The sequence below is a fragment of the Flavisolibacter ginsengiterrae DSM 18136 genome (assembly GCF_059568575.1).
In genome coordinates this window covers 114,974-172,644 of sequence record NZ_JCANTR010000004.1, presented here as the reverse complement: position 1 = coordinate 172,644, position 57,671 = coordinate 114,974, and the positions used below count along the sequence as shown (strand labels likewise).

Here is a 57,671-nt window from a genome sequence, read left to right as displayed (position 1 = left end):
CGTTGGTGAATTTGCGGCACGTGCCGCCCTGGCGCTGGGTGCTTCCGTTAAAGTTTTTGACAATAGTGTTTACAGGTTAAAAAGGTTGCAGAATAATATTGGCCAACGGTTATGGACATCTGTGATAGAGCCGCGAATGCTGGCCAAGCAGTTAAAGACCTGTGAGGTAGCCGTAGGGGCCTTATCTTCAGAAACAGGTCGTACCCCCATCGTTGTTACCGAGGAAATGGTTAGCAGCATGCGTACTGGCAGCGTGGTAATAGATGTCAGCATTGACAGGGGAGGATGTTTTGAAACCTCGGAGATCACCAGTCACGAAAATCCTATTTATTTGAGATATGGGGTAATCCATTATTGCGTACCAAATATCCCATCTGGATTTGCAAGGACAGCCTCCCAGGCTATCAGCAATGTATTGATGCCTCTTTTACTCCAGGCCGGTGAGGATGGTGGATTTGAACATATGGTCTGGCACCAGATACATCTAAGAAGCGGCATATATATGTTTAAAGGTGCCCTCACGAATTTCTACTTAAGCGAACGCTTCAATTTAAAATATACTGACCTCAACTTACTCATCGCCAGCCAGCGTTGAATTTTTCATACCTATTATTGAAATAATCCTCTACAATAAGGGGTTGGTCTGCTTTTGGCAATAATTCTCATTATTATTTTGATAAAATATTTAAACAAATGTTTGATTTAATTAAACGTTTGTTTAGTTTTGCGCCTCCAAAAGTTTTCAATGGAATATAACGAGAAACAAATAGCTATAATGGAAGCGGCCGAGAAACTCTTTGCTGACAATGGTTTTTCGGGTACTTCTGTCCGGGATATAGCGGAAGCTGCAGGTGTGAATCTTGCTATGATCTCCTATTATTTTGGCTCAAAGGAAAAGCTGATGGAGGCAATGTTCAGCTACCGTGGCCATTTTATGAGATTAAAAATGGAGAGCATATTGCAAAATAGTAATATGACCCCATTGCAGAAAGTGGAAAAGCTGATAGATGAATACATTGACCGGATATTCAATAAACAATGTTTTCATAAGGTAATGCTGAGAGAGCAAATGGTAGATAGTTCGGGTCCAATTGCAGAACAAATAACCCAATTGAAGGTTACCAACCAGGCGCTTTTCAAGCAATTGATAAACGAAGGACAGAAAAAAGGTGATTTCAAAAAAGGATTGGATGTTCCTTTCCTGATGATGACCCTGGTGGGTACCACGAGTCAGCTATTAACGGCGCAGAAATATTACCGCGAGTTGAATAATCTCCAGGAATTGTCCAATGAAGAATTTGAAAAACACATTAAGAAAAAGCTCAGTGTTTATTTAAAAAATCTATTTAAAGCAATATTAACGTATGAAGCATAGAAGAATTTTGTTGACGGCAGGATGGTGTTTATTCTTTTCTCTGTTTACTACCGGGGTAATTGCACAGGAACAAAAACCCCTTGGGCTCCGGGAAGCTATTGACCTAAGCCTGAAGAACAGTAAACAGCTCAAATCCAGCCATGCAAAGATTGAAGAGGCCACGGGAGCCTTGAAAGAAGCAGTTGAGAAAAGATTACCAGATGCCAATGTGAGTGGATCTTACCTGCGACTAAACAGCCCGAATGTTGATCTTAAGACCAAAAAGGATAATACAGGAGGTGGAACCACTACCACTGAAAGTCCAAAGCCCAGCCAGGCAATGTATGGCATGGCAAATGTTTCTTTACCCATATTTTCAGGTTTCAGGATCAAATATGGTATTGAATCAGCCCGTTTCCTGGAACAGGCTGCCAAACTGGATGCAGAAAGTGACCAGGAAGAAATTATATTAAACACTATAGATGCGTATAACAATCTCTATAAAGCACATGCTGCCGTTGAACTGGTAGATTCAAATCTTCAATCAGCCAGGGAAAGAGCCGCTCAGTTCACAAACCTGGAGAAAAATGGTCTACTGCCAAGGAATGAATTGCTGAAAGCCGAATTGCAGGTTTCCAATACAGAGCTTTCTTTATTGGATGCGCAGAATAATTGGCAACTGGCTAATATTAATATGGACCTGATGTTGGGTCTTCCGGAAAATACAGAATTGCAACTTGATCCCGCAGCTTTCCAGGCTCCTAAAGAATTAAAAGGATTGGCAGAATATGTTCAGCTGGGTTTGCAGAACCGGAAAGATCTTTCTGCTATTTCATATCGGAAAAAAGCAGCTGCTACAGCAATTAAAGCTACTGAAGGTGAAAAATATCCAGGTCTTGCTTTGAGCGGTGGTTATGTGGCTTTGAATGTACCGGGAGTATTGACTGTTACCAATGCGGTAAATATAGGATTGGGAGTGCAGTATAGCATTTCATCCCTTTGGAAGAACAAGGCTAAAGTGCAGCAGGCACAAGCCAGGGAAAAGCAGGTAGCTGCAGGAGAGGAGTTATTGGCTGATGGTATTCGTCTGCAGGTAAACAGTGCATACCAGAATTATTTACTGGCACAAAAGAAGATCGATGTTTATCAAAAAGCCATAGACCAGGCAACAGAAAATTACCGCATTATCAATAATAAATACCAGAATAGCCTGGCTACTACCACAGAACTGTTAAATGCAGATGTGGCTCAATTACAGGCTAAACTGAATTACGCTTTCGCTAAGTCGGATGCCGTGGTTGCCTACAATAAGTTATTGCAATCAGCAGGTCTGCTAACCAATACTGAAACCAAATAAAGAAACAGAAACTGACAATAAAAGAATTTATGGAAACAAAAGTTATAGAAACGAATCAAACGACTCAGAAGGTAAAAGAACCCAAAAAGTCTAACAAGGTTTTTTTGATCATTTTGGTCCTGCTGGTATTATTGGGAGGATGGTTTGGAATTACTAAATATCTTCACGCACAACATCATGAAGAAACGGATGATGCCCATGTGGAAGCCAACATTAGCCCGGTAATTCCCCGTATCTCAGGTTATGTAAAGGAAGTTCGTGTTTCGGATAACCAGCATGTTAAGAAAGGTGATACACTCATGATTCTGGACGACAGGGATTTAAAAATTAAGGTTGACCAGGCCGAAGCAGCACTACAAACGGCACAAAGCAACCTCGGTGCTGCCAGGGCATCTACCAATGCCGCTTCCGCCAATATTGCCACCTCAAGGGCATCAGTTTCTACTATTGATGCACAAATAGAAACGGCTAAGGTCAATGTCTGGAGAGCTTCACAGGATTTCGACCGGTATGCAAACCTGATCAAGGATCATTCGGTCACACAGCAACAATATGAGCAGGCACTTGCGGCCAAACAAACGGCTGAACGCCAGCTCCAGGTATTGCAGCAACAGAAGAACCAGGCCGCACAACAAACCAATGCCGTTGCCACTCAAAGTAATGCAACCTCCTCGCAGATTGGTGTAGCCAGCTCTATCATTAAACAGCGCCAGGTGGATGTGGAGGATGCAAAGCTGAATCTTTCTTATGCTGTGATCACTGCTGCTGCTGATGGCCTCGTGTCCAAGATCAATATCCAGCCCGGGCAGTTCGTAACGGCAGGGCAATCATTATTCAGTATTGTATTGAATAATGATGTATGGGTGGTAGCCAACTTTAAAGAAACCCAGTTTGATAAAATGAAGATCGGCCAGAAGGTGACTGTCCATATTGATGCTTTTCCAGGTCATGATTTTGATGCAAGGCTTACTTCATTTTCACCAGCCACCGGATCCAGCTTTGCATTATTACCTCCGGATAATGCATCAGGCAATTTTGTAAAAGTGGTGCAAAGACTGCCCGTGAAAATTGAGTTCATTAATTCTAACGATCCGGACCTGAAACAATTAAGGGCGGGTATGAATGCAGTGGTAGATGTGCACCTTGATTGATAAAGTGCAGTTCAGGTAGCGGATCAATATATTTTTTAATGGCATCCTATTAAGTTTTTATAGGGATACCAATTTGACCCATTAAGGGTTCGGAATTAATATTATGCAACAGCAAGCTTCTTTGGTTGAATATGGCGCTAAAAGGGTGATCATTACAATTACAGCAATTGTATGTGCCTTGTTGGAAATAGTGGACACAACTATTGTCAATGTAGCGCTCAATGATATGAAAGGCAATCTTGGTACAACCATGACCGAGGTAGGGTGGGTGATCACTGCATATGCAATAGGTAATGTGATCGTGGTTCCTATGACAAGCTGGCTTTCCCAGCAGTTTGGACGGAGGAATTATTTCGCTGCATCCATCATGCTATTTACCTTTTGTTCATTCCTTTGTGGTAATGCAACCGGCATATGGGAACTGGTTGCCTTCCGTTTTCTCCAGGGTATAGGTGGAGGCGCATTATTGGTAACATCTCAAACCATTATTACGGAAAGCTATCCTCCGGAAAAAAGAGGAATGGCGCAGGCTATCTATGGTATGGGTGTAATTATTGGTCCAACACTAGGCCCCCCATTAGGCGGTTATATCGTTGATAATTTTTCCTGGCCCTATATATTTTATATCAACATTCCTATTGGTATCATTGCCACTTTGCTCACCCTGCAGTTTGTGCGCAGTCCTAAGTATGCAGAGAAAAGTAAGGCTAAGGATGTTGACTGGTGGGGCATAGCGTTACTGGCTACGGCAGTTGGTTCCCTGCAATATGTTTTAGAGAAAGGACATGACGATGACTGGTTCAGTAGTGGCACTATTATTTTCCTGACAGTTACAGCAGTTTTCGGGTTGTTCTTCTTCATATGGCGGGAGCTGAGCTTTAGAAAACCAATTGTAGAATTAAGGGTATTGAAAAATGGTAATCTTAGGGTAGGGACCATATTATCTTTCATTATGGGTTTCGGCTTGTATGGGTCCACCTTCATCATACCCTTGTATACTCAGGCCACTCTGGGGTGGACGGCACAGCAGGCAGGTATGCTAATGATACCTTCTGCATTGACCACTGCTTTTATGATGCCCATCATCGGGCAAATGCTTCAAAAAGGTGTGAAACAACAATACCTTGTAGCACTGGGTATGCTTATATTCTTTATCTATAGCTTCTGGGGGTATAAAATTCTTACGCCTGATACGGATTCACATGCCTTCTTCTGGATGTTGATCGTGCGTGGTTTGGGTATGGGGATGTTATTCATTCCAGTTACCACGCTTGCCTTATCTACGCTCAAGGGTCAGCAAATAGGCCAGGGGGCCGCATTTACGGGCATGATGCGACAACTGGGTGGTTCTTTTGGCGTGGCTGCTATTACCACTTACCTGGCACGCAAAAACGAGGTGCACCGTAATGATCTCGTAAGTCATTTAAATATCAATGATCTTGATGTACAACAAAGGGTAGCTGGTATGAAGCACGTTTTTATGTCCAAAGGCATGACGCCTGATGTTGCCCTGCAATCTGCCTACAAGGCCCTGGAATATAATATCATGAAGCAGGCTTCCGTGCTTTCTTATATGGATGTTTTTTTAGGCCTTGGCCTGATGTTCCTTATTTGCATTCCATTTGTCTTAATGGTGAAAAGCAATAAGGGTAAAAAGATAGATGTGTCGGAAGCGATGCACTAATTCAGTACTTAGGTGATACCTTGTTTGAGGGGAGTTTATAATCTGTGATGGCTATAACCTGCTGGCAAAAACCATATTCAACCGGATCATTGGAACATACTACTACCAGCCTGTCGCGGCAGTAGTTTTCTATCAGTGAGAGATACAGTTCAATGCCTTTTGTATCAAGGTTACTGCAAGGTTCATCGAGCAGAATAATGGGAGTGTCAAAAAAAATAGCCTGTGCCAGTTTTACTCTTTGTTTCATCCCGGAGGAGTAATACCTTATCTGTTTATGACCAGCTCCTTTCAGGCCTACCTGTTCAATAATGGCATTGATGGTACTGCCATCAATAAAAGCTTTGAACTTATTATGAAACTGGAGAAATTCTACAAGCGTCATTTCTTCTATTACATCCATGTAGGGTGCACAAAAAGATGTGCCGATGTAGGTTTCTTCAGGAGGTAATAAACCATTGTCATTAATGTGTTCAATAGTTCCCTCACTTAATTGCAGCATTCCACCAAGGCATTGCAGCAGCGTTGATTTACCCGAACCATTATGTCCTGTTATTGCATATCCCGAGCCTGAGATAAATTCAAGGTTGGCATAACGAAAGATCCATTCCCTGTTAAAGCGTTTGCCTGCATTGGAAAGCTTAATCTTCATCTACGCCATTTTTGGAGTAGCGCTTTATGATGCCGATTTTGGATTCCTTAATAAATTGAAGGATATCTGCCCTGGTATCATTATCCGGAACTTTTTTCTCTATCAGTTCCAGGGCAGTGGTTGTGCTATGATTGCCTACGAACAGCAAATGATAGATCTGTGAAATGGTATCGATCTTTTCCTGTGCAAACCCTCGTCTTTGTAATCCTACAATATTCAACCCCATATAACTCATAGGTTCTCTTGCCGCTTTAACATATGGCGGAACGTCTTTCCGGATAACGGTATGCCCAGCCACATAGGTATGAGCGCCTATCCGGGTAAACTGGTGAGCGCCGGCTAGTCCGCCAATGATCGCATATTCGCCTATTTCCACATGTCCTGCCAGTTGCACGGCATTGGCGAGGATGACATGGTCGCCTACCACACAGTCGTGAGCCACATGGGCATAGGCCATCAGCAGGCAATTACTACCAACGGTGGTCTTCCATTTATCCTTTGTACCACGGTTTACTGTCACGCATTCCCTGATGGTAGTATTATCCCCAATTTCAGCAGTTGTTTCTTCTCCCTTAAATTTTAGGTCCTGTGGAATGCCTCCAATGACAGCTCCCGGAAAAATGCGGCAGTTCCTGCCAATGATGCTATGCTGCATGATCACAGCATGAGACATAATATGTGTACCGTCACCAATTGTCACATGGTCATGAATGACCGCAAACGGATCTATAGTTACGTTGTTGCCCAGTTTTGCATTCGGATGGATCGAGGCCAGGGGAGAAATCATACTCTTACTTTAGGTTTCTTTACAATTTGAGCAACCATTTCTGCTTCTGCTGCGATTTTATCGCCAACAAAAATAGTCCCTTTCATTTCACAAATACCACGACGTACTGGGTTCAACAACTCCATTTTGAGAAGTAATGTATCTCCGGGAACAACTTTTTGCTTGAACTTGCAGCTGTCTATTTTTAAAAAGTAGGTATCATAATCATTATCCGGGTCATCCGGAATGGTTAGAATGCCACCCGTTTGGGCCAGCGCTTCTACTTGTAATACGCCAGGCATTACACAGTTTCCCGGGAAGTGACCCTGGAAGTAAGGTTCATTATACGTCACATTCTTAACCGCTACCACGTATTTTTCGTTTAGCTCAATTACCTTATCTATCAACAGGAATGGATACCTGTGTGGCAGCTTTTTTTCTATAGCGTGTATATCATACAATGGGGGTTTCGATGGGTCGTATTGAGGAAACTGCTGGCGGTGCTTGTATTTTTTTATATGCTCCTTGATCTTCCTGGCAAATTCGATATTGCTGGAATGTCCCGGACGATTGGCGATGATATGCGCCTTGAATGGAAAACCTACCAGTGCCAGGTCGCCTATCACATCAAGCAGTTTATGCCTGGCCGGTTCATTGGGAAAACGCAGGTCAAGGTTGTTCAACAAACCACCTTCACTCACTTTCACATTTTCTTTTTTAAATACTTTGGCAATCCTTTTCACATCTTCCTCACTAACCGGTTTGTCCACAACTACAATTGCGTTATTGATATCACCACCTTTGATAAGGTTATTATCCAGGAGGTATTCCAGTTCGTGGAAAAAACAAAATGTGCGGCAAGGAGCTATTTGTTCATCAAATTCTGAGAGGTTTTTTAAGGAGGCATGCTGGGTGCCAAGAACCGGGGAATTAAAATCGATCAATGTATTGATACGGAATTCATTATAAGGCAAGGCCACCATCTCCACCTTTTTCTTGTCATCAGAGAAGCTGATATTATGCTGTAGGGTATAATAAACCTTGGGAGCATCCTGCTGCTGAACACCTGCCTGCCTGATCACCTGCACAAAGGGCTGGGAGCTGCCATCTAAGATCGGCACCTCGTTCCCGTTGATCTCTATCAATACATTGTCCACCATATTGCCAGCCAGTGCAGCCATCAGGTGTTCAATAGTGCCCACCCGGGCTCCATTAGCTTCAATAATGGTACTTCTCGTGGTGTCCACTACGTTATCAACATCTGCTTTTACCGTTGGACTATTAGGTAGGTCAATCCTTTTGAATACAATACCTGTATTGGGTTCGGCGGGTTTCAGGGTCATATCAACCGTTTGACCGGTATGGATACCTACACCGCTGATCTTTGCCTCAGAGGCCAGAGTGTGCTGGAAATCAGAATAAATATTGGACGACTGCATTCGGCGAAAGTATGAAACTATCACTCTATAAACCAAAACTGGGGTGTCAGAATGGGGTGTTAATCAGTTGTAAATATGACCAAAGTCTGAAACAGTGAGTGGCTGTTTACGATGATTATAGGGTAATTTTGCCATCTTCATGCAGTACCAGATTTCATCCGGAAGTTTATTGCCAGAACACCTGGGTTTGAAAACCGACCTTGTGTTTGAGGCTGGGCGACAAATTCCTGGTTCCGTTCATTATTCCATCAGGCGCTATTCCCGTCCTAATAACTGGATGGCAGATGATATTGGCATATTGAATTACCATTACGAACCTTCCAGTCCGGAAAGAAATCACCTGGAGTTGAAATTTTGTATGACCGGTAATATGTATTGCCGGAAAAACGGAAATGAATGCAGCCAGTGCAAAGCCCAGGTTAGCTTTTATTGTGAAGAAAAAATGGAAAGTGTTGACCTCGTAAGTTTTGTATTTTCTTCTACCTTACTGGAACAATTCATCAGGTCACGCATAGAAACCAATACTTTAAGTGAGGATATTCTTTCCTTTAAGCACCAGTCATCATTCACCAAATCGTTGTCTATTTGTGGGCGGACAAGAATGGTACTGGAAGGATTGTTGAATCATAACTATTCAGATAGCCTGGAGAATATATATGTCAATGCTCAGACCCAGATGCTCTTATTATATAGTCTGGATTGCATGGATGAGAAAGTAATTGACGTGATCAACTGTAAATTCCTGGCCAACGAAGCCGACAGGGAAAAGATCCTTAAGGCCCGGGAAGTGTTGATACAGTCAATTGGCGAACCCGTAACTATTAAGGAGTTAAGCCGTAAGGTTGCTATGAATGAATGCTACCTGAAGAAAGGCTTCAAGGAAATGTTCGGCACCACCATCTTTGACTTCTACCAGAGCCAAAGGATGGAACATGCCAAATACCTTTTGTATGAAAAGGGATTAACGGTTACCGACGTATCTGTGTTATTGGGTTATTCATCTATTTCACATTTTTCAACAGCTTTTAAAAAGCATACAGGTTTAAAGCCCTGCGAATTACTCCTGCGCTGATTACCTTCACATTTTAATACATCATTTGCATACACCTATTTTAACTGTTATTGGCGGAACTGTTTTATTAGCCATGGTTCATGCGTTGATTCCCAACCATTGGCTACCTCTTGTGGCAGTGGCAAAAGCTGAAAACTGGAAGCGCAAAGACATTACTTCCATAACCTTTCTGGCTGCCCTGGCCCATGTTTTGGGTACCGTGGCCCTGGGCTTGGTGCTTGGAACCATTGGTAAGGAATTGCAGGAAGAATATGGCAGCATTATTTACGTGGTGTCCTCAGTGGTACTGATCGTATTTGGATTGATCTATTACACCGTGAATCTTCCACACCACCATCATAGCTCCCAGAAAGATGTAGCCCAGTTTAAACGAAGTAAAAGAAAATGGATACTGATATTCATATTCATGATGTTCCTTTCGCCATGTCTTGAGGTTGAAAGCCTGTTTCTTTCTGCAGGTGCTTATGGAATGAGACTGGTGATCCTCTTGTCAGTAATTTATGCCATTGTAAGTATCTCGGGTATTTTATTGCTTGTAAACCTTGGATACAAGGGCATAAACCTGTTGAGTGCCCAGTTCATTGAACACAATGAAAAAAGGATCAGTGGTACTGTCCTGATCCTGGTAGGTATCCTTTCGTTCTTTTTGCATTAGGGTTACATACTAATGCCCCAAACCTGTTGTAAAAACAATCAAAGTTCCTTTAAGCTTTCTTCCAGAGCCTTAATTGTATTATCCAGGTCCTCATAGTTCAAAGCATTGGAGAGGAACCAGGATTCAAACGCAGAAGGCGGAAGGTAAATGCCCCTGTCCAGCATTTTATGAAATAAGGTATTGAACAGGCTGTTGGTCGCAGTTGATGCGGTGGCAAAATCAATAACCGGCTTTTCACTGAAATGAACAGAGATCATACTTCCTAAATGATTGATCACATAGGGAATGCCTGAAGCTTTCAATACATTGTGCAAACCATTCTCTAAATAATTCCCTTTTTCCTCCAGTTCTTTATAGATTGATGGGTTATTTTTTAAATGGGTCAATAAAGTAAATCCTGCTATCATGGCCAGAGGATTGCCACTTAATGTACCTGCCTGGTAAACATTTCCCAGTGGCGCAATATGATTCATGATATCCAGCTTTCCACCGAACGCACCTACAGGCATTCCTGCACCAATCACTTTACCATACGTTACCAGGTCAGCATCAATACCCAATCTTTCCTGCGCACCTCCCTGGGCTAACCTGAAACCAGTCATTACTTCATCGAAAATAAAAACAATACCTTCCTGGGTACATAGTTCCCGCAGACCTTCGAGAAATCCTGGCTGCGGCAATATGCAACCCATATTCCCGGCAACAGGTTCTACTATGATGGAGGCTATCTCACCTTTATGTTGTTCAACTTGTTGTTTAACTGCATCGAGGTCATTATATGGAGCAGTAAGAGTGTCATTGGCAACACCGGCAGTTACACCCGGAACGGTTTGAATATTGAAAGTGGCAACACCGCTTCCCGCCTTTACTAAAAAGCTATCTGCATGACCATGGTAACAACCTTCAAACTTCAGGATCTTGTTTCTTCCCGTATATCCTCTTGCCAGTCGAATTGCACTCATGCAGGCTTCAGTACCGCTGCTGACCATGCGAATCAGGTCAACATTGGGTACCATAGCTTTGATCAGCTCAGCCATCTCTATTTCCAACTCTGTAGGCGCACCAAAGGAAGTGGAGTCTTCAGCTATTTGCTGGATTGCTTCCACTACTGGTTCAAAAGCATGTCCCAGTATCATGGGTCCCCAGCTGTTAATAAAATCTATATAACGGTTACCATCTGCATCATATAAATAAGCGCCTTTTGCCTTCTTCAAAAATATAGGCGTTCCACCCACACTTTTAAATGCTCTCACTGGTGAATTGACACCACCAGGTATACTTGCCTGTGCTCTTTTAAATAATTCTTTACTTCTGTTGATATTCATATACGGATCTTAAAAATGAGTCAATACTATATTGCAAAATTAACCCAATAACCTTGCTGCATCTTTTGCAAAATAAGTGGCAATAAGGTCCGCACCGGCTCTTTTAATGGAAGTAAGTGTTTCAATGATTGCTTTTTCTTCGTTCAGCCATCCCATTTTTGCAGCGGCCTTGATCATAGCATACTCCCCACTGATATTATAAACACTTACTGGTACATCAACAGCATTCTTTACTTCCCTGACAATGTCCAGGTAAGGCAATCCTGGTTTTACCATCACGATGTCCGCTCCTTCATCTACATCCATCTGTGCTTCCCTCACTGCTTCAACGCGGTTGGCAAAATCCATCTGGTATGTTTTCTTATCACCAAAGCCAGGTGCACTATCCAGCGCATCCCTGAATGGTCCATAAAAACAAGAAGCGTATTTAGCGCTGTAGGCCATGATACCCGTTTTAGTGTACCCTGCTTTTTCCAGTCCTTCACGAATAGCAAAGATCCTTCCATCCATCATGTCACTCGGTGCTACCATATCCACTCCTGCCTCAGCATGACTGATACTAATCTTCACGAGAGCTTCGACAGTTGGATCATTCACAATTTCTCCATTCTCCACTATGCCATCATGACCATAGGAAGAATAGGGGTCCAGAGCTACATCGGTCATGATGTACATTTCAGGCACAGCATTTTTGATCTCCCTGATACTCCGTTGCATTAGTCCGTCTTTGTTCCAGGCTTCCTTGCCTGTATTATCTTTCAGTTCATCCTTGCACTTGATAAATAATAATACACTTTTAATTCCCAGGCTCCAGAGCTCTTTCACCTCTTTAATGGTAAGGTCAATGCTCCTCCTGTAATAGTTGGGCATGGAAGCGATCTCTGTTTCTACGTTGTTGCCTTCATCAATAAACAATGGTGCTATAAAATCATTTGGTGTCAATATAGTTTCTGCAACCATGGAACGGATAGCAGATGTTTGTCTTAATATTCTATTTCTTCTTTGTAAGTACATAACTGGGATTTAATGCTTAAAAAATAAACCCGGTCCCTTTTCATGCCCATTCTACCGGCTTCAAACAGGCTTGTAATAATTTATCTTCTTCGCTGCCAGGTGTTGGTTGATAATTATATTCAAATCGAACCGTAGGTGGCAAGCTCATTAAAATGCTTTCTATGCGCCCATTGGTCTTTAACCCGAATATGGTACCACGGTCATGTACCAGGTTAAATTCAACATAGCGGCCTCTCCGTATTTCCTGCCAGTATTTATGGCCAGGAGTAAATGGCAGGTCTTTTCTTTTTTCTACTATGGGTATGTAAGAAGGTATGAAAGCATTGCCACAGGCCTTTCCAAAATTTATCCAGAAATCCACATTATGCTTCTTGGTGGGACGCTGGTGGTCGTAAAATATGCCTCCAATTCCTCTTCGTTCATTGCCCCTGTGTGTGTTTACAAAATAGTTATCACATACCTCCTTAAATTCAGAATAGAAGCCCGGATCAAAATTGTCGCATACTTTTTTATACACCTGGTGAAAATGCCTGGCATCTTCTTCAAACAAATAATAAGGTGTGAGATCCGTGCCACCACCAAACCAACGGTCTATCACCTCGTCGTTTGCATTATACAATTCAAACATCCGGTAGTTGCAATGAACAGTTGGTACAAAAGGATTCCAGGGATGAATGACCAGCGACAAGCCACAGGCAAACCATTTCTCTCCATTGATCTTTAGTTGTGACCTCATAGCATCTGTTACCTCACCATATACTATGGAAGTGTTCACGCCACCTTTCTCAAACACCTTTCCGTTAGCGATTACCCGGGTTCTGCCACCGCCACCTTCAGCTCTTTCCCATTTGTCTTCCATAAAGGGGGCAACACCATCTGCCTCTTCCAGTGCCTTGCATATAGTATTTTGCAATTCAGCTATGTAGGCAATCCAATGTTCTTTAATATTCATTTCTAATGTAAAAACAAAAAGAGCCTTAAGCTCTTTTATTTTAGTTAGTTATTTTATACTCTTTCACTGCATCAACAAAAGCCTTTGCATGATCCACAGGAACATTGGGTGTGATGCCATGACCCAGGTTGGCTATATAGTTTTGTGAACCAAATGCATCGATCATTTCTTTTACCCATTGTTTGATCTGCGGTATCGGAGCTAACAACTTTGCAGGGTCAAAATTGCCCTGGAGTGTGATATTATTATTTGTTAGCTCTCTTGCCATTTGTGGGGTTATGGTCCAGTCAATTCCAATGCCCGAGGCACTACTTTTACTGAGGTCCTTTAAAGCATACCATGTTCCCTTTGGAAACAATATCACTGGTGCATCACCTTGTATAGCGTCCGCGATCTGTAATAAATAGGGTTGGGCAAATTGTTTGAAGTCCGCTGGTGATAAGGAGCCTGCCCAACTATCAAATACCTGTACTGTATCTGCACCGGCAACAACCTGTGCTTTCAAATAATCTATTGTTATGGTGGTGATCTTTTGCAATAAAGCATGTGCCAGTTCTGGTTCTGTATAGGCAAATTGCTTGGCCTTATCCCATGTTTTGCTTCCCTTGCCTTCTATCATGTAGCACAGCAAGGTCCATGGTGCACCTGCAAATCCGATCAGTGGTACCCTACCATTCAATTCTTTTTTAGTCAGCGACAAAGCATCCAGTACATATTTTAAATGATCGGATGCATTGTCTGTATTCAGTGCATCAATATCCTTTTTTGTTTTTATGGTTTTTGGTAAAGAAGGACCTTTACCTTCTTCCATCAACACTTCAAGACCCATTGCTTGGGGTATGACTAATATATCGGAGAAGATGATAGCTGCATCTACACCCACCTGGTCAACGGGCTGCAGGGTAATGGCCGTTGCCAGTTCAGGTGTTTGCACCCGGGTAAAGAAATCATATTTGTTTCTTAGTTTAATATAATCCGGCAGGTACCTGCCTGCCTGGCGCATCATCCATACGGGAGGGCGTTCCAGTTTTTCCTTTCTCAATGCTCTTAATAAAAGATCGTTCTGTAATTGACTCATTCCAGTTTTAATTATCCGGCTGTGTGATTAAATGTTTGTATGCTTTTAAAGCTTTTAGCATGCCTTCCTGCGAAGGGGTATCACTGATGATGATAGTATTGCCGGAATACTTTAAAATACTATCAGCAGTTGTTTGACCAATGGCGAAACAAACAATGTTCTTCTTTAGTTGGTTCAGTGAGAAAAAACTATCTGCAGCGCTGGGGCTGAAAAATAAAATGGCATCCATTTCTTCTGTTACAATGCATGGAGTGGGCACAGTCTCATACACTACTATCTCATGCGCCACCACACCGTTCTGTTTTAAAAGGCCGGGCAATTCATCCCTTCTTTTATTGCCGCAAAAGAAAAATACTTCATTGATGCCCTTTGCCACGATCACCTGTGCAAGTGCTTTGGCTGAAGAGCCAACACCAACAACGTTTGCCATGGGGAAAGCTTCCAGCACTGCCTCCTTTGTGCGCCCGGAAAGACAAAATACCTGAAGCCTGCCCCTATCTCCCCGGAGGTATTTCCCCAGGTAGTGTTCAAGTCCTGTAACTGCATTGGCACTGGTAAAAACAATGGCTTGCGATGTGTACCTGTGAAACCAGGATAGTAACTGTTCCTGTTTTTCTTCCGTCAATATGGGTTGAACGGCTATGGCTTCCTGTTCTGTTATTTCAATACCATTCTCTTTCGCTTCCACCACGATCGCAGGTAATAACTTTTTAGTGCTTAAGACCCTAATCGTTTCCATTGGTGGTTAAGCCTGTTTTTCGAATGCTGTTAATTATCGCAAGACCCCCATTATCCAGTATAGCTGAAGCCGAGGATTGTCCGGCATCTTTCCATTTTTCTTTAGGGATCATTTTCTCGACAACTGCTTTTTGCCTTCCATCAGGGCTGACAACATTCCCCTTAAACAATATCCCTGATTCATTCCATTCAGCAAGGGCCGAAATGGGAGTGGAGCAACCGCCCATCAGCGCAGTAAGAAAGTCCCGTTCAATAAGTGTACACATAGCCGTGGCTTCATCATTTAATGGCAGGCAACTTTCCAAAACCAATTGGTCTCCTTCACGGCAGGCTATCATTATGGCACCCTGTGCAGGAGCAGGCAACATCCAATCCAGGTCGATCGAATTTCCAGGACGTAAATGAATCCGTTCTAAGCCTGCGGCGGCAAAAATGGCTCCCTTCCAGTTATGCTCTTTTACCTTTCTCAGGCGGGTATTGACATTACCCCTTAAGTTCTCTATGGTATGAGTGGGGTACCTGTGCAGCCATTGTGCAATGCGGCGAACAGAACCTGTAGCAATGGTAAAAGGTAGGGTAGTACTATTCTTTATTTCGGACCATTGTCCATTTACATACCCTAGTTCAGAAGGTGTTGATTGCTCTTTATATACAAAAATGTCTCTGTAATTAGCTCTTTTTAATACGGCTGCCTGTTGCAGTCCCTGTGCCATTTGTGTTGGCACATCTTTCATTGAATGAACGGCAATATCTATGCGTTTGTTAAGCAGCGCAGCATCCAGGGTTTTGGTGAATACACCCTGCACACCCAAAGCGTATAAGGGAGTAATGGTATCCATATCCCCTTCGCTTTTCATGTACACCAACTCTGAAGCAACACCTTGTTCCTTCAACAGGTTTTGAACCAGTGTAGCCTGCCACACAGCCAGCTCACTGTCTCTTGTGCCAATTCTTAAAACTGTAGACATTAATTTTTTGCGCTTATAAAATCACTCAGGGCTGCAATGTATTGGCAACCACGTTGATTTTGAATTTTTATCTTTCCCGCAGTTTCATTCAATACCCGTTGAATGTGTATATCAATGGTTTTGGGGCAGGTAGTAGTGGGCCTGGTATAGTGTGGATGGCTATACAACTCCTTCAGCTTTACCTTCAAAGCTTTCAGCATAGGTACGTGCTTGCGCATTTCACACCACTCTTCAAATTCGAGTATAAGTTCAGAGATTATAGCTTTTGCTTTGGGCACTTCCGCAAGACGCATTTTTAATGTTTCATCTTTCATTTTCGAAAGTTCATCCACATTTACTAATTCCACATTCTCCAGGTGCTGCGCCGCATCTTCCACATTATAGGGAATAGAAAGATCTATGATTAGTTTGTCCCCTGCATTTTCCACATGCTCTTTCAATATCACAGGTTCGGGTGAGTTTGTTGCCACCAATATGATATCTGCTTTTTGTACTTCCACTGCCAGATCATCCAATGAGGCAGCGTGTAATCCCAACTCCCCGGCCAATTCTTCAGCCTTCTCCGGCGACCGGTTAATTAGAGTGATATTGGTGGTACCCAGGTAATCAACCAGGTTCTTGCAGGTGTTACGACCAATCTTTCCAACTCCCAGTAATAAAATGTTTTTGGAAGATGGATTTACCACCTTGTTACGTATGTATTGAACCGCAGCAAAGGAAACAGATACTGTTCCGCCGCTTAATTCAGTATTGTTTTTTATTAATTTGGAAGACTGGAGCACACTATTTACCAGTCTTTCTGTAAAAGCGCCCACAAATTTTTGCTCTTTGGCAAACTTTACGGCTGTTTTTAACTGACCTACGATCTCGTAGTCGCCAAGAATTTGAGAATCCAGCCCGGCACCAACGCTGAATACATGTTCTATGGCTTCTATACCATTTTTAATATAAGCAGAGTTTTTAAACGTTTCCATATCTCCAACTGTCTCGGAACAGAGGAGATCCACCAGTTGATAGCTGCAATAGGCAAACCCATAGATCTCGGTGCGGTTGCAGGTAGACAGGATAAAAACTTCGTTCAGTCCCTGTTCAGTGGCTTTCTGTAAAATGGATTGGTATTGATCATTGTTAATAGCAAACTGTCCACGTACGGAAGCATCTGATTTCTTGTAGTTGATGCCTGCTACGTAAAAGTTTGATATGTTCTTAAAGTAAGGAGTGTCCATTTCCAAATAATTCCAGATCCTGTGCAAAAGTAGTTTTGAAGCAGGCATGTCCCTAAAAACAATGTCATCTGTCTGTCATTTGACTGCTTGATTTTCATCAGGTTGCAAATTCCCGGGCATCAATTGATAGAAATCATGAACGAGTTGTACCTACATTTGTTCCCTTGATATGAAAAGAGCCATCATCCTCATGAACCTCGGTTCACCTGATTCAACGCAAGTAAAAGACGTCAAACGATACCTTGATGAATTTCTCATGGATGAAAGGGTAATTGACAAGCCCTGGCTGCTGCGTGCCCTGTTGGTAAAGGGAATCATTGTTCCTTTCCGGGCTCCCAATTCTGCAAAGGCTTACCAATCCATATGGACAGAAAAAGGCTCTCCATTGATCGTGATCAGTAAGGAGCAGGAACGGGCTTTACAAAAAGAAATACCCGAGCCGGTAGCTATAGCCATGCGTTATGGCAATCCTTCACCCATGATGGCCTATGACCTGTTGCTTGAAAAAAATCCTGACCTGGAGGAGATCTTAGTGGTACCTATGTATCCGCATTATGCCATGAGTAGTTATGAAACTGCAGTAGAATATGCCAGGGAGCAGCACAAAAAAAAGCCATATCCTTTCAGTCTCACCTTTATAAAGCCCTTTTATGATGATGCGGACTATGTGGAAGCATTGACTGAAAGCATTCGCCTGCACCTGGACAAGGAATATGACCAGGTATTGTTTTCTTACCATGGCATACCCGAAAGACATATTTTAAAATGCGATCCTACAGGAAAGCATTGCCTTAAAGTGGACAATTGCTGCGAAGTGCCTTCACCGGCACATGATTTTTGTTACCGGCATCAGTGTTGGGTTACTACACATTTGGTGGCCGACAAACTGGATATACCTAAAGAAAAAAGAGGCTTTTCCTTTCAGTCGCGCCTTGGCAGGGATCCATGGTTACAGCCTTATACCGCTGTGCGCCTGAAGGAACTCCCAAATGAAGGCGTAAAGAAACTGGTGGTTGTTTGCCCTGCATTTGTCAGTGATTGCCTGGAAACCCTGGAAGAAATGGGAGAGGAAGGGAGAGAGATTTTCTTACATGCCGGTGGGGAATCCTTTGACCTGGTGCCCTGCCTGAATGTTCATCCACTCTGGATCAGCGCCATGGCCAAATGGATCAGGGAATATGCACAGGGCAAAAAGGAAATGGTCCTTGACGAAACTAAAACAACCGCGAACGCTTAATTGTATTCCAAAGTAAAGTTTTTACAGATCACCACATGTACGCATATCTTAAGGCACTGCACATCATCTTTATCGTCACCTGGTTTGCCGGCATGTTCTATATAGTCCGGCTCTTTATTTATAATGCTGAAGCAGAAGCCAAAAAGGAACCGGAGAAAACAATCCTTCACCAGCAGTTCTCCATCATGATCAGCCGTCTTTGGTTGGGAATCACCTGGCCTTCAGCAATTCTGACTTTGATTTTTGGTCCCCTGGTAATGTGGAAAGGTTACTGGTATAAGACCATCTGGGACGATGCAGGCAAATGGCTGTTGATCAAGTTGATCTTCGTTGTTCTATTATATGTGTACCACTTTTCTTTGCATCGTTTGTATAAACAGCAGGCAAAAGGGATCTTTAAATATTCTTCACAAAAGCTGCGGATATGGAATGAAGTAGCGACTATATTTCTTGTACCTATTGTAATGCTGGCATCAGTAAAGGAAAGTATAAGTTGGGTATGGGGCATTGTGGGTCTCCTGGCATTTGTCATTGTCTTAATGAGCGCCATTAAAATATATAAGGCTGTGAGGAAATAGTAGTAATAGAAACCTGTACAAGGGAACTACAAGGCTAATAGAAAGCTGTAAGATATTTAATATAGATTTTGTAAAGACTTCTTTCATAATTCCAGTTCAATTCAAGAACAACTTTTTAAATCTCTTTTCATAAGAAAAACTTATTGATTAGGGTAGGTGAAGTTTGTTTTTTCTTCCTTCATTTTTATGGGACGAACCTCAATAGTGGCTGATGATACATATTCGAATTCGGGGTTTTGTTTGGCCATTTCTATGGCTTCGTTTAAATCATCTGCGAGGATATGGTAATATCCAACCTGTACTTCCCTGGAAGGATCAATGGCTTGAATATTCCAACTGCCATTCTGTTTTGAGATGATATTTCCTTCACGGACCAACGGTTGTGCACCTAATAGCTTTCCTTCTGATTGTAGTTGGCCAATATATACTTCACATTTTTTGATAAAAGCTAAATGTTCATCAGGTTTTAGTGCAGCTTTTGCATCACCTGAATTTCTGATATAGAGCATAAATTCCTTTCTCATTGGAAAAAAATTTAAGACAGAATGAATATTCAAAATGGTTCATAAAATTAATGCATTGGTGACATGTGTGAGTTTATTGCAGAGTCTTTAGTATCACAAGATCACATTCTCAAGGCAGGCTTTTCAAGAAATATCCCTGCCTTTGGTTGGTCTATAGTGAGGCCTGGGATTGCTTAAAAGAAAAAGAATGCCAGCTTAAATCTTTTAGAGGGACGTACCCGTCGTTGATATTCAGGCTAATTTTTTATTAGCCTGAATCAAAATTTATAAGATACAGTTCCTGTAAACTGCCTTGGAGCAATAGGATTGACACTATTATCATCATGCGCATTATAGCTTAACTGGTCAAGCAGGTTGGACAACTTTACTCTCAGACTTAAATTTTTATGGGAGTAGCCCGCATTGATGTCCACAGTAATATAATCAGGTAAGGGCATCAACTTATTGGTATTGGTAGGACTGTTCGTTGGGTTTCTGCCAGCCAGCCTGTCGCCCACATAAAATGCTCCTCCGCCAATATAAAATCCATTCAGAAGCGATTCTTTTGAAAAATTATAATACACACTGGCATTTGCCGTATGTGCAGGATTGTACCTAAGGCGGTCACCTTTTTTATTTCCATTCACAGTATTGCCATTTACACCCGTATACCGCATATCGTTAAAGCTATAACCCGCGAGTATTTTAAATCCATTTACTGGCTTGGTTTGAATGTCAAGTTCAATTCCTTTGCTGTTGGTCTCTCCGGATAACTCTTTGATGTTGCTATTGTTATTGGCTGTACTTCCATCTGCAAGGTATAAGGCAGTCTGTGCAAAATTGCTATTGATGATCCTGTAGGCCGTCAGGTTGAGTGATAAAGCTCCTTTGAAAAAGTCATTCTTAATGCCTGCTTCAAATTGGTCAATGATAGAAGGTGCGAGCGCATTATTGTACACATCCACTCCTGTATTTACAGAAAATGAATTGGTATAACTCGCAAATATTGAAGTGGCCTTATTGGGTTGATACACGAAACCGAACCTTGGACTGAAAGCGTCATTGGTAAATGCAGCTATTGTGCCCCTGGTATTTTTTGAAACAGTATCCACTGAGGCTGTTTGATTTGATTGATAGGTGTACCGCACACCTGCCAATACTTTCAGGTTGTCAAACAAAGAAACCAGGTCCTGTGCATACAGTCCATAACGCAAAATGGGCGAAGTGGTAATAAGGTTTTCTGCCAGGAAGGGTATATCGCCTCTTTTATTAAAACCGGATGGATCAAATAAGTTGATCGTATCATAAATGTTCTTATTACTGATAGTTGGATTAGCGTAGGTTCTGAATGTGGTGGCGATGGTTTTATACCTGTCTGCATCTGCTCCGGTAAGTATAGTATGTTGAATTTTACCTGTCTTCAATTTGGCATTCAGGTCAAGAGAACTGAAATAATAATTTTCTGCGGTTCTTGTTTTTTGAAGCCCTCTTGCCCATGTGCCATCAGCAGCTACCATGGCACCAGAAGCGTTGGGCCTGTTGGCACTAAACAGTTCATTATTGAATTGCTGGAAGGAAATAATACCCCGCAAACCAACTGCATGGCTGATGCGATGAGTAATTGTACCTGTTGCAGTTTTCTGGGCTGAATTGTTATATGCCCAGGGTACATTTAAAAAGCGGTGGCGGGGAATAGCAGCTACTACGTAATTAATAGCGCCAGTTCCATAATCCGGTGTACGGTTATCTTTTAAATAATCACCTTCAAGAATGATCTCTGTCTGGTCTCCGGCCTTAAGCAACAGCGACGGGTTGATATAGATCCGCTCGGAAGTCACACCCTTTCGAAAGCTTCCGGCATTTTCATAACTGGCATTCACCCTGTAGGCGGCATGGCTACTATTATTTACAGGTCCGAAAATATCAATAGACGGCTTGTAAAAAGAGTAACTGCCCGCCCGGAATGAAATTTCGCCACCCTTTTCAAACTTTGGCTTTTTGGTTACAATATTTAAAATACCCCCGGCACCCACATTGCCATAAAGGATGGCATTGCCACCTTTTAAAATTTCCATTTTTTCAACTGCACTTAATTCCGGCTTTATGCCATTATTAAAACGTGCCCCGTTCTTAAAGGTATTGCTGCTTCCAAAGGCGTAGCCACGAGCGGCAATTTCTTCCTGGAAGCCCCCTGTAGTGCCCATTATATAAACACCATTTACATTTTGCAGTGCATCGCTCATGCTAAGCACCTGTTGTTTTTCCAGGATGTTCTTATCTATTACAGTTATTGCCTGGGGCAGGTCGCGTGCCTGAACGGGGAGTTTACCTATTGTGGTTATTTTTTCATTTTGCGTACGTTGAGCCGATACGGTAACATAATCTAGTTGTTTGGCATTTTGAACCAGAGCGATCAGAAGCGAGGTGGTCTGGTCTTTTTTTACTTCTACTACCTTTTCCTGGGTCAGCTGGCCCACCAGCGAGATCTCAAGGGTGTGTAGCCCTTCTTTGATGCTTAATTGAAAACGTCCCTGGTCATCAGTAGTAGTGAACTTATTGGCTCCTTTTACAGAAATGGTCACATAAGCTGCTGGTTGATGGTCAGCAGTGGTAACTAACCCTGAAATAATGCCGGATGGAATTTCGGGGATAGAAGGTAAAGGATTGTTTGCCAATAATATATAAGATTGGGTGAATCCCATAAAGCCCAAAAAAAGAAAAAGGACAAGAAAAAAATACCTCACAGTTGATCAATTTGCTGCAAAGAGACGTGTAAGTCTGTTTTCCAGGTACCGGAATCGGGAAAAGCAATTACGAATGGAGGAAAACTCCAGGAATCAATCAGAAAATCTTTGAAAGATGATACGCTGGCAAGGTTTATAAATAACTTCCGGTTACAATATATAGTTAGATTGGGTTTTTCCCTATAGGCCTATATTTTCCTACCTTTGCAGCCATTTTCAAATCAAGTTTAGGAGCCCCCTTATGGCCAATCGATATAAAGAGTTTAAACATCTGAATTTACCTGCCATTGAAAAAGAAGTTTTGGAGCGGTGGGAAAGGGAAAATGCCTTTAAAAAGAGCATAGAAGTAAGAGAGGGTGCTGAGCCCTTTGTATTTTATGAAGGGCCGCCCAGTGCGAACGGGATGCCTGGTATTCACCACGTTATCTCAAGAACATTAAAGGACCTGGTTTGCCGATATAAGACCATGCAGGGTTTCAAAGTGCAGCGTAAAGGTGGATGGGATACCCATGGTTTGCCTATTGAACTGGGCGTGGAAAAGGAGTTAGGAATTACCAAGGAAGATATTGGTAAGAAGATATCTGTAGCTGAATACAATCAAAAGTGCCGGGAAGCGGTTTTGCGTTATAAGGACAAATGGGATGACCTGACCACTAAAATGGGTTACTGGGTTGACCTGGAACATCCTTATGTGACCTTCACCAATGAATATATTGAAACACTTTGGTGGTGCCTGAAAGAGCTATACAACAAAGGCCTGCTGTATAAAAGTGTTTCCATCCAGCCTTATTCTCCCGCTGCAGGTACAGGTTTGAGCTCTCACGAACTCAACCAACCTGGAACATACAGGAATGTCAAGGATACAAGTGCCGTGGCCATGTTTAAGGTGGCGCAAACAGAAGAATCCCGGTTTCTGTTCAATGCCGCAGGTGATGATCAAGTGTTTTTTTTGGCCTGGACCACTACACCATGGACCTTACCATCCAATCTTGGATTAACAGTTGGACCCAATATAGATTATGTATTAATCAAAACTTTTAATCCCTATACACACCTGGCGGTAAATGTGGTTCTGGCCAAAACCCTGGTCAGTAAGTATTTCAAGCCTGAAGGTGAGAACGGGGATTTTGAAGGTTATAACCCGGAACAAAAATTACTACCCTGGAAAATTTTGGCAGAGTTTAAAGGAAAGGATCTGGAAGGCCTGGAATATGAGCCTTTATTGCCGTATGAGGCAAATTCGCTGGAAGCCATACGGGCTATAACTCCAGATGCTCAACCCTTCAGGGTATTGTTGGGCGATTTTGTTACAACAGAGGATGGTACCGGTATCGTTCATACGGCACCTGCCTTTGGTGCAGATGACTATAAAGTAGGCAAAAAAAATAATATAGGCATACTGACCCTAGTGGACAGGGAAGGTAAATTCGTTGATGGACTGGGTGAGTTTTCACATCGCTTTATAAAGGATTATAAAAATGAGCCCAACTATGTGGATGTCAATGTTGACATCTCTGTAAAGCTGAAGAAGGAAAACCGGGCCTTTAAGGTTGAAAAATATGAGCACAGCTATCCTCATTGCTGGAGAACTGATAAGCCGGTAGTGTATTATCCACTGGACGCCTGGTTCATCAAGACCACAGCAAAGCGTGAAAGAATGGTGGAGCTCAATAAGACCATCAACTGGAAACCTGAATCCACCGGAACAGGCCGTTTTGGTAACTGGCTGGAAAACATGGTAGACTGGAACCTGAGCCGCAGCCGTTACTGGGGAACGCCATTGCCAATCTGGAGAACAGAAGATGGAGCGGAAGAAAAATGTATTGGATCTATAGAAGAACTGAACAACGAGATAAAAAAGGCCAGCGAGGTTTTAGGAGGTGATGTAAACACACATTACCTGCATGATGGTATTCTTGACCTTCACAAGCCGTATGTGGATGAGGTAATATTGGTATCAGAATCAGGGAAGCCCATGCACAGAGAGCCTGACCTGATAGATGTCTGGTTTGACAGTGGTGCAATGCCTTATGCCCAATGGCATTTCCCGTTTGAGAATAAAGAAATATTCAGGGAAAATTTCCCTGCCGATTTTATAGCTGAGGGTGTTGATCAAACACGTGGGTGGTTTTATACCCTGCATGCCCTGGGTGTGATGCTGTTTGACAGCGTTGCTTATAAAACCTGTGTGTCCAATGGGTTGGTTCTGGATAAGAACGGCAATAAGATGAGCAAACGGCTGGGAAACGTGGTGGATCCATTTCAAACCATCGAAAAATTTGGAGCAGATGCTACTAGGTGGTACCTGATTACCAATGCTTCTCCCTGGGATAACCTGAAGTTTGACCTGGAAGGAATAAAGGAAGTGCAGCGTAAATTTTTTGGTACCTTATACAATACCTACCAGTTCTTTGCATTGTATGCCAATGTGGATGGGTTCAGCTTTAGGGAAGCCTATATTCCATTGGAAGAAAGGCCAGAGATTGACCGCTGGATACTTTCCTCTTTGCAGACATTGATCAAAAAAGTAGCTGCAGCTTTTAATGATTATGAGCCTACCCAGGCTGGACGTTTAATAGAAGATTTTGTAGATGAACATCTAAGTAATTGGTATGTAAGACTTTGCCGCCGCCGGTTCTGGAAGGGCGAGTATGAGCAAGATAAGATAGCAGCCTATCAAACCTTATACGAATGCCTGGAAACTGTCGTGCGCCTGATGGCACCGATATCTCCTTTCTTCAGCGACGAGTTGTTCATCAACCTGAATGCAGTAACAAAAATGCACAAGGAAGAGTCCGTGCATCATATATTCTTCCCAACCCCGAAAGAAGCATACATAGATGTATTACTGGAAGAAAGGATGGGACTGGCCCAGGATGCTTCTTCTTTGATACTGTCTCTGCGTAAAAAAGCAAATATAAAGGTGCGCCAGCCGCTTCAAAGAGCGCTGATACCTGTGTTGAATCCTTTGATGGAACAACAATTGCACAAGGTAGAAGATCTTATTAAAGCAGAAGTGAATATAAAGGAGCTGGAATATTTGTCTGATACGGAAGGGTTTATTAAAAAGAAGATCAAGCCTAATTTTGGGGCTTTAGGGAAGAAGCTTGGACCCCTGATGAAAGCAGTAAATACGGCGCTTTCAAATTTTTCCCAACATGAAATTTCTTTATTTGAAAAAGAAGGCAGATATTCAATCCCTGTTGGCAATGATGAGTTCGTTGAACTGGCTTTGAGTGAAGTTGAGATTAGTAGCGAAGATATCCCTGGCTGGACAGTAGCAAGTAAAGGACCACTAACGGTTGCATTAGATATAAATATCACACCTGAGTTAATACAGGAAGGAGATGCCCGTGAATTCGTGAACCGGATTCAAAAAATACGTAAGGACAGTGGCTTTGATGTTACGGACCGGATCGAGGTAAAAGTAGCTGCCAATAATGGTATCTCTTCATCTTTAGCTAAGTATAATGACTATATTTGCGCCGAAATTCTGGCAGATAAGCTGGAGTTAACATCACAAATTGATGAGGGCACTGAAATTGAGGTTAATGACAACCCATTGAAGGTCATCGTCTTAAAAAAGGGGTAAAAATTGTATGGCTACTAAAAAGCAAGCGTCAAAACCTGCCCGCTCCAATGGCGGGAAAGCTGTGAAAGCAGCAAAACCAACTAAAACTGCTGCCCGCCCGGTAGCTAAAGCGACTGCCAAAACTGCTGTTAAAGCAGCGCCAAAGAAAGCTGCAGCGAAGGCTGCACCTAAAAAGGCCGCATCTAAAAAAGCTGCCCCGGCACCTAAAAAAGCAGCAGTGAAAGAAATAGCTCCAAAAAAAGGAGTGAAAATCCCTGCTAAGCCAGCCCCAAAGGCACCCGCTAAAAAACCTGCACCCGTAGTCGCTAAAAAAACTGAAGTTCCGGCAAAAAAGGCAGCACCTGCCCCCACCAAGGCAGCGCCTGCCAAGCATGCTGAACCAGTTAAGAAGCCAGCCGTAACAGCACCTACGCACCAGGAAGTAAAGCCAGCAATCAAACCTTTGCAACAAGCACCAAAGAAGGAAGCACCTAAACCTACCAAGGTAGTGATCCCTAAAACTTCAACGACAAAGGCAGTTAAGTACGAACCAGATTTTACAAAATCGGTATTGGATTCACAACAAAAAGATCAAACTGGTCCCACTATGAGGTATTCAGATGCAGAATTGATGGAGTTCAGGGAACTTATTGGAAAGAAACTGGAAACAGCCAAAAAAGAGCTGGCCTATTTACAAGGATTGATCACCCGTAAAGATGAGGGTGGAGATATGGAAGATGGCCGTTATATGACCATGGAAGATGGAAGCATGAGCATGGAAAGAGAACAATTGAGCCAGATGGCCAGCCGGCAGATACAGTTCATTGATCACCTGGAAAAAGCCATGATGCGTATTGAAAATAAAACCTATGGCATTTGCCGTGTCACCGGAAAGTTGATCGATAAAGCACGTTTACGTGCTGTGCCTCATGCTACCCTTAGCATAGAAGCTAAACAAATGATGAATAAATAGTATAAGCTTATATAATTCAAGCCTTGTTCCGGGAACGGAACAAGGCTTTTTTATTTCAAAGGAAATTTCTTCTATTTTACAGGTGCGAGACCAACGAATCTTAATTTTATAGGCAGGATCTACACTAACATGTATTATGAAAGTTTCATTTACGTACGATAAAAAACAGGTATTGCAAGCCCTTCGCTACCATTTTTTGAGCAGGAAGGAGATTCGGCTCATGATCATACTGGTGAATGTTTTTGCACTGGGATCTGCCTTTCTATTCTATTTTAAAAAGATACTTCCCTTAGCCTTCCTTGTTGGATCCTTTCTCTGGTTCATACTGATGTTGAGTTTCTGGTTTTTCCTTCCCGGCATGGTGTACAGGCGAGCCACCACTTTTAAAGACCATTTTATTATGACCTTCGATCCGGACTCTTTTTCTGTGGGCAATGAAAGGGGATCGAGAAGTTATCCCTGGAAAGCGGTGAGCAGCTTTTTGGAAACGCCACATTTTTTTCATCTATATTTTGACAGCCGTTCCTTTTTCCTGGTACCGAAGGATAGTTTTTCAGATTCTGATGAAATATACCAGATGCGCCACATGCTGAAAGAGAAGATAAAGAACTAGGATTTGCAGGATTAAATAGGATTTTTGAGGAGGAAGGAATATCGAATGTCGAACAAGGAATATCGAATGTAGAAGGGGTTTAGGTCGTAGAGGCTGCATTTTAGCATATAGATTCAATTTTCAGGTACCGATTACTTTGAAAAGATTCTTCGTTAACTTTTTTCTGGTTAACCTGTCAACCCTTAGGGGTAAGGCTTGTTTTTTACTTTTAACTTTTGATTTTAACTTATCTCACAATTCTTTTTCCATCACATAGTGGGGGATTGTGATCTCTTCAAACTCGGTTCCAATCTTTTTATAGCCCATTTTCTCATAAAATCCGAGTGCATTCTTACGGGCATGCATAGTGATTCTTTTATAACCCCTGTCCCTGGCCAGGTTTTCGGCAAACTGCATAAGGGCCTTTCCAATACCCTTTCCCTGAAGATCGTTCAAAACGGCCATCTGGCGCAGGCGCACGGTCTCGGGTTCTTCTTCCACCAGCATACAGCATCCCAGCATTTGATCATCTTCATAGGCCGCCATTAGTAAATTATTCTTTTCAGATTCCAGTTCATCCTCTGTAAAGCCCAGCCCAAGCGGTTTACGTAAAATAGTATCACGCAGCTTGATCATCTGCTCATATTCCTTCGTGCCATGATCTATAATCTTTAATGCCATTTGAGGTAGGGGTTGAATGGTTTCAATTTACAAATATTGGTGCAGACAGCAAGTTGCAAGTTTTATGCGGGATTTGGAGAAAAAAACAAAAGTTTTTGTATTGTGGGCAGAAAGAATGATCAAAACGATAGATAAACCAAAAACTTATATTTTTGCACCACTATAACCAAACTTTTACAAAATGTCAGACATTGCAGCAAGAGTAAAAAAGATCATCGTAGACAAATTAGGAGTTGATGAAGCGGAGGTTACCAACGAAGCTTCTTTCACCAATGATTTGGGAGCTGATTCTTTAGACACGGTAGAATTGATCATGGAGTTTGAAAAAGAATTCAACATTTCAATTCCAGATGAGCAGGCTGAGACCATTACCACTGTAGGCCAGGCTGTATCTTACCTAGAAGAGCACGCAAAGTAATTGTTGTTCCTGACGGAACACTATAAAAAATCCGCCTTCCGGCTGTCCAGGCAGCGAAGGCGGTTTTATCTTACATAAAATATTATTGTGGGTTATATTGAACTAAAACGAGTGGTAGTAACCGGGATGGGGGCCATTACGCCTTTGGGAAATTCGATAACTGAATATTGGAATAATTTACGCAATGGAGTCAGTGGTTGTGACTTTATCACCAATTTCGATGCATCTAAATTCAAAACCCGGTTTGCCTGCGAAATAAAGAATTTTGACCCCACTAATTTTTTAGACAGGAAAGAAGCCCGGAAACTTGACCGCTTTACACAAACAGCGGTAGTGGCTAGTGACCAGGCTGTAAAGGATGCTGGTATCGACCAGGGAAATGTGAATGTTGACCGTGTTGGCGTGGTATTCGCCAGCGGTATCGGGGGCTTGATCACCTTCCAGGAGGAAGTGACCAACTTTGCTAAAGGTGATGGTACGCCACGCTTTAATCCCTTCTTCATTCCCAAGATGATCCTTGATATTGCTGCAGGGCATATCTCCATGAGGCATGGTTTCAGAGGACCTAATTTTGCTGTGGTTAGTGCCTGCGCTTCTTCAACCAACGCCATGATGGAAGCCTTTAACCTGATTCGTATGGGTAAGGCTGATGTTATTGTAACAGGCGGTGCTGAAAGCGTTGTAAGCGAAGCTGGTGTTGGCGGCTTTAACGCCATGAAAGCCTTGAGTGAGCGCAATGACGATCCTAAAACTGCCTCCAGGCCTTACGATAAGGAACGAGATGGTTTTGTAATGGGTGAAGGTGCAGGCGTATTGATCTTTGAAGAGCTGGAACATGCCATTAAACGCGGTGCCAAGATCTATTGCGAGATCGCAGGCTGCGGCGCAACAGCCGATGCGCACCACATTACAGCTCCACATCCTGAAGGCTTAGGCGCTAAAAACGTAATGATCCAGGCCCTGGCCGATGCGGAGATGCAAGCCTCGGATATTGATTACATTAACACCCACGGAACATCTACACCCCTGGGTGATATTGCGGAAGTAAAAGCTATTATTGACGTATTTGGTGAACATGCTTTTGATTTGAATATCAGTTCTACCAAATCCATGACCGGGCATTGCCTGGGAGCGGCCGGTGTAATAGAAGGCATTGCCTGTATTATGGCTGTACAGAATGATATCGTCCCGCCAACGATTAATCATTTCACAGATGATCCGGAATTGGACTCAAGGTTGAACTTTACTTTCTGGGAAGCACAGAAACGTACTGTAACGGCTGCCCTGAGCAATACATTTGGATTTGGAGGGCATAATGCCTGTACCATATTCAAAAAATATTCGGCTTAAGGGATAGTCTTTTTTTCTGCACATAAAAAGTTGTAGTTTACAGTTTGTGGATTTTTGGAAAGCATTCTATAAAAATCATACTGACCCCTCCTTCAAAAAACAATTGAAAGGCGTTTTAGGCTACACGCCTGGTAATGCCGCTTTGTATAAAACCGCACTTACCCACCGCTCTGTAAAAGATACCATTGATGAAAATAATGAACGCCTTGAATACCTGGGAGATGCTATCTTAAGCGCACTTGTAGCAGACTATCTTTTCAAAAGATACCCTTATAAGGAAGAAGGCTTTCTTACGGAAATGAGAAGCAAGATGGTCAACCGCCAGCAATTGAATGATATTGCTGTAAAAATGGGTCTTAAAAAAGTAACCGTGTATAATAAGGCAGATGCTTCGCTGAAGACCAGCCAGATATTTGGTAATACTTTAGAAGCGTTGGTTGGTGCTGTTTACCTGGATAAAGGGTATAAAAAAACAACAAAGTGGGTGAATGAGCGGATTATCATTCCACATATGTTCGTTGAGGACCTGGAGAACCTCGAGATCAATCATAAGAATAAACTTTACGGCTGGGCCAATAAAAATGGCAAGCAACTGGAGTTTGAAACCCTGAATGAGCAATTGGAAAACGGCCGCCGCCTGTTTACTATCGGCGCCGTGATCAATGGAAAAGTTATTGCCCAGGGCAAGGCCTTCAATAAAAAAGATGCTTCACAGATTGCGGCTCAACTGGCAGTAGAAAAACTGGGCATCGTCAACTCAGATTCCACTGTTATCGAAGATTAATTTTTCTACCTCCAATTTCCCGTATTTATTATTTTGAATAGGTGATGCGGTAGATAGCTCCCTTGCTGTCATCGCTTACCAGTAATGCACCATCAGCGGCTACCTCCACATCTACGGGTCTGCCTATAACGGAATCGCCTGGTTGTAACCAACCCGAGGCAAATGGAGTGCTTTCAACGACCTTGTTATTTTCCAGTTTTACCATTACTACCTGGTAGCCTATTTTCTGCGACCTGTTCCAACTGCCATGTTCTGCCACGAACATTTGATTCTTATATTCCGCAGGGAACATATTGCCAGTGTAGAAACGTAAGCCTAAAGATGCCACGTGGGGGCCCAGATTTAAGGCTGGCGGTGTATAGTCAGCACAATTCTTACCCTGTCCGAATTTTGGGTCAGGTATGTCGCCCTGGTGGCAATAAGGGAATCCAAAATGCATTCCTTTTTGTGGAGCCGTATTGAGTTCATCGCTAGGTACATTATCACCTAATTCATCGCGTCCATTATCGGTGAACCATAACTGGCCGGTTTGGGGATGCCACGCAAGACCCACACTGTTGCGAATGCCTTTGGCAAACACTTCCAGCCCTGTGCCATCATCATTTATCCTGGTAATGCAGGCATGGATAGAATCGGGTTCACAAACATTACAAGGTGCACCCACGGGAACATATAATTTTCCATCAGGTCCGAATGCAATGAACTTCCAGCCATGCCAACCCTCGGTGGGATATTTATCATAAATGACCTTATAGGATGGAGGGTTATCGAGGTGGTTTTCTATATCATCATAACGCAGGATGCGGTTGATCTCGGCCACATATAAATTCCCATTCTTAAATGCAACACCACATGGTGTATTCAGGCCTGAAGCAATGGTGTACACCTTTTCAGCGACACCATTTTTATCGTTGTCCACTGCGGCAAAGACCTTACCACCACCCATATTGCCCACAAATAAGGTTCCTTTTGAGCCCCAGCACATGCTGCGTGCATTAGGCACTTCTGCAAACACATTGATCTTAAATCCAGGTTGCAGTTTGATCTTATCAAGACTGTACTTTGCAAACAGGCTATCAGGGCTGCCTGTACTGGTCTGCGTTGTATCAGTTCTCTGGCCGGTAGTTGATGCTTCTTTTTCCTTACAGGAAAATAGGCTCAGCACTATCGTACTGGCTAGCAGAACCTGGGTCAAATGACGGGAAGTAAATAATATGTTCATGGTTTCGGTGATTGAATATTGAAATTAGCAAGAATATCAGTTATGCAAGGATTGAAATTTCAGGCAGATAGACAGTTATTATTTTACATAGACCTAAAGAGCAACATCATTTTCAGTTTTTAATTCCTGGCATAATTCTATCAAAACACCATTTGCAGTTTTGGGATGGATAAAACAAACCAGCTTGTTGTCAGCACCCAGCTTCGGTGTTTCGTTTAACAGCGTAAAGCCCGCTTTTTGTAATCTGTCCATCTCCTGGTAAATATCAGCCACCTCAAAGGCTATATGATGAATGCCTTCGCCTTTTTTATCAATAAATTTTCTGATCACACCATCATCTGTTTCCGATTCCAATAATTCAATCTTTGTCTCTCCCTGCTGAAAGAATGCCGTGATGACATTTTCTGAGGATACCTTTTCTTGTTTATAACATTCAATGTTCAACAAACTTTCAAATAATGGAATTGAATTGGAAAGAGATTGCACTGCTATTCCTATATGTTCAACTTTCAACATGTTACTTTGATGGTTTTTTATTGTTGTAAACGACGCCGTTTAAAAGTATATATTTAAGTTCATTGTGTTATTGTCAAAAGCTAACTATATAAGGGACTAATTACACTTCTTTATAAATCCAGGAATGAAGTATTGACATTAAAAACATGGTTGAACCTTCTTCAACTTTAATAAACGTCAGATACGGTAAATTTGTAAACGGAAAAGGAATTATGCTGCAATTGCCCATTTATCTTGATCATAATGCTACTACGCCCTGCGATCCAAGGGTGGTAGAAGCCATGTTACCCTATTTCTCAACGCATTTTGGTAATGCCGCAAGCCGCCACCATTCTTTTGGCTGGAGGGCCGAAGAAGCAGTGGAGTATGCCCGGGAACAGGTGGCTAAATTGATAGGTGCAGAACCTAAAGAGATTGTTTTTACTTCTGGAGCCACTGAGGCTGATAACCTTGCCATCAAAGGAGTCAGTGAATTATATGCTTCAAAAGGAAACCATATTATCACCTGCACCATTGAGCATAAAGCAGTTTTAGATAGCTGCAAACACCTGGAAAAGCAAGGGGCAGAGGTCACTTATTTGCCGGTACAGCCTGATGGATCCATAAATGTAAACGACCTGGAGGCAGCCATAAGGCCAGGTACAGTTTTAATTTCCATTATGTATGCCAATAATGAGATTGGTACGATAATGCCAGTACAAGCTATCAGTGAAGTGGCGAGAAAGTATGGGGTATTATTTTTTACAGATGCAACGCAGGCAGTAGGAAAAATACCTGTTGATGTCAATAAGGATGGCATAGACTTGCTGGCCCTGACAGGTCACAAGATATATGGTCCGAAAGGGGTAGGAGCTTTATATGTGCGCCGGAGAGATCCCAGGGTAAGGCTGACCGCACAAATGGATGGTGGTGGGCATGAGAGGGGAATGCGCAGCGGAACACTGAATGTGCCGGGCATTGTTGGGCTGGGAAAAGCTGCTGAATTAGCATTGACAAGTATGCGGGAGGAAAATGACCGCCTGAGGAAATTGAGAGATCAATTGGAAAATGCCTTACTCCAACTTGACCAGACCTTTGTTAATGGTAATAAAGAAAACAGGTTGCCTCATATGACGAATATTTCATTTCAACATGTTGAAGGTGAGGCCCTTTTAATAGGGATCAATAAAGAAATAGCCGTCTCCTCAGGCTCTGCCTGTACTTCGGCTTCTATAGAACCTTCTTATGTTTTGAAAGCCCTGGGGTTAAGTGATGAACTGGCGCATAGTTCCCTAAGATTTGGCTTGGGAAGGAGTACAACAGAAGACGAAATAGCCTACACCATTGCCAAAGTAACCAGTACAGTTCAAAGCCTCCGGCAAATGAGCCCATTATGGGATAATTCAGTAAGAGAAAACCAGGCCATAACTGGTACCCGGGATATTTAAGGTAATAGGCTTAACTTATACCGTTACGTTAAAAATGCCGTGAAAGGAACTTATATTGTCCAGGCATTTATAATTTTACATTTTGAATAGAAATTATGGTAAACGCAGATAATGCAATATTTATAAGTGAAAAGGCAAAAGAGAGGATAGCCCAGATCATGAAAGAATCGGGCTATGATAAAGACCCTTCATATTTCATCCGGGTAAGTGTTGTGGGTGGTGGATGTTCAGGGCTTAGTTATAAGCTGGACTTTGATAATGTACCAAAACCTATGGACCAGGTGTTTGATAATGAAGGTGTGAAAGTAGTAACTGACCTGAAAAGCTTTTTATACCTGGTAAATACCACGCTCGAATTTTCGGAAGGTCTGAATGGTAAAGGATTTTATTTTAATAATCCGAATGCTACCAGGACCTGTGGATGCGGTGAAAGTTTCGCTGTGTAGTATTTGTTACATGCCGCATTAAATAATTTAAAGCTCCTTCGGGAGCTTTTTTTATACCCTTTAATATACGGCAGAGTTAATGCAGAATGCTTATTTTGCATTTTACATTCTACATTTTCAATTTCATGTGGCCAATTTGTAAAAAGGAATTACGACAATTTTTTAGTAGCCTGACAGGGTACATTGCGATCATTGTTTTTTTGCTGGTGAATGGACTGGTGCTGTTTGTTTTTAAAAATAACATCCTGGAAAGCGGCTATGCAAGCCTGGATGATTTCTTTTCTTTTGCTCCGTGGATCCTTCTTTTCCTGGTAGCAGCCATCACTATGCGCAGCTTTTCAGAAGAATTTAAAGGAGGAACCTTCGAGATCCTGCAGACACGTCCCCTAAGTCAATGGCAAATTGTATCGGGAAAGTTTCTCGGTAGCCTGGTGGTAGCTGTCATTGCACTTATACCAACACTGGTATATTATTTTACAATCAATCACCTGGCTTCTACTTCGGGTATTGATTCAGGAGCTGCGGCAGGATCTTATTTGGGACTCTTATTGCTTACAGCTGTTTTCACTTCTATTGGTATTTGTGTGAGCAGTTTTACTACTAATTCGGTGGTCTCCTTCATCATTACTCTCGTAGCCTGCATCCTGCTTTATTTTGGATTTGACGCCATCAGTCAACTGCCCTTATTCAACGGAAGTGCAGGATATTATATTGGCATGATAGGGATCAATAGCCACTATCAAAGTATCAGCAGGGGTGTGATAGACACCAGGGATCTTGTGTACTTTATCAGCCTGGTCATTTTATTTTTATTGATCACAAGGCAAAATTTGCAAAAGCGGTAATGAGAAACAACAGACATATAATATGGTGGATAGGGTTGGTAGCGAGTGTGGTATGCATTAACCTTATAGCGGCTTTTGCACATTTTCGTATAGACCTGACAGAGGATAAACGATATACCGTAACTCCAACAACAAAGGAACTTCTACGTAGCCTGGAGCAACCGCTAACAGTAGATGTTTTTCTGAAAGGGGAATTTCCCGCTGAATTCAGAAAACTAAGTACATCCACCAATGAGTTTTTAAGTGTGCTAAGAGAGAACAGTGGTTCTAAACTTCAATACCGTTTTATATCTCCTGAGACTGATGCAGGTAGTGGGAAAAGCTGGGGAGATTCCCTTCAATCCCTGGGAGCTGCGCCTATAAATTTGAATGTGCAGGTTAAATCGGGAGAAGAGAATAAGATTGTTTATCCCTATGCGCTATTGCAGTATAATGGAGAAAGTTCCCTTGTCAATTTATTTCAAAGCAGCAAGAGAAATATATCACCTGCCGAACTGAATAATGCAGAAGCAATGATGGAATACCAGTTTGTCAAATCCATTGACAAAATGATACACCCTGAGAAGCCATTTATTGCCTATGCCACCGGTAACGGAGAACCTGTTGATGCCCGAACCTATGACCTTCAACAGGTGATCAATAATGGATACAAGCTTTTCACTTTTGATCTGAAAACGCAGCCATCTATACCTGATACCATGAAGGCTTTATTGATTGTAAAGCCACAAGAGTCTTTTTCGGATGTGGAAAAGCTGAAGATCGATCAATACATTATGAGGGGTGGTAAGGTGCTTTGGTTTATTGACAACCTTCATGCAGAGCAGGATAGCCTGAGTTTTAAATCTGAACTAATAGCTTACGACCGCAACTTAAATATCCAGGACTTACTTTTCAATTATGGCGTACGCATCAATCCTGACCTGTTAATGGACCTGCAGTGTGATTTTATGCCATTTGCTGTTGGTGGTAGTACATCCAATCCGCAGTATGAATTCCTGCATTGGAATTATTATCCATTGTTTGAATCGCACAATAATCATATTATCAATAAGAACCTTGGACTTATTGCCGGAAGGTTTGTCAATACTATAGACACCATAGAAGCCCCGGGCATAAGGAAAACCTTTTTATTACAGAGTTCCCCGAATTCACGCATCATGGCCACTCCAGCATTAATAAGTCCTAATGAAAACCGTAATGCCCCGGAGGATGCGCAATATAAAATGAAGGATGTTCCTGCAGCTGTATTGTTGGAGGGGAAGTTTACTTCTTTTTACAGGGGACGAATTGGCAAAACACAACGGGATAGTCTGGTTGCTTATGGTGGGTTTAAAGATGGCAATGCTGCTGAAAATAAGATGATCGTAGTTGCTGATGGTGATATGGTACTAAATGACATTTCGCCCAAGCAGGGGCCGCTGCCAATGGGAATGAATCTTTATACCATGGGCTCTCAATATGAATACCAGTTTGCCAACCGTGACTTTTTACTGAACAGTCTTGAATACCTCACCAGTAAGGGCAATATTATTGCTACACGGAACAAAGAGATCGTTTTAAGATTACTGGATGGTAAAAAAGTAGAAGCGGAGAAAAGCAAATGGCAGATGATTACTATTGCATTACCCATTTTGCTGGTAATATTTTTCGGTTGGGTGTACCAGGCTATCCGGAAAAGGAAGTTTGCTTCTTAGAATGCTAAAAATTGCCTTCATTATCTTTATCGGTTTAAAGGATATTAAAGTAATATGACGACGGATCAGATAACTTACCTGGTTTTTGGAATTGTTTTATTGATCGCTGTGGTTATTGACCTTGGTTTAGTTAGTAAGTCCTCTGCCGAGATCACCATTAAAAAAGCTTTAATTCAAACCGGTTTCTGGGTTACCCTGGCGTTCGCATTCTTTGGATTTTTATGGTTTTATGAAGGAACGAATGTTGCCATTGAATATATCAGTGCTTACCTCATGGAGTGGAGCCTGAGCATAGATAATATCTTTGTTTTTATACTCATTTTCACCTTCTTCCGAATCCGTAAAGACCATGTAGCGCGGGCATTGATGATCGGGATAATGATGGCCATTGTATTCCGTATAATATTCATAACCATAGGTGTTGCCCTGGTAGAAAACTTTCACTGGATATTGTACATCTTCGGGGCTTTCCTTGTTTATACGGGTATTAAAATATTCATGGTAAAGCATGATGAAAGTTTCGACCCGGAGAAAAACCCTGTTTATAAATTATTAAACCGTTTCTTCCCAATCATTCACCAGGATGTAAGTGGCAAAATAACAGTGAAGAGAAATGGCAAGCGGTTTTATACCAATATGTTCGTGGTAGTGGTTTTATTGGCTACAACCGATATTGTATTTGCACTGGATAGCATACCCGCTGTATTTGCTATTTCCCAAAATAAACTCGTAATCTATACCAGCAATATTTTTGCTGTGTTGGGATTGCGTTCATTGTTCTTCCTGCTGAAGGGAGCTGTCAATAAATTTGACTACCTGCAACAGGGAATTGCTGTTGTGTTGATATTTATTGGCGGGAAAATGCTTGCGGAATTTTTTGGGATCAAGGTGCCTGTTTATATATCACTGATCGTTATAGTGGTTTGTTTGGTTGGTTCAGTAGTTTATTCCATCCAGATGGATAATGACCGCGAAGAGAAAAAATAAATGCCGTGTACACTGTTCAGGAACTTAATCAAGTGATCAATGGCAACTTCCTCTTAAGGGAAGGTGATGGAAATATTGAGCACCTTGCCTTCGACACCAGGCGCTTGCAGCAACCTTCTACTTCTTTGTTCTTTGCATTAAAGACCGAACATAATAATGGGCATAACTTTCTGTTTGCAGCCTACAGAAAGGGTGTTCGAAATTTCGTTGTTTCAGAAACTATTGACACTTCACCATTCCCTGGATCCAACCTTATCAAAGTGGATGATGTGCTTACCGCACTGCAGCAAATAGCAGCACATCACAGGCATCAATTTCGTTATCCTGTTATAGGCATTACAGGCAGCAATGGCAAAACAGTTGTAAAAGAATGGCTTTACCAATTGTTGCATGAAGATTTCAATATAGTAAGAAGCCCCAAAAGCTTCAACTCGCAGATTGGCGTGGCACTAAGTGTATGGCTGATGAAGCATAATAATGAGTTAGGATTGTTTGAAGCTGGTATTTCAATGCCCGGGGAGATGGATCGCCTTCAACAAATGATCCTGCCTACTATTGGGCTAATAACAAATTTAGGAGAAGCACATGATGAAGGTTTTGCTTCAAGAGATCAAAAGCTTTTAGAGAAATTAAAGCTATTTGAAGAAGCGGAGATTGTGATTGGACCTTTTGACTTATTGAAAGGGAATATCGATGATGGTAAGATATTTACCTGGGGATACCGGGCGGATGCTGATATTATGATCACAGATATTAGACGCCTTAAAACTTCTTCTGCAATAACCTTTAGGTATTTGGGTAATGAGATGTCAATTGATATCCCATTTACTGATGATGCATCTATAGAAAATGCTATAAGCTGCCTAAGTGTTTTGTTGCATATGAACATGGAAGCTGCAAAAATCAAAAGTCGGTTTGCTGTTTTACATTCTGTGGATATGCGCCTTCAATTGATGCACGGGATCAATGAATGCCTTGTGATCAATGATAGCTACAGTGCGGATACTGTTTCTTTAAAAATAGCGCTGGATTTTATGGAACAGCAAAGTTCAGGTTTAAAAAAAACAGCTATACTGTCTGATTTCTTTGAAACCGGGAGGAGCAGTGAAGATCTATATTCAGTAATTGCACGGCTTTTACATGAATACAAGATTGAGAAATTAATTACGATAGGAAGGGAGATGAGTGAATTCTTACCTGGTATGGTTAGGAATGTTGAGATTCGTTCATATGCAACCGTTGATGATTTTCTTTTGGAGTTCCGCTCTTCTTTATTCTTTAAGGAAATCATTTTGATCAAAGGGGCACGCAAGTTTGGTTTTGAGCGCATTGTTCAGCTTTTTGAAAAGAAAATGCATCAAACCGTATTAGAGATCAACCTGAATGCACTTGCTCATAACCTTAAAGAATATAAACGTATCATTCGGCCTTCGACCAAAATAATGGCTATGGTTAAAGCTTTTGCCTATGGAAGCGGGGGCGCTGAGATTGCCAGTGTGTTGCAGTACCATAATATTGATTACCTGGGTGTAGCCTATGCAGACGAAGGAGTGGAGTTGATCAAAGCAGGTATCAACACACCAGTAATGGTTATGAATGCAGAGGAGTCTTCCTTCCAGTCTATTGTAGATTATAACCTGCAACCTGTCATTTATTCTTTTGACCTTCTTGGGAAATTCCAGACATACCTTGAACAACAGGCTATGGCTGAATATCCTGTGCATATAGAAATTGAAACAGGGATGAACCGCCTTGGGTTTTCTCTGGCAGAATTAGGAGAATTAGGAAAGAAGCTCATTACTGGAAACATTTTTCATGTTGAATCTGTCTTTAGCCATTTAGCTGCCAGTGAAGAGGAAGCACAGGATGATTTTACCTTGTTGCAGGCGCAACGTTTTCATGAGGCTTGTGCCATTCTAAGGGAAAATATTTCTTATCCTTTTCTCAGGCATATATCCAATTCTGCTGCTATTGTAAGGCATCCGGCTCTTCAAATGGATATGGTGCGGCTTGGGATAGGGTTATATGGAATTGAAATAGACCATAAGGATATTTTGGACCTTCATGCAGTTGCCACTTTAAGATCAACTATTGCCCAATTAAAACATGTGAAAAGAGGTGAATCCATAAGCTATAACAGGCGCGGAGTAGTTCACCGTGATTCTTTAATAGCAACCATAAGAGTGGGTTATGCTGATGGCTATTCCAGGCAATTTGGCAATGGAAAGGGAAATATGCATATAAAAGGACGAATGGCACCCGTAATAGGAACCATATGCATGGACATGACGATGGTTGATGTGACTGACATCCCTGGTGTGAAGGAAGGCGATGAGGTGATCATTTTCGGTCCTGCCCTGGATGTGGAAAAAGTTGCTTCCTGGATCAATACCATACCCTATGAAATCATGACGGGTGTGTCTCAAAGGGTAAAGCGTATCTATTTTCATGAATGAGGCAAACAACAATAAATATTTGCCTGGGGACCATTCATTTTAAGCCCTAAGCGCTGGATTGTAAGACCTGATTTTATAAAGATTCATTAAACTCTTTATTTGTCATCCGCTTAACGCTGCTATAAGGCGGGGTTTGAAAGTGGCCCCTTATCTTTGTTGCCTTTAAAAAAACAATTGTGAAGCTCCGCTCTTCTATACTTATAATCGCTGCAGTGATCATTATTGACCAGGTGTTAAAGATCTGGATCAAGACCAATTATCCTTTAGGTCCAGTTACCAATATCCTTGGTTTACCCTGGGCTAAATTATATTTTATTGAAAATGAGGGAATGGCGTGGGGATGGAAATTGGGTGGTGAATGGGGTAAGATGCTATTGACCTTATTCAGGCTTGCTGCTGTAATATTCGGTTCCTGGTATTTAGGAAGGATTGTTAAGCAAAATTATTCCAGGGGATTTATTGTATGCGCTTCCCTGATTTATGCCGGTGCATTGGGAAACCTGATAGATAGCCTGTTTTATGGGCTTATTTTTGAGGAAAGCACCTATTCTCACATAGCCACTATTTTTCCTCCTCATGGCTACGGAAGCTTTCTACATGGAAAAGTAGTTGATATGCTTTACTTTCCCATGGTGCATTCTACCTTTCCCAATTGGATGCCATTTATCGGAGGCAATGAATTTGAGTTCTTCAGTCCCATTTTCAATATAGCTGATGCTTCTATTTCTGTGGGTGTGATAGCACTTTTGCTTTTCCAGAAAAGGCTATTGAAAAAACATCATACGGAAGAAACGCACACTGTCACTACCAATACAGAAATCAGTGACCAGGCACAGGTGATGTAGCCCGGGTTTACTCGTAATTGTTAAACCAGTTGAGATCCCAGTTTAACGGGTTGTCAGTTATTTCCTTAATGGTTTCCGGGATTAAAACGGGTTGTTTAATAACTACAAGAATTGGTTTTGTAGTCTTTTCATCAATAAGTTCTTCTTTAGCCAGTTTTAATGGGTATCCACTAAAATAAAGTAATTCGTTGGCTGAGTGTTTCATACTGGTTGGATTTAGGATAATGGATTTAGGTTACTAAGTCGGTGTTAAAATATAACTTCTGTTTTTTAATTGCAATAGGGTAAACACGCTAATTAAATAGCAAAAGGCCATCTTTTAGAATGGCCTTTTGCTATTTAATTTATATGTGATTAATCTTTAGGTAGTTCGCCAACCATTTTAGCAGGTATTACCCACTCGTCAAACTGCTCAGGTGTAACATATCCCAGTTTAACAGCCATTTCTTTTAAAGTTGTTCCTTCCTTGTGGGCTTTTTGCGCAATTTCAGCTGCTTTGTAATAACCAATCTTTGTATTCAATGAAGTAACCAGCATCAATGAATTGTCGACGTGCTTTTTGATATTGGCCTCAATAGGCTCAATACCTATAGCACATTTATCATTAAAGCTCACGCATCCTTCTCCAATGAGGCGGGCACTATGAAGGAAATTGTAGATCATCATCGGCTTGAAAACATTTAATTCAAAATGCCCCATTGATCCCCCGATATTGATACTGACATCATTTCCCATTACCTGTGCCGAAATCATGGTCATTGCTTCACATTGTGTAGGATTTACTTTTCCCGGCATAATGGAAGAACCAGGTTCATTATCCGGTATGAAGATCTCACCAATTCCACTACGTGGACCGGAAGAAAGCATGCGTATGTCATTTGCAATTTTCATAAGGCTCACGGCAACTGTCTTTAAAGCACCATGAGATTCAACGATGGAATCATGGGCTGCCAGTGATTCAAATTTATTTTTTGCTGTGATGAAAGGGATGCCGGTCAATTGTGCAATATGTTTTGCCACGTTATCAGAATAACCCGGAGGCGTATTGATACCTGTTCCCACTGCTGTTCCACCCAACGCCAACTCTGATAAATGCTCCAGTGTATTTTTTATGGCTTTAATGCCATGGTCTAACTGGGATACATACCCACTGAATTCCTGCCCCAGGGTAAGAGGTGTGGCATCCATAAAATGGGTGCGGCCTATTTTCACTACATTCATGAAATCCCTGCTTTTCTGGGCAAGTGTGTTTCTTAGTTTTTCCAGGCCTGGAATAGTTGTTTCAACCAACATCTTGTATGCTGCAATGTGCATGGCTGTTGGGAAAGTATCATTGGAAGATTGAGATTTATTTACATCATCATTAGGGTGTAATACCTTGTCTTTATCTGAAAGCTGTCCTCCATTCAGCACATGAGCCCGGTAAGCTATCACCTCGTTCACATTCATATTGCTTTGGGTGCCACTACCTGTTTGCCACACGACAAGTGGAAAAGCCTCATCTAGTTTTCCTTCCAATATCTCATCGCACACTTTCGAAATAAGGTCAAGCTTCTCTTTTGGTAATACGCCAGCCTCGAAATTGGTTAAAGCAGCCGCTTTTTTCAGGTAGGCAAAGGCGCGGATGATCTCTTTAGGCATTTTGTTGATGTCCTGCGCGATCTTAAAGTTTTCAATGCTGCGCTGGGTTTGTGCGCCATATAAGGCATTTACGGGTACATGCACCTCGCCCATTGTGTCTTTTTCAATACGATAGTCCATAAGCTTAAATTTTGCGGGGCAAAGATACACCGCCTTAAAAAGCGAGGTTGGTTTTGTTTTTGATTGATATACTATGTGAGATCGATTGTAATGATATTAATTGTATCAGCAGGGTTCATTGCCTGCAAATGGGAACCTAAGACCAGCGATGAAGGACTGGTGGAAACAATTTCCACAGATTCAATGCAGGCAAAAAGGGACAGTGCCGCAAGATTGCCCGATAGCTTGCTGAAGGATAACCTTACTGTAGATAGTTTCAGGAAGGACCAGACTAAAAACAATGATACTGTTGCCCTCATCCCCTCAAAAAATATTGACACTAAGAATGTAGACCCCAATGCGGTTGTAAATTTTGCACAAACCCTCATCGGCATTCCTTATTTATATGGCTCTACCAATCCTAACAAAGGGTTTGACTGTTCTGGTTTCATCACTTATGTATTCAATCATTTTGGTATTGCCGTACCACGTTCTTCTATAGACTTTACAGGAGTGGGAAAAGAGATACTGGTTGCAAATGCTAAAAGAGGAGATATAATTTTATTTACCGGAACTGATCCAACTGAAAGATTCGTTGGACATATGGGTATTGTTATTTCTAATGCCGACAGTTTACGCTTTATACACTCAAGTTCTGGGAAGGCCAATGGAGTAACCATTACCCCATTAAATAAGTATTACCTCGGCCGGTTTATGAAAACCATCCGTGTGTTCCCTCAAAATGACAAGTAATTATTTTCCTTTGAAGTTGGCTTTGCGTTTCTCCAAAAATGCGGAAGTACCTTCCTTCATATCCTCTGTATCGAAGCATTGCCCAAAAGATTCTAATTCCACTTCATAGCCATTTACCTGCCCATAGACTGCATTTGCTGCAGTAATGCACCTGCTGATAGCCAGTGGGGCTTTAGAAGTTATCACAGTGAGTATTTCTATAGCTTTTGCCAATAGTTGGTCCTGCGATACAACATGGTTGACCAGACCAAATTGTAAAGCGGTGGGGGCATCGATCATTCCCGCCGTCATCAGCAATTCTAATGCTCTTCCTTTCCCTATCAACTGAACCAGGCGTTGTGTGCCACCGTACCCGGGAATTAACCCAAGGTTCACCTCGGGTTGACCAAATTTTGCATTTTCACTTGCGATCCTCATATGGCATGCCATAGCCAGTTCGCAACCTCCGCCTAAAGCAAACCCATTGACCGCAGCAATAACTGGCTTTGTGCAGCCTTCTATCCTGGAAAAGATCTCCTGGCCTCTTCTTGCCAGGTCCATGCCCTGGCTTCCATGCAAGCCTAAAAACTCACTGATATCCGCTCCTGCGACAAATGCCTTTTGTCCTGCACCTGTAATAATTATACCCCTTATATCTGCATTCTGCTCCACTTCTTTAAGCATTACATCCAGGTCTGTGAACACATCCTTATTTAATGCATTTAGTTTATCAGGGCGGTTAATAGTTACCGTGAATATTCCATTCTCCAGAGCGGTCAGTAAGGTTGTATACATAATGGCTTTTTAAAATGAACGATGCTGTTGAACCCAGTTATCAATATAGGAAGCGATTTCACTGGTTGGAGTGCCAGGCGCAAATAAATTGCCTACACCCTGTTGCTGGAGTTGTTTCATGTCCTCTTCAGGAATGATGCCTCCCCCGGTAAGTAAAACATCATCCATACCTTTTTCTTTCATCAGGTGTGCCACTTTTGGGAACACAGTCATATGTGCTCCGGACAAAATGCTAATGCCTATGGCGTCTACATCTTCCTGCAGCGCAGCATTGACCACCATTTCCGGTGTTTGCCGGAGACCTGTATAGATCACTTCCATTCCTGCATCCCTTAATGCTGTGGCAATTACTTTGGCGCCCCTGTCATGACCATCAAGGCCCACTTTGGCAACCAAAACCCTAATTGGCCTGTTGATTTTTTTATCCATAACCTGAATTCAAAAATAACTTACTTTACTAAACTTCAACAAGAGAACATGCAATACAGAAAGTTTGGAGCAACAGATTTGCAGGTTAGTGAAGTAGGATTCGGATCCTGGGCCATTGGTGGAGACGCCACTATCGGGAATACTGCTATTGGTTGGGGGCCGGCTGATGATACAATTTCAAAGAAAGCTATCAAGGCAGCATTGGATGCCGGCATTAATTTTTTTGATACCGCTGATATTTACGGATTGGGACATTCGGAGGAATTGTTGGGAGCTTCTCTTACTGGTAGTGAGGTAATTATTGCGACCAAGGTGGGTAATGTTTCAAGAAACAACCAATTTACTGTTGATTATACAAAAGAACATATTCTATCAGCCTGTGAAAGAAGCCTCAGAAGATTGAATAGAGAGGTAATTGATTATTACCAACTGCATACTGCAAGGGTGAAACATTTAGAGGATGGTGAATGTATTGAAGCCATGCAATTGCTACAGCAGGAAGGGAAGATCCGCTACTGGGGTATTTCCCTCAATACTTTCGATCCTTTTCCTGAGGCTGATTTTTTTTTGGATAATAATTTAGGAAGTGGCTTTCAGTTAGTGTTGAATTTGATCAATCAGCGGGGCTTGCCTTTGATGAAAAAAGCTGCAGCGAAAGGATATGGTATTATTGCTCGCATGCCTTTGCAGTTTGGATTGCTGACAGGGAAGTTTACTGCAGATAGTCATTTCGACATTACTGACCACCGCCATAACCGGCTTACCCCAGAAATTATTGATAGCAGTAATGAAGCCTTGCAAAAAATCTGGAAACTATGCCAGAAATACCAGGTATCAAAGACGCAACTGGCTATGAGTTATATCATAAGCTACAACGAGGTATCTACTGTAATTCCGGGTATCCGAACACCTGAACAAGTCCGGTCGAATACATCGGGACTTGTAAAACTCTCAGCAGATGATACCCTGATGATAGAAAAGGAAGGACAGGGGATGATGGCTACATTATTATCACAAATTGAAAAGCAAGGCTAATTCCTCTGGAATTGCTTTTTCATTTCTTCAAGCCCTATATTGGCTAAATTGAAAGCTTGTGAATCTGCCTGCTCAAATAAAATGATCTTATCTCCATATTGCCTGGATAAAGGATTAGTAATTGAATCCATGACTCTTACGGTTTTGAAATGTTGAAAGACTTCATCATCCTTATATGGCATATGGCTTCCAACAAATAGAAGGTTTTGAAAATTAAGGGTTTTAGGAATCCATAGTAAAAAAGTACCATTGTCACTGATCACGTTTTCTCTAAAACCAACAGGGCCATAAAATTTTAAAGCTCCAGCCTGTCCATAATTTCGACAGTAGATCACAGTTGAAGCTCTTACATCATCCGGTAATTGCTGGTAAGCATTATTGGCTTTTGTGGCTAATTCTTTCCACCCAATCATATCTGCATAATCCTGTTGCAATGGATGATTTTCCTGGTCTTCCCATTTTAGCAAGCCTAAAGCTTCAATGTTATATCTTTTATTGAACCGGGACATATCAACAGGAGAATATACAGGCAGCAGCAAAGGAATGACTGGTAAGCCAAGTATAAGTACTAAGGCAGTTATAGCATACCTGAACCAGTATTTATTGAAACTAAATCTTTCAATAGCCACACTCCCTGCAGCAATAAGCATGGGGTAGGCCCCTAAGGTATAATAACCCTTACCGCTACCAAACATTAATAATCCAATAAAGATGATATAGATGAAAGCCAGGATGGAATAGGTCTTATGTCTGAACAGCCATATCAATCCCCATATCCAAACAGGCAAATAGGGCAACAGCATTAAAAGCTGGTCCTTTATGAAGTCAGCTTTGTTAATATACTTTAATTGGGTGTCGCGTAGTTCATTCATGTGATGTACTAAAGGCCAGTTGTGATTCCATTGCCAGGTTATATTTGGCATGATAAGGATAACACCCATTAAAAATGCTAACCAGAAATGTTTATATAAATAAAGTTTTCTGTAACTACTTACCAGGACTGCCAGCATAAAAGCAATGGCGAGGAAAAGAATAGAGTATTTGCCCCACCATCCAAGAGCCATTGCAAAGGCCAGGAAGTAAAGGTATCTATCCTGTCTGCTATTACAGTACCGAACGAGGAAATACATACTGAGGCACCATGCAAATATCTCCAGGCAATTAGGTTGATACAATATGTGTATGCGCAGGTAAGCTGTAAGTAATAGGGAGAGTGCTGCCAGGACCTGGGCAAATCTTTTGCCGCCCAATTCTTTTGTAATGGCTGCAGTAAGCAACAGCGTTAGCGCACCTAATAATGCTGGCCAGAATTTAACAGCAAAAACGGATCCTCCTGCCAGGGATGAAATCCATGAAAGCAGGCCAATGAGTGGTGGGTTTTCCAGATATCCCAGGGCAAGGTGATGCCCTTGCTCGAAATACAAATACTCATCACGTTGTAATTCGTAGGCAGAGTTTATTAATAAAAAGGGCAGTACTAATTTTAGTACTGCCAATAATATAATTAGCGGATCTGTTTTTTTCACCATAGCAGTTTTTAAAACTACTATTATTTGTCAAAAAGATCAACTGCGTAATGAATTCTTGAAACAGTTTCTTCCTTACCTAATATGTCTGCTATTTCAAAAACCGGTGGGCCGAATTTACCACCAACAAGCATTAACCGGAAGGGTAATTGCAATTCACCTGCTTTAATGGAAGCCTGTTCTGCTAATTGCTTGAAAAGGGTTTCAATAGAAGCTGCATTCCAGTCGCTGATGCTTGTTAATGACTTTGCAAAAGATTTAAAGAAACCAGACTTGTCATTATTCCATTTTGCTTTTATTGGAGTAGCATCAATTTCTGCAGGACTTTTGAAGAAGAAATAAGATTGCGGATAAAAGTCTGCCAGCACTGAGCAGCGCTCCTTTACCAGGTTTAAAATTCTTTCAAAATAGTCCTCATCGATATTACTCAGGCCTTTGTTTTCAAAATCTTTTTTTACTTCATTGATGTAATTTGAAGCAGGGAGTTTTTTAATCCATTCATGATTGAACCACTTCGCTTTTTCAAAATCAAATTTAGCTCCTCCCTTGTGCACTTTTTCAATAGTGAACTTTTCTGCAAGTTGTTCTAAGGTAAATATTTCCTGTTCTGTGCCATCATTCCAACCCAATACTGCAAGCATATTGATGAATGCCTCGGGAAGAAAACCTCTTTCCCTGAATCCTTCAGTCACTTCGCCAGTTTTTGGGTCTTGCCAATTCATGGCAAATACAGGAAAACCATATTTGGCGCCATCCCTTTTGCTCAGTTTACCACTGGGTCCCAGGATAAGAGGTAAGTGAGCCCATTGAGGCATAGCTTCTTCACCGAATAAATAGCGCCAGAGTAAAACATGCACAGGAGCGCTGGGAAGCCATTCTTCGCCCCTGAAAGCATGTGTGATTTGCATCAGGTAATCGTCCACCACCACAGCAAGGTGATAGGTAGGCATGCCATCACCTTTTAATAATACTTTGTCATCTACAATTGAGGTATCAAAACTTACTTCACCTCTTATCATATCCGTAAAACTTACTGTCTCATTAGTCGGTATTTTGATGCGTATTACGTGGGGTGTATTGGATTGTAATAATGAATCTGTTTCTTCTTTTGACAGTGAAAGAGAGTTCCGCATTTGCATGCGCACACTATGGTCATATTGTGGGTTTGTATTGGCATCGGTACGTAAGCGGTTCCGCATTTCATCAAGTTCCTGTGCAGTATCGAAAGCATAATAGGCCAGGCCTTTATTCACCAGCTCTTCACCATATTTCCTGTATAATTCTTTTCTTTCACTTTGACGGTAAGGCCCAAAAGAACCACCATGCATAGCGCTTTCATCAGGTTCCAGGCCACACCATTTCAGCGTTTCAAAAATATATTCCTCGGCACCAGCCACGTACCTGCTTTGATCAGTGTCTTCAATACGTAAAATGAATTCGCCGCCATAGTGCCGGGCAAATAAATAATTATACAACACCGTGCGTACACCTCCCAGGTGCAGACCACCTGTCGGACTTGGTGCAAAGCGTACTCTTACTTTATTATTCATAATTACAAAAGTACGACCTGTTGATTCAATTGAATTACGCCAATGCATGCATGCAACAAACCTTGTCAATTAATTTGTTTTTCAAGCAATAACATCAGCATCGCTTTCTAACTTCGTGTACATGCACCGGTATTTCATAAAGACTCCATGGTTGGCAAGGGTTTTATTTCCATCCTTTGTTTGGAGAGTGCGAACGAAACAGAAAGAAGTGTATCTCAGTTTTGATGATGGTCCACATGAGTACGTAACACCCTGGGTCCTGGGTCTGTTGAAACAATATAATGCCAAAGCGACATTCTTTTGTATTGGTAAGAATGTAAGTGCAAATCCTGGTATCTATGATCAGATTTTAAAAGAAGGGCATGCAGTAGGAAATCATACTTACAGTCATTTAAATGGATGGAAAGTTTCTATTGCTGAATATGTAGAGGATATTGAAAAAGCATCTACAGTTATCAATAGCAATTTATTCAGACCACCTTATGGTAAAATAAAACTTTCGCAATCAAAACGTATTTCATCAGCATTAAAAAAAGAAAAAGCAAGAATAGTAATGTGGGATGTATTAAGTGCTGATTTTGATCAATCCATAAGCCCTGAAGAATGCCTTCAGAATGTTTTACAAAATTATACTTCGGGTTCGGTCATTGTTTTTCATGACAGTGAAAAAGCCTTTTCTCATTTAAAATATGCTTTACCGTTAGTGTTAGAGCAACTATATGAACAGGGATATATATGCAGAAAGATTGAATATGTAAGATAAAAGGCCCTAAATAATTAGGGCCTGGGTAGAAACCCTGGCCCGTTTTTAATCCGTACCCTATGAAAACTGGTTTAAAGGTAAAAACTTTTTCGGAATATAAAATTCTATTTAAGCTTTGTCAGTAAATAATTTAATGGGGAAGCTTGATAGCATGGGAAGTGCCATTTATGGTCAAAGTTCCAAGAAAGTCGCAGGTGCCATCTCCATAATTCAAGGTTCCTGCCCACTGGGATGTATTTTGTAAGGTTTCCCTCCATACTTTCAAAATCCCTTTAGAAATCCACCTGCAGGAAAAGCGCTTGATTAATGGATCAACGATCTCCGAATGCCAGGCATTCAATACATCTCCCCGCTTTAGCTTTCCATGAGCTGAACCGGTAATAGAAAAAATGTCGTCAAGGGGAATATCCGGTGTGCCATTACCTTCTATTTGGGTAATTACCCGGTGACTCGTCCAGGTAGAGTAGGATCCTGATGGGGATGTGATTTTACCATCAGTTACATCTATGGTAAACTGCCTCCGGTTGGATCCGGCTGTTGTAGAATTTGTAATGGTATGGCTGCCTTCTACGGTAAGGCTATCAAACCTGAAGTCTTCAAATACCGTAGTGGCTGATTTACCGGGGTTGGTTAAGCGACCGGTATAGGTACTGATTATTTTACCGGACCTGTTATGGCCATCTTTTCCAGGGCATCCTCCACCAAAATCAATTTCTATTTGCAAGGGGAATAACTCAGGAGCATTTAAACGTACTATGGATATTTTATAGCAGGTCAATGAATCTACTCCCGACTCACGACCTCCGGTAAGCAATTGATTTGTTCTTCCAAAAACCCCCAGTCCTGCCATACCTACTTCATTGTTCACTCCAATAACATTGTCAAATACATCATTGAAAATCACTTCGTTATTGGTCTCTGACTCGGCAGAGAATGTAGCAATTTCTTCTTCCTGTTCTGAAGTAAGACCTGAACTGCTTGTTTCTTTTTTGCATCCGGAAATGGTAAAAACAGCCAGGCAAGCGAAAAGAATCAATTGGGTAAGGAAAGGAGTAGTTTTCATGACTTAGTTTTGATTGCGACCTTTTGACGGTTCTAAGAAAGGAAGTTTTGCTTTAAGTTTAAAGGCTTCTTAATCTTTTTTTAACCAGTTTTGCCTTGTAATTCTTCTTACGATGTATTTGATTGATACTCATGCGCATATTTACTTGCCTGAATTTGATAATGACAGGGGAGATTGTATAAAAAGAGCATTAGAGGCGGGGGTATCCTCCATTATCATGCCTGCAATTGATAGCAGCACGCACAATGCTATGTTACACACTGAGTCAGGTAATCCTTCCTGTTTAGCGATGATGGGTTTACATCCCTGTTCTGTAAACGAATCATTTGAAAGAGAACTTGAAGTTGTTTGTGAATACCTGGAGCAACGGAAATTTTGCGCAATAGGGGAAATAGGACTTGACTTTTATTGGGATAAAACCTTTACGGATCAGCAATTTAAATGTTTTCATGCCCAAATTGAACTGGCTTTGCAGTATGACCTTCCTATTGCCATCCATTCAAGGAATGCCACAGATGAATGCATAGATGTCATTAAACAATATCCAACCCTTAAAGGTGTATTCCATTGTTTTTCTGGTACTTATGAACAAGCTATGTCACTGATGGTTACTAATTTTATGTTGGGTATCGGGGGTGTTGCCACTTTTAAGAATGCAGGTCTTGACAAGATATTGGAAAAAACAGGTATAGAAAAAGTCATTCTCGAAACTGATGCACCTTATTTAGCTCCTGTGCCTTATCGGGGAAAACGCAATGAGCCTGCCTATACCAGGCTTGTCGCTGAGAAATTAGCCACTATCACCGGACTTAGTTTGAACCAGGTTGCAGAAATAACTACAGAAAATGCCAGGAAGCTGTTCAAACTATAGCTCTAAAGCCTAAATTTGCACCCTCTTTACCAGGAACAGGAGACTTGTCCGAGTGGTTGAAGGAGCACGCCTGGAAAGTGTGTATACCTCTAAAGGGTATCGAGGGTTCGAATCCCTCAGTCTCCGCAAATGCAGAAAGCCGCTTCTAAAGCGGCTTTCTGCATTAATTCCTTTTTTTATACATTAACTCATTAATAATTAGTTCATTATTTAACCACTTCGGTATCAAATCAGAGGCCGAGGCATTATTTAGGTTACTATCCTTTTTCCTTCAACATTTAAAGGGCTTTACCGTTACTACTCTTCGACAATCAACATTACTGTTCTATTGTCCGACCTTCTACTTCCCCCGTATTTCCCCTATCTGAAGTATACCAACGCCCTATCTGAAGTATAGATGAAGTATAGATAGTGCGTGATCAACACGCAGTATCTATACTCCAGGTAGGAAGTTGGTAGGTAGTAGGTAGGCTTAAAGTAGGGTTCAGGTAGGTATTATCTTAACCGTATATAAAATTGGGTAGGTAGGCTCTTTAGTGACTTTGAGGAAAGCAATTCATCCATGCCTGGGCATTAAATTACCATTATCAGCAAAAAACTAATCTTCGTTAATCCATTTTTTGAAAAGTGGAGCTGTTTCCTGGCTAATAATAATGCTATGATTGCAGGTGGGTATCAAAAGGCTGACTTCCAGTTTTACTTTCTCAAAGCTTTTGAAACCTCTTATGTATTGAATATTAACCAGGTACTTACGGTTAGCCCTGAAAAACACTGATTCATCCAATTCTTCCTCAAGGGCAGAAAGATTCCTGTCGCATAGATATTTTTTCTCTTCTTTGTCTACTGCCACAATTATGGTATTGTCCCGGTATATAAATGCTATGTCTTCCACTTTTAGAGCAATGTTCTCATTGCCTTTCCGTACGACCAGGCGGGTTTTCTTTTTCTTCATAGTTGTTAGTGCTTCCATGATCCACGATTTGTTTCGTAAATTATATATTAAACCTTTAAAGCGTTTGTCAATGATTGCTAAAATGATGAACGGAAATTATTGTGGTTAAATGCGCCGGCAACAAGGTGCAGGTGGGTGGGGAAAATAACTTTAATCAATACCAACCTGTATTTTTACTATTTATCTTTTCTCAAATCATGAACTGCCAATTCAGAAGTTATTTTCAGGGGTTTACATTATAATATTCATGCTTCATTATTTCAATCAGCTATTACTGAAGCAGTATCATGCTTTTAATGGTCTTGCAGGTAAATGTAAAGCTGATGAGAAAATTATTTTTACTATGCTTTGGATTATTCCTGCTCAGTATGCAGGTATTAGCTCAGGCCAGGAATATAAACGGTAGAGTTACCGATGATAAGGGCAACGGCCTTCCCAATGCCTCTGTTATTGTAAAAGGTACCAATATTGGCACCAGTACTTCAGCAGATGGGTCATTCTCCTTGTCTGTGCCTTCCAATGCCACTGCGCTGATCATTTCCTATATCGGATTGGATGATAGGGAAGTGGCACTTACCAACGAAGTCAATTATAGTGTTGCTCTTGTTCCAGGAGTGAAAACTGGTTTGGATGAGGTAGTGGTCGTTGCCTATGGCACGCAGCAAAGAAGGAAGGTTACCGGTGCAGTGAGCAAGATATCCGGAAGCGAAGTGGAAAATATTCCCATGCCTTCTGTTGATCAAATGTTGCAGGGAAAGATAGCTGGTTTGCAATCCGTGTCACCAAGCGGGCAACCTGGAAGTTTCCAGGATATCAGGATACGGGGCATTGGTTCTATCAATGCTTCATCATCACCTTTATTTGTCATTGATGGAATTCCTGTAAATACAGGAGATTTTTCCAATGCTACCAATTCAAGCAATTTATTGGCAGGTTTGAATCCTAATGATATTGAAAGCATCAGTGTATTGAAAGATGCATCTTCTGCTTCCATTTATGGATCACGTGCGGCAAATGGTGTGATCCTTATCAACACTAAAAAAGGAGCAGCAGGTAAAACCAAAATAAGAGTAGATGGAGAGTTTGGATCAAACGATATTGCCTACTTCCCGGATCTTGCACAACCATTAAATAAGGAGGAATTTAAGCAATTAACCACTGAAGGAATCCTTCATGTGGGGGGGACACAAGCGGATGTAGATGATATATTGGGACAATTAGGATATAACTCTACAGCATATTATAATTGGCTTGACCTGGTTAAGAGAAGAGGACAGCAACAACAAATCAATCTTTCTGCTTCGGGAGGAGATGCCAAAACCCAATTCTTCCTATCGGGAGGATATTTTAAGCAGCTTAGCGAGATCATAGGATCCGGCTTTAAACGGTATAGCCTTAATACCAACCTGAAACACCAGGCTAGTAAACGTTTATCGATTGGTGCCAATTTAAACCTATCATCATTTAACCAGGAGGGTGAGTCAGAGAGTGCCAATTTCCGTAACCCGATCATTGCCGGCATGGCCTTACTTCCTACGTTGGAAGCTTATAATCCTGATGGAACACCCAATTATGATCCTACAATATTTAACCAGATCTATAACCCACTGGCCATTAGAAAATATGACCGGCTGCATAATCAAACATCCAAATTGTTAGGTTCTGTAAATGGAGAATTTAAGATCCTGGATAATTTAAAGATATCTTCACGGTACGGCATAGACTATAGTAACATTGAAGAGAATGCCTATTACAATCCTTTCTTTGGTGATTATTCTACCAATGATCCTGCCACCACAGGCTTATTCTTTAATAGTTACAACCGTTTATTTAATTGGGTTTGGACCAACCTGGCTGATTACAGTTTTCGTACTCTTCAAGATAAACTGGATGTTCATTTAACCGGGGGATACGAGTCGCAAAAATCTCAATTGCTGACTCAGAATGGTTCCGGAAATGGATTTCCACTGACCACATCTATTGTGTATCCTTCACCTGTTACACCATTGACACCCGTATTTGCGGGATCAGATTACTCTTTTGTATCCTGGTTGTCAAAGGCGGATGTAAGTTTTTTAAATAAGTACACACTATCAGGAAGTTTGCGTAGGGATGGCTCTTCCCGGTTTGGGGCGAATAATCGTTATGGTACATTCTGGAGTGTTGGAGGTGCCTGGAATATTGACCAGGAAGCTTTTATGGACGGCGTTGATATGATCTCATTATTAAAATTGCGCGCATCTTATGGTGTTAATGGAAATGCGGGCATCGGCAATTACAACTGGAGAGCAACCTATTCGTTTACCGGAACCTATAATAGCTTGCCCGCAAGCTTCCCTAATAATGTAGGTAATCCAAACCTTACATGGGAACAAAACAAGCCGCTGGATATAGGTGTTGAGATCGGGTTGTGGAAGAACAGGATCAATATTGAAGCTGATTATTATAAACGGAAAACTGACCAATTGCTGCTCAACGAGCCATTATCACCAACAAGCGGATTTACCTCATTTGATAATAATGTGGGCGCAATGGAAAATAAAGGTTACGAAGTGACTGTTAATGCTACACCCGTAAAAACAAAGGATTTTACCTGGTCAATATCTCTTAATGGAAGCTGGAACTCGAATAAAGTTACCCGCCTAAGGGAAGGCCAAACTGAGATACGCTCATTGCCATATATTATCCGCGTGGGTGAAGATGTACAATCCATATTTACGCGTTTATGGGCTGGAGCCGATCCGCAGACAGGAGACCCTTTATGGTACACCAATGAAAGTAAGAATGAAACCACTTCTGATTTCAGTAAGGCTAACCGAACCATTATAGGTTCCGCTTCACCTAAAGGCTTTGGCGGCTTTAGTACAACCCTGGCCTATAAATTCTTAAGCCTGGATGCACAACTCAATTACCAGTATGGAAATCTTCTGTATGACCAGTGGGGATTCCTATTCACAGGTGATGGTGCTTTTGCTTCCCTGAATCACAACCGCAAGCAACTGCAACGCTGGCAAAAACCTGGTGATATAACAGATGTGCCACGTTACGATTTCTTTAATTCAACAACATCTAACGCAGCATCCAGCAGGTATTTCTATAAAGGTGATTTTATACGCTTGAGGAACCTTACGTTGCGCTTTGATATGCCTTCATCTATAGCTGAAAAATTAATGCTTTCTCAATTCAGTTTTTACGTACGCGGAACGAACCTTTGGACCAAGACCTTTGATAAGAACATAACCATGGACCCTGAGCAAAGCATCAATGGCACCAATGACCTGCAGTTCTTTATACCTAAAACCTTTACAGTTGGAATTAATATTCAACTATAAGGGAATCTTCATTTTTAATAAAAAGCATTTTCTATATGACTACAAGAAATTATTTAAAGGCTGCAGGACTAAAACTATTCATAATTGTACTGGTGTTTAGTTCCTGCAAAAAGGATTTCCTTGATCTGAGGCCTTATGACAGCATAGGATCGGATGTTGCGATCTCAAATGTTTCCGATATGAAAGCGGCATTGAGCGGGGCCTATGCCAACCTGGGAAGTGTGAATCTTTATGGGAGAACAATTCCCTTATTTGCTGACCTGCTTGCAGATAATGTATATATTTCCACGGTTAATAGTAACCGCTACCTTGATTTTTTCCAGGTAAATTATACTGTAACCAATTCAAATGCGCAAGGTGTCTGGCAATCAGCCTACAGTACCATTCTCCGTGCCAATAATGTGATCAACAGCCCATTGAAAGGAACTGCAGAAATTGAGCAGGTGCGCGGGGAAGCACTATCTATCAGGGCACTCATGTATTTTGAATTAGCCAAACATTTTGCAAAGCCTTATACAGTGGACCCTAACGGACTGGGAGTGCCTATAATACTTGAATACAATCCAACCTTAAAGCCGCCAAGAAATAGCCTCAAGGAAGTGTATGCACAGATAGAACAGGATCTTACCAGGGCTATTGGTTTATTAACCATTCAAAAGTCTTCAGGGTTTTTTACAAAATATGCCGCTACAGCTTTGCTTGCAAGGATGTATGAATTCAAGGGCGATTGGCCAAAGGCTTTAACAACGGCACAGGATGTTATCAATAACAGCGGTTATTCTTTATTACAGTTGAATGAAGTAATGTCCTTCTGGCAAAACAACAAGGATCGAAATGATAAAAAGGAAGTCTTGTTCGAAGTTGTATTTGATGCCAACAATAATGCTGGTAATTCTTCCCTTCCTTATTTCTATGATCAAAATGGTTATGGTGATGCATTGGCAACTGAATCATTATATAATACGTATAGCAATACGGATGTTAGAAAAAAACTCATTGTTGTAGGCAGCCCAACCAGGGGTGCCAATGCAAAAGTGGTAAACAAATTTCCAAATGCAGGCTCGCCCGATAAAGATGAATTTAAGGTTATTAGAATGTCGGAAGTTTATTTGATTGCTGCTGAAGCTGCGTACCAGACAGGAAATGAACCTTTGGCACTTGAATATTTAAATGCAGTGGCAACAAGGAGAGATCCATCATTTGCTGGTTATACATCTTCAGGTGCCGCACTCTTATCTGATATTCTTTTGGAAAGGAGAAAAGAACTTGCCTTTGAAGGTCATCGCTATTGGGACCTGGCAAGGTATAACATGGATATAGTCAGGGTTAACCTTGTTGGTAATTATCCAGGCAATGTTCCTCTGGTTATTGCAGCCAATAGCTTCAGAAGAATTTTTCCCATACCACAGGCAGAACTGGATGCCAACCCAACGATAAGAGAACAGCAAAACCAGGGATATTAAAAGTTCAGTTTCTTAAATAATATTTAAAAAGTGCAAGATGCAGGGATCACTCCCTGCTTCTTTAATAAAGGATTTCCATTAATCACTCCCTTCTGATTCATAAGGAGTATTCATGTTCTGTAC

At 41.6% G+C, this 57,671-nt stretch carries 51 protein-coding genes and 1 tRNA gene (1 of these 52 cut by a window edge); 29 read left to right on the top strand and 23 right to left on the bottom strand.

Going from position 1 to position 57,671, the window contains the following annotated elements:
* The 5 genes from BP74_RS06290 to BP74_RS06270 form a co-directional block, all read left to right on the top strand.
* A protein-coding gene (locus BP74_RS06290) for an alanine dehydrogenase (RefSeq protein ID WP_496372178.1) crosses the window boundary here: on the top strand, positions 1 to 595 show its end. The gene continues 620 nt to the left of window position 1, outside the view; the window shows 595 of its 1,215 coding nt (coding positions 621–1,215); its start codon lies off the left edge, out of view; it ends in the stop codon at positions 593 to 595.
* Between the two features lie 150 nt (positions 596 to 745).
* The gene (locus tag BP74_RS06285; protein WP_496372176.1) at positions 746 to 1,375 is read left to right on the top strand and encodes a TetR family transcriptional regulator; all 630 of its coding nucleotides are present in this window, start codon (positions 746 to 748) and stop codon (positions 1,373 to 1,375) included.
* Complete coding sequence (locus BP74_RS06280; protein ID WP_496372174.1) at positions 1,365 to 2,711, top strand: TolC family protein; 1,347 nt, start codon at positions 1,365 to 1,367, stop codon at positions 2,709 to 2,711. Before BP74_RS06285 ends, BP74_RS06280 begins: the two co-directional genes overlap by 11 nt.
* A 29-nt stretch (positions 2,712 to 2,740) precedes the next feature.
* The gene (locus BP74_RS06275; protein WP_496372172.1) at positions 2,741 to 3,862 is read left to right on the top strand and encodes an HlyD family secretion protein; all 1,122 of its coding nucleotides are present in this window, start codon (positions 2,741 to 2,743) and stop codon (positions 3,860 to 3,862) included.
* A 103-nt stretch (positions 3,863 to 3,965) separates the two neighbouring features.
* Complete coding sequence (locus BP74_RS06270; protein WP_496372170.1) at positions 3,966 to 5,546, top strand: DHA2 family efflux MFS transporter permease subunit; 1,581 nt, start codon at positions 3,966 to 3,968, stop codon at positions 5,544 to 5,546.
* A 1-nt stretch (position 5,547) separates the two neighbouring features.
* On the opposite strand, the gene BP74_RS06265 is transcribed toward BP74_RS06270, so the two are convergent.
* From BP74_RS06265 to BP74_RS06255, 3 genes are read right to left on the bottom strand one after another with little or no spacing between them, the layout of a single operon-like run.
* The gene (locus BP74_RS06265) at positions 5,548 to 6,195 is read right to left on the bottom strand and encodes an ABC transporter ATP-binding protein (protein ID WP_496372168.1); all 648 of its coding nucleotides are present in this window, start codon (positions 6,193 to 6,195) and stop codon (positions 5,548 to 5,550) included.
* A complete protein-coding gene (lpxA, locus tag BP74_RS06260; protein WP_496372166.1) occupies positions 6,185 to 6,982 on the bottom strand; it encodes an acyl-ACP--UDP-N-acetylglucosamine O-acyltransferase in 798 nt (265 codons plus the stop codon). Before lpxA ends, BP74_RS06265 begins: the two co-directional genes overlap by 11 nt.
* On the bottom strand, positions 6,979 to 8,400 hold the full coding sequence (locus tag BP74_RS06255) for a bifunctional UDP-3-O-[3-hydroxymyristoyl] N-acetylglucosamine deacetylase/3-hydroxyacyl-ACP dehydratase (protein ID WP_496372164.1): 1,422 nt from the start codon (positions 8,398 to 8,400) through the stop codon (positions 6,979 to 6,981). Before BP74_RS06255 ends, lpxA begins: the two co-directional genes overlap by 4 nt.
* A gap of 139 nt (positions 8,401 to 8,539) precedes the next feature.
* Here BP74_RS06255 and BP74_RS06250 point away from each other — a divergent pair, with 139 nt between their 5' ends.
* Positions 8,540 to 9,472, top strand: coding sequence for a helix-turn-helix domain-containing protein (locus tag BP74_RS06250; protein WP_496372162.1), 933 nt, complete (start codon positions 8,540 to 8,542; stop codon positions 9,470 to 9,472).
* A 25-nt stretch (positions 9,473 to 9,497) separates the two neighbouring features.
* Positions 9,498 to 10,127 (top strand): hypothetical protein, encoded by a 630-nt coding sequence (locus tag BP74_RS06245; protein WP_496372160.1) that lies wholly within the window; start codon positions 9,498 to 9,500, stop codon positions 10,125 to 10,127.
* A gap of 38 nt (positions 10,128 to 10,165) precedes the next feature.
* Here BP74_RS06245 and hemL read toward each other — a convergent pair whose 3' ends face one another.
* From hemL to hemA, 7 genes are read right to left on the bottom strand one after another with little or no spacing between them, the layout of a single operon-like run.
* The gene (gene hemL, locus BP74_RS06240) at positions 10,166 to 11,452 is read right to left on the bottom strand and encodes a glutamate-1-semialdehyde 2,1-aminomutase (RefSeq protein WP_496372158.1); all 1,287 of its coding nucleotides are present in this window, start codon (positions 11,450 to 11,452) and stop codon (positions 10,166 to 10,168) included.
* A 39-nt stretch (positions 11,453 to 11,491) separates the two neighbouring features.
* Positions 11,492 to 12,466: a porphobilinogen synthase gene (gene hemB / locus BP74_RS06235; protein WP_496372156.1), complete on the bottom strand. Its 975-nt coding sequence runs from the start codon at positions 12,464 to 12,466 to the stop codon at positions 11,492 to 11,494.
* A gap of 40 nt (positions 12,467 to 12,506) precedes the next feature.
* The gene (hemF, locus tag BP74_RS06230) at positions 12,507 to 13,418 is read right to left on the bottom strand and encodes an oxygen-dependent coproporphyrinogen oxidase (RefSeq protein WP_496372154.1); all 912 of its coding nucleotides are present in this window, start codon (positions 13,416 to 13,418) and stop codon (positions 12,507 to 12,509) included.
* Between the two features lie 40 nt (positions 13,419 to 13,458).
* Positions 13,459 to 14,496, bottom strand: a complete 1,038-nt coding sequence (hemE, locus tag BP74_RS06225; RefSeq protein WP_496372152.1) for a uroporphyrinogen decarboxylase — start codon at positions 14,494 to 14,496, stop codon at positions 13,459 to 13,461.
* A 7-nt stretch (positions 14,497 to 14,503) separates the two neighbouring features.
* Positions 14,504 to 15,235: a uroporphyrinogen-III synthase gene (locus BP74_RS06220; RefSeq protein WP_496372150.1), complete on the bottom strand. Its 732-nt coding sequence runs from the start codon at positions 15,233 to 15,235 to the stop codon at positions 14,504 to 14,506.
* Positions 15,222 to 16,202, bottom strand: a complete 981-nt coding sequence (gene hemC, locus BP74_RS06215; protein WP_496372148.1) for a hydroxymethylbilane synthase — start codon at positions 16,200 to 16,202, stop codon at positions 15,222 to 15,224. Before hemC ends, BP74_RS06220 begins: the two co-directional genes overlap by 14 nt.
* Positions 16,202 to 17,428: a glutamyl-tRNA reductase gene (hemA, locus tag BP74_RS06210; RefSeq protein WP_496372146.1), complete on the bottom strand. Its 1,227-nt coding sequence runs from the start codon at positions 17,426 to 17,428 to the stop codon at positions 16,202 to 16,204. The genes hemC and hemA overlap by 1 nt, the downstream gene beginning before the upstream one ends.
* A gap of 169 nt (positions 17,429 to 17,597) precedes the next feature.
* Here hemA and hemH point away from each other — a divergent pair, with 169 nt between their 5' ends.
* Positions 17,598 to 18,665: a ferrochelatase gene (hemH, locus tag BP74_RS06205; protein WP_496372144.1), complete on the top strand. Its 1,068-nt coding sequence runs from the start codon at positions 17,598 to 17,600 to the stop codon at positions 18,663 to 18,665.
* 35 nt (positions 18,666 to 18,700) lie between these two features.
* Complete coding sequence (locus BP74_RS06200) at positions 18,701 to 19,243, top strand: CopD family protein (RefSeq protein WP_496372142.1); 543 nt, start codon at positions 18,701 to 18,703, stop codon at positions 19,241 to 19,243.
* A 140-nt stretch (positions 19,244 to 19,383) separates the two neighbouring features.
* Here the strand turns inward: BP74_RS06200 and BP74_RS06195 are convergent, their stop codons facing one another.
* A complete protein-coding gene (locus tag BP74_RS06195) occupies positions 19,384 to 19,767 on the bottom strand; it encodes a YciI family protein (protein WP_496372140.1) in 384 nt (127 codons plus the stop codon).
* 257 nt (positions 19,768 to 20,024) lie between these two features.
* Positions 20,025 to 22,448 carry a TonB-dependent siderophore receptor gene (locus BP74_RS06190; RefSeq protein WP_496372138.1) on the bottom strand — a complete coding sequence of 808 codons (2,424 nt, stop codon included), beginning with the start codon at positions 22,446 to 22,448 and terminating at the stop codon, positions 20,025 to 20,027.
* 283 nt (positions 22,449 to 22,731) lie between these two features.
* On the opposite strand from BP74_RS06190, the gene ileS reads away from it, so the two are divergent.
* The 3 genes from ileS to BP74_RS06175 all read left to right on the top strand — a co-directional run bounded on the left by ileS (position 22,732) and on the right by BP74_RS06175 (position 27,647).
* Entirely contained in the window at positions 22,732 to 26,082 is a 3,351-nt protein-coding gene (gene ileS / locus BP74_RS06185) for an isoleucine--tRNA ligase (RefSeq protein WP_496372136.1), read from the top strand.
* A 7-nt stretch (positions 26,083 to 26,089) separates the two neighbouring features.
* On the top strand, positions 26,090 to 27,034 hold the full coding sequence (locus BP74_RS06180) for a TraR/DksA family transcriptional regulator (protein WP_496372134.1): 945 nt from the start codon (positions 26,090 to 26,092) through the stop codon (positions 27,032 to 27,034).
* 136 nt (positions 27,035 to 27,170) lie between these two features.
* Complete coding sequence (locus BP74_RS06175; RefSeq protein WP_496372132.1) at positions 27,171 to 27,647, top strand: YcxB family protein; 477 nt, start codon at positions 27,171 to 27,173, stop codon at positions 27,645 to 27,647.
* A gap of 231 nt (positions 27,648 to 27,878) precedes the next feature.
* Here the strand turns inward: BP74_RS06175 and BP74_RS06170 are convergent, their stop codons facing one another.
* Positions 27,879 to 28,307, bottom strand: coding sequence for a GNAT family N-acetyltransferase (locus BP74_RS06170; protein ID WP_496372130.1), 429 nt, complete (start codon positions 28,305 to 28,307; stop codon positions 27,879 to 27,881).
* 181 nt (positions 28,308 to 28,488) lie between these two features.
* Here BP74_RS06170 and BP74_RS06165 point away from each other — a divergent pair, with 181 nt between their 5' ends.
* The 3 genes from BP74_RS06165 to rnc all read left to right on the top strand — a co-directional run bounded on the left by BP74_RS06165 (position 28,489) and on the right by rnc (position 30,859).
* A complete protein-coding gene (locus BP74_RS06165) occupies positions 28,489 to 28,725 on the top strand; it encodes an acyl carrier protein (protein WP_072835589.1) in 237 nt (78 codons plus the stop codon).
* A 96-nt stretch (positions 28,726 to 28,821) separates the two neighbouring features.
* Positions 28,822 to 30,075, top strand: a complete 1,254-nt coding sequence (fabF, locus tag BP74_RS06160; RefSeq protein WP_496372408.1) for a beta-ketoacyl-ACP synthase II — start codon at positions 28,822 to 28,824, stop codon at positions 30,073 to 30,075.
* Positions 30,076 to 30,121: 46 nt separating this feature from the next.
* Positions 30,122 to 30,859 carry a ribonuclease III gene (gene rnc, locus BP74_RS06155; protein ID WP_496372127.1) on the top strand — a complete coding sequence of 246 codons (738 nt, stop codon included), beginning with the start codon at positions 30,122 to 30,124 and terminating at the stop codon, positions 30,857 to 30,859.
* A gap of 28 nt (positions 30,860 to 30,887) precedes the next feature.
* Here the strand turns inward: rnc and BP74_RS06150 are convergent, their stop codons facing one another.
* Both BP74_RS06150 and mce read right to left on the bottom strand, forming a co-directional pair.
* On the bottom strand, positions 30,888 to 32,081 hold the full coding sequence (locus BP74_RS06150; RefSeq protein ID WP_496372125.1) for a PQQ-dependent sugar dehydrogenase: 1,194 nt from the start codon (positions 32,079 to 32,081) through the stop codon (positions 30,888 to 30,890).
* 93 nt (positions 32,082 to 32,174) lie between these two features.
* Positions 32,175 to 32,597, bottom strand: coding sequence for a methylmalonyl-CoA epimerase (gene mce / locus BP74_RS06145; protein ID WP_496372123.1), 423 nt, complete (start codon positions 32,595 to 32,597; stop codon positions 32,175 to 32,177).
* A 212-nt stretch (positions 32,598 to 32,809) separates the two neighbouring features.
* Between mce and BP74_RS06140 the strand changes: the two genes are divergently transcribed.
* The 7 genes from BP74_RS06140 to BP74_RS06110 all read left to right on the top strand — a co-directional run bounded on the left by BP74_RS06140 (position 32,810) and on the right by BP74_RS06110 (position 41,297).
* Positions 32,810 to 34,024 carry an IscS subfamily cysteine desulfurase gene (locus tag BP74_RS06140; protein ID WP_496372121.1) on the top strand — a complete coding sequence of 405 codons (1,215 nt, stop codon included), beginning with the start codon at positions 32,810 to 32,812 and terminating at the stop codon, positions 34,022 to 34,024.
* Between the two features lie 95 nt (positions 34,025 to 34,119).
* Positions 34,120 to 34,470, top strand: coding sequence for a HesB/IscA family protein (locus BP74_RS06135; RefSeq protein ID WP_496372119.1), 351 nt, complete (start codon positions 34,120 to 34,122; stop codon positions 34,468 to 34,470).
* A 125-nt stretch (positions 34,471 to 34,595) separates the two neighbouring features.
* Positions 34,596 to 35,315: a gliding motility-associated ABC transporter permease subunit GldF gene (gldF, locus tag BP74_RS06130; protein ID WP_496372117.1), complete on the top strand. Its 720-nt coding sequence runs from the start codon at positions 34,596 to 34,598 to the stop codon at positions 35,313 to 35,315.
* Positions 35,315 to 37,009, top strand: a complete 1,695-nt coding sequence (gene gldG / locus BP74_RS06125) for a gliding motility-associated ABC transporter substrate-binding protein GldG (protein WP_496372115.1) — start codon at positions 35,315 to 35,317, stop codon at positions 37,007 to 37,009. Before gldF ends, gldG begins: the two co-directional genes overlap by 1 nt.
* A 54-nt stretch (positions 37,010 to 37,063) precedes the next feature.
* Entirely contained in the window at positions 37,064 to 37,996 is a 933-nt protein-coding gene (locus BP74_RS06120) for a TerC/Alx family metal homeostasis membrane protein (RefSeq protein WP_496372113.1), read from the top strand.
* A gap of 5 nt (positions 37,997 to 38,001) precedes the next feature.
* Complete coding sequence (locus BP74_RS06115; RefSeq protein ID WP_496372111.1) at positions 38,002 to 40,452, top strand: bifunctional UDP-N-acetylmuramoyl-tripeptide:D-alanyl-D-alanine ligase/alanine racemase; 2,451 nt, start codon at positions 38,002 to 38,004, stop codon at positions 40,450 to 40,452.
* 176 nt (positions 40,453 to 40,628) lie between these two features.
* Positions 40,629 to 41,297 (top strand): lipoprotein signal peptidase, encoded by a 669-nt coding sequence (locus BP74_RS06110; protein ID WP_496372109.1) that lies wholly within the window; start codon positions 40,629 to 40,631, stop codon positions 41,295 to 41,297.
* A 7-nt stretch (positions 41,298 to 41,304) separates the two neighbouring features.
* On the opposite strand, the gene BP74_RS06105 is transcribed toward BP74_RS06110, so the two are convergent.
* Positions 41,305 to 41,502 carry a hypothetical protein gene (locus tag BP74_RS06105; protein WP_496372107.1) on the bottom strand — a complete coding sequence of 66 codons (198 nt, stop codon included), beginning with the start codon at positions 41,500 to 41,502 and terminating at the stop codon, positions 41,305 to 41,307.
* 149 nt (positions 41,503 to 41,651) lie between these two features.
* The gene (fumC, locus tag BP74_RS06100; protein ID WP_496372105.1) at positions 41,652 to 43,058 is read right to left on the bottom strand and encodes a class II fumarate hydratase; all 1,407 of its coding nucleotides are present in this window, start codon (positions 43,056 to 43,058) and stop codon (positions 41,652 to 41,654) included.
* 75 nt (positions 43,059 to 43,133) lie between these two features.
* Between fumC and BP74_RS06095 the strand changes: the two genes are divergently transcribed.
* Positions 43,134 to 43,790: a C40 family peptidase gene (locus BP74_RS06095; protein ID WP_496372103.1), complete on the top strand. Its 657-nt coding sequence runs from the start codon at positions 43,134 to 43,136 to the stop codon at positions 43,788 to 43,790.
* Here BP74_RS06095 and BP74_RS06090 read toward each other — a convergent pair whose 3' ends face one another.
* Together BP74_RS06090 and BP74_RS06085 are read right to left on the bottom strand one after the other, a co-directional pair.
* Positions 43,791 to 44,564 (bottom strand): enoyl-CoA hydratase/isomerase family protein, encoded by a 774-nt coding sequence (locus BP74_RS06090; protein ID WP_496372101.1) that lies wholly within the window; start codon positions 44,562 to 44,564, stop codon positions 43,791 to 43,793.
* A gap of 9 nt (positions 44,565 to 44,573) precedes the next feature.
* On the bottom strand, positions 44,574 to 44,993 hold the full coding sequence (locus BP74_RS06085) for a cobalamin B12-binding domain-containing protein (RefSeq protein WP_496372100.1): 420 nt from the start codon (positions 44,991 to 44,993) through the stop codon (positions 44,574 to 44,576).
* Between the two features lie 48 nt (positions 44,994 to 45,041).
* Between BP74_RS06085 and BP74_RS06080 the strand changes: the two genes are divergently transcribed.
* Positions 45,042 to 46,028: an aldo/keto reductase gene (locus tag BP74_RS06080; RefSeq protein WP_496372099.1), complete on the top strand. Its 987-nt coding sequence runs from the start codon at positions 45,042 to 45,044 to the stop codon at positions 46,026 to 46,028.
* Here BP74_RS06080 and BP74_RS06075 read toward each other — a convergent pair.
* Both BP74_RS06075 and gltX read right to left on the bottom strand, forming a co-directional pair.
* On the bottom strand, positions 46,025 to 47,557 hold the full coding sequence (locus tag BP74_RS06075; RefSeq protein WP_496372098.1) for a glycosyltransferase family 39 protein: 1,533 nt from the start codon (positions 47,555 to 47,557) through the stop codon (positions 46,025 to 46,027). The genes BP74_RS06080 and BP74_RS06075 overlap by 4 nt on opposite strands.
* A gap of 20 nt (positions 47,558 to 47,577) precedes the next feature.
* A complete protein-coding gene (gltX, locus tag BP74_RS06070; RefSeq protein ID WP_496372097.1) occupies positions 47,578 to 49,104 on the bottom strand; it encodes a glutamate--tRNA ligase in 1,527 nt (508 codons plus the stop codon).
* 121 nt (positions 49,105 to 49,225) lie between these two features.
* On the opposite strand from gltX, the gene BP74_RS06065 reads away from it, so the two are divergent.
* Positions 49,226 to 49,867, top strand: a complete 642-nt coding sequence (locus BP74_RS06065) for a polysaccharide deacetylase family protein (RefSeq protein ID WP_496372096.1) — start codon at positions 49,226 to 49,228, stop codon at positions 49,865 to 49,867.
* Positions 49,868 to 49,997: 130 nt separating this feature from the next.
* Here the strand turns inward: BP74_RS06065 and BP74_RS06060 are convergent, their stop codons facing one another.
* On the bottom strand, positions 49,998 to 50,930 hold the full coding sequence (locus BP74_RS06060) for a hypothetical protein (protein ID WP_496372094.1): 933 nt from the start codon (positions 50,928 to 50,930) through the stop codon (positions 49,998 to 50,000).
* 112 nt (positions 50,931 to 51,042) lie between these two features.
* Here BP74_RS06060 and BP74_RS06055 point away from each other — a divergent pair, with 112 nt between their 5' ends.
* Positions 51,043 to 51,801: a TatD family hydrolase gene (locus tag BP74_RS06055; RefSeq protein WP_496372092.1), complete on the top strand. Its 759-nt coding sequence runs from the start codon at positions 51,043 to 51,045 to the stop codon at positions 51,799 to 51,801.
* A gap of 38 nt (positions 51,802 to 51,839) precedes the next feature.
* Positions 51,840 to 51,927, top strand: a tRNA-Ser gene (locus BP74_RS06050).
* A 472-nt stretch (positions 51,928 to 52,399) separates the two neighbouring features.
* Here the strand turns inward: BP74_RS06050 and BP74_RS06045 are convergent.
* Positions 52,400 to 52,771, bottom strand: coding sequence for a LytR/AlgR family response regulator transcription factor (locus BP74_RS06045; RefSeq protein ID WP_496372090.1), 372 nt, complete (start codon positions 52,769 to 52,771; stop codon positions 52,400 to 52,402).
* A gap of 305 nt (positions 52,772 to 53,076) precedes the next feature.
* On the opposite strand from BP74_RS06045, the gene BP74_RS06040 reads away from it, so the two are divergent.
* Both BP74_RS06040 and BP74_RS06035 read left to right on the top strand, forming a co-directional pair.
* A complete protein-coding gene (locus BP74_RS06040; RefSeq protein ID WP_496372088.1) occupies positions 53,077 to 56,085 on the top strand; it encodes a SusC/RagA family TonB-linked outer membrane protein in 3,009 nt (1,002 codons plus the stop codon).
* A gap of 35 nt (positions 56,086 to 56,120) precedes the next feature.
* Positions 56,121 to 57,548 (top strand): RagB/SusD family nutrient uptake outer membrane protein, encoded by a 1,428-nt coding sequence (locus BP74_RS06035; protein ID WP_496372086.1) that lies wholly within the window; start codon positions 56,121 to 56,123, stop codon positions 57,546 to 57,548.
* Positions 57,549 to 57,671 lie beyond the last annotated feature (123 nt).

Excerpts from the sequence above, each read along its gene's own strand:
- BP74_RS06285 (WP_496372176.1), top strand. The coding sequence starts at position 746 with ATGGAATATAACGAGAAACAAATAGCTATAATGGAAGCGGCCGAGAAA.
- BP74_RS06280 (WP_496372174.1), top strand. The coding sequence starts at position 1,365 with ATGAAGCATAGAAGAATTTTGTTGACGGCAGGATGGTGTTTATTCTTT.
- BP74_RS06275 (WP_496372172.1), top strand. The coding sequence starts at position 2,741 with ATGGAAACAAAAGTTATAGAAACGAATCAAACGACTCAGAAGGTAAAA.
- BP74_RS06270 (WP_496372170.1), top strand. The coding sequence starts at position 3,966 with ATGCAACAGCAAGCTTCTTTGGTTGAATATGGCGCTAAAAGGGTGATC.
- BP74_RS06265 (WP_496372168.1), bottom strand. The coding sequence starts at position 6,195 with ATGAAGATTAAGCTTTCCAATGCAGGCAAACGCTTTAACAGGGAATGG.
- lpxA (WP_496372166.1), bottom strand. The coding sequence starts at position 6,982 with ATGATTTCTCCCCTGGCCTCGATCCATCCGAATGCAAAACTGGGCAAC.
- BP74_RS06255 (WP_496372164.1), bottom strand. The coding sequence starts at position 8,400 with ATGCAGTCGTCCAATATTTATTCTGATTTCCAGCACACTCTGGCCTCT.
- BP74_RS06250 (WP_496372162.1), top strand. The coding sequence starts at position 8,540 with ATGCAGTACCAGATTTCATCCGGAAGTTTATTGCCAGAACACCTGGGT.
- hemL (WP_496372158.1), bottom strand. The coding sequence starts at position 11,452 with ATGAATATCAACAGAAGTAAAGAATTATTTAAAAGAGCACAGGCAAGT.
- hemB (WP_496372156.1), bottom strand. The coding sequence starts at position 12,466 with ATGTACTTACAAAGAAGAAATAGAATATTAAGACAAACATCTGCTATC.
- hemF (WP_496372154.1), bottom strand. The coding sequence starts at position 13,418 with ATGAATATTAAAGAACATTGGATTGCCTACATAGCTGAATTGCAAAAT.
- hemE (WP_496372152.1), bottom strand. The coding sequence starts at position 14,496 with ATGAGTCAATTACAGAACGATCTTTTATTAAGAGCATTGAGAAAGGAA.
- BP74_RS06220 (WP_496372150.1), bottom strand. The coding sequence starts at position 15,235 with ATGGAAACGATTAGGGTCTTAAGCACTAAAAAGTTATTACCTGCGATC.
- hemC (WP_496372148.1), bottom strand. The coding sequence starts at position 16,202 with ATGTCTACAGTTTTAAGAATTGGCACAAGAGACAGTGAGCTGGCTGTG.
- hemA (WP_496372146.1), bottom strand. The coding sequence starts at position 17,428 with ATGGACACTCCTTACTTTAAGAACATATCAAACTTTTACGTAGCAGGC.
- hemH (WP_496372144.1), top strand. The coding sequence starts at position 17,598 with ATGAAAAGAGCCATCATCCTCATGAACCTCGGTTCACCTGATTCAACG.
- BP74_RS06200 (WP_496372142.1), top strand. The coding sequence starts at position 18,701 with ATGTACGCATATCTTAAGGCACTGCACATCATCTTTATCGTCACCTGG.
- BP74_RS06195 (WP_496372140.1), bottom strand. The coding sequence starts at position 19,767 with ATGAGAAAGGAATTTATGCTCTATATCAGAAATTCAGGTGATGCAAAA.
- BP74_RS06190 (WP_496372138.1), bottom strand. The coding sequence starts at position 22,448 with ATGGGATTCACCCAATCTTATATATTATTGGCAAACAATCCTTTACCT.
- ileS (WP_496372136.1), top strand. The coding sequence starts at position 22,732 with ATGGCCAATCGATATAAAGAGTTTAAACATCTGAATTTACCTGCCATT.
- BP74_RS06180 (WP_496372134.1), top strand. The coding sequence starts at position 26,090 with ATGGCTACTAAAAAGCAAGCGTCAAAACCTGCCCGCTCCAATGGCGGG.
- BP74_RS06175 (WP_496372132.1), top strand. The coding sequence starts at position 27,171 with ATGAAAGTTTCATTTACGTACGATAAAAAACAGGTATTGCAAGCCCTT.
- BP74_RS06170 (WP_496372130.1), bottom strand. The coding sequence starts at position 28,307 with ATGGCATTAAAGATTATAGATCATGGCACGAAGGAATATGAGCAGATG.
- BP74_RS06165 (WP_072835589.1), top strand. The coding sequence starts at position 28,489 with ATGTCAGACATTGCAGCAAGAGTAAAAAAGATCATCGTAGACAAATTA.
- BP74_RS06150 (WP_496372125.1), bottom strand. The coding sequence starts at position 32,081 with ATGAACATATTATTTACTTCCCGTCATTTGACCCAGGTTCTGCTAGCC.
- mce (WP_496372123.1), bottom strand. The coding sequence starts at position 32,597 with ATGTTGAAAGTTGAACATATAGGAATAGCAGTGCAATCTCTTTCCAAT.
- BP74_RS06140 (WP_496372121.1), top strand. The coding sequence starts at position 32,810 with ATGCTGCAATTGCCCATTTATCTTGATCATAATGCTACTACGCCCTGC.
- BP74_RS06135 (WP_496372119.1), top strand. The coding sequence starts at position 34,120 with ATGGTAAACGCAGATAATGCAATATTTATAAGTGAAAAGGCAAAAGAG.
- gldF (WP_496372117.1), top strand. The coding sequence starts at position 34,596 with ATGTGGCCAATTTGTAAAAAGGAATTACGACAATTTTTTAGTAGCCTG.
- gldG (WP_496372115.1), top strand. The coding sequence starts at position 35,315 with ATGAGAAACAACAGACATATAATATGGTGGATAGGGTTGGTAGCGAGT.
- BP74_RS06120 (WP_496372113.1), top strand. The coding sequence starts at position 37,064 with ATGACGACGGATCAGATAACTTACCTGGTTTTTGGAATTGTTTTATTG.
- BP74_RS06105 (WP_496372107.1), bottom strand. The coding sequence starts at position 41,502 with ATGAAACACTCAGCCAACGAATTACTTTATTTTAGTGGATACCCATTA.
- fumC (WP_496372105.1), bottom strand. The coding sequence starts at position 43,058 with ATGGACTATCGTATTGAAAAAGACACAATGGGCGAGGTGCATGTACCC.
- BP74_RS06090 (WP_496372101.1), bottom strand. The coding sequence starts at position 44,564 with ATGTATACAACCTTACTGACCGCTCTGGAGAATGGAATATTCACGGTA.
- BP74_RS06085 (WP_496372100.1), bottom strand. The coding sequence starts at position 44,993 with ATGGATAAAAAAATCAACAGGCCAATTAGGGTTTTGGTTGCCAAAGTG.
- BP74_RS06080 (WP_496372099.1), top strand. The coding sequence starts at position 45,042 with ATGCAATACAGAAAGTTTGGAGCAACAGATTTGCAGGTTAGTGAAGTA.
- BP74_RS06075 (WP_496372098.1), bottom strand. The coding sequence starts at position 47,557 with ATGGTGAAAAAAACAGATCCGCTAATTATATTATTGGCAGTACTAAAA.
- gltX (WP_496372097.1), bottom strand. The coding sequence starts at position 49,104 with ATGAATAATAAAGTAAGAGTACGCTTTGCACCAAGTCCGACAGGTGGT.
- BP74_RS06065 (WP_496372096.1), top strand. The coding sequence starts at position 49,226 with ATGCACCGGTATTTCATAAAGACTCCATGGTTGGCAAGGGTTTTATTT.
- BP74_RS06060 (WP_496372094.1), bottom strand. The coding sequence starts at position 50,930 with ATGAAAACTACTCCTTTCCTTACCCAATTGATTCTTTTCGCTTGCCTG.
- BP74_RS06055 (WP_496372092.1), top strand. The coding sequence starts at position 51,043 with ATGTATTTGATTGATACTCATGCGCATATTTACTTGCCTGAATTTGAT.
- BP74_RS06045 (WP_496372090.1), bottom strand. The coding sequence starts at position 52,771 with ATGGAAGCACTAACAACTATGAAGAAAAAGAAAACCCGCCTGGTCGTA.
- BP74_RS06040 (WP_496372088.1), top strand. The coding sequence starts at position 53,077 with ATGAGAAAATTATTTTTACTATGCTTTGGATTATTCCTGCTCAGTATG.
- BP74_RS06035 (WP_496372086.1), top strand. The coding sequence starts at position 56,121 with ATGACTACAAGAAATTATTTAAAGGCTGCAGGACTAAAACTATTCATA.